The sequence below is a fragment of the Priestia sp. 40 genome (assembly GCF_049368575.1).
Classification (GTDB): domain Bacteria; phylum Bacillota; class Bacilli; order Bacillales; family Bacillaceae_H; genus Priestia; species Priestia zanthoxyli.
In genome coordinates this window covers 230,687-287,275 of the sequence record NZ_JBMPZA010000017.1, presented here as the reverse complement: position 1 = coordinate 287,275, position 56,589 = coordinate 230,687, and the positions used below count along the sequence as shown (strand labels likewise).

The following is a 56,589-nucleotide window of genomic DNA, read 5'->3' as shown; positions in this document are numbered from 1 at the left end:
GCTTTGTTAATTAGTATTGCAGCTCAAAGGGAAGGTGTTCCTTTTCCTGCTATTATTGAAGCGTTTATTATGGAAATCACGTTTGAAATTTTACGAGAAGCAGGAGTCCGATTGCCTCGAGCAGTAGGTTCAGCTATTTCGATTGTGGGAGCACTCGTTTTAGGAGAAGCCGCCGTACAAGCGGGATTAGTTTCACCTGCAATGGTTATCGTTGTATCCATCACCGCTATTAGTAACTTTGTGTCACCTGTGTATGATATGGCTATTGCAGTAAGGATGCTGCGCTTTATTTTAATGGTTTTAGCAGCTACTTTTGGCTTATTCGGTATTATCCTTGGGCTAATTTTAATGATTTTACATTTATGCAGCTTAAGGTCATTTGGAGTCCCTTATATGACACCTATGGCTCCATTTGTGAAGCGTGATCAAAAGGATGTTCTAATTAGACGTTCGATCAAAAAAATGAAAACAAGGCCAAAGCTTATTAACGAGAAGAATATTTCACGTCAAAAGACGCAAAAAAACTAAACTGTGTAAAGGTGGCCGTTTACTATGAAAGCATTTCTAATGTTATGTATTTGTTCATTGCTATTAAGCGGCTGCTGGAGCAGTCGAGAGTTGAATGAACTAGCCATTACGGTTGCTGTCGGAATTGATAAAGCAGAAGATGGCATCATTGTTACAGTTCAGCTGATTAACCCTGGTGATATTCAGGCCAAAACCCCTACAAACGGGCCTTCTGTTACGACATTTTCTATTAAGGCTTCGTCTGTAATGGAAGGGTTAAGAAAAATAACGACAAAATCCCCGCGGAAAATTTATCTTTCTCATTTACGAATGCTCGTCATTAGCGAAAGTATGGCGGAAGACGGTATTGCTGAAGTGCTTGATTTCTTTGCTCGGGATCATGAAGTGCGTACCGATTATTTTGTTGTTATTGCTAAAAACACGAAAGCATCGAGCGTGCTGAACGTATTAACAACAATCGAAAAAATACCAGCTAACCATATGTTTGCTTCATTAGACGTGTCACAGCGTATTTGGGCACCTACTAGAGGAGTAAAGTTAAATGAACTGATCAGTAATTTAACCAGCGAAGGAAAGCAGGCGGTGTTATCAGGAGTATTGTTAAAAGGCAATGTGAAAAATGCAGGAGATATGTCTAGCATTTCTCGCACCAATCTTTCCACTCTGCTCAATTTCAAAGGATTGGGTGTCTTTCAAAATGATAAGCTTATCGGCTGGTTCAATGAAGACGAAAGTAAAGGATATAACTATATTACAGGAAATGTAAAAAGTACGTTAATTGTTATTCCATGCGAAAAAAAAGAAAAACAGCATGATATCATCGGAGTAGAAATGCTTCGAACGAATGTGAAGGTAACCGCTTCTATGAAAAATCATAAACCTCATATTCACGTTGATTTAAAAGGAGAAGCGAACGTGGCTGATGTAGAGTGTCAAGTGAATTTACAGGACCCAGCTGTAATCAATATGCTCGAAAGAAAAACAGCAGCCGACGTAAAAGAAAAAATGAATGATGCAGTAGAAAAAGCTCAAAAAAACTATAAAAGCGATATCTTCGGTTTTGGCGAAGCGTTTTACAGACAAGATGTAAAGAGATGGTACAAAATGAAAAGAGACTGGAACAGAATTTACGCAGAGGATTTAACCGTCGATTTAGATGCAAAAGTTCAAATCCGTCGCTTAGGCACGTTAAATAACTCATACATGAAGCAAATGAAGCATTAAGGAGAAAGAAAATGGAGGGATTTATCGCCTTACTCGTACTGCTTGCTTATTTGACTAAAAAAATCATGATCAACTTCCGAAAGGAAAAGTATTACCGTGAAATAGTCGTCTACCTTTGTCTCATAGGTTTGGGTCTATTCTTTTGGGGAGCGATTACACTCCGTAAAGAAGTTCCTACGCCTCTGTACTTTTTAGAGGCACTAATTAAGCCTCTTACTAGAACCGTTCATCATCTGTTATTCACGTGAGCATGTAGGAGAGAAGGGGTGTATGATGCAAATAAAAGAATTTATTACTCCGAAACAACTTCTTTTTCTCATTTATTTTTTTTGTATCGGAAGCGCTATTTTGGCAGTTCCAGCTACGTTATTAGAAACGAATAGACAAAATGCCTGGGTATGTAGCGTACTTGCTATTGGCTTAGCCCTTTTAATTGTTGCGGTGTTGTTATGGCTGATGCACCGTTACCCTCAGCAAACGTTCATTGAAATAGCTAAAAAGGCGCTAGGTCCTTACGCCGGAGCGTGTATTTCTCTTATTTACATTTTTTTTATGTTCATTCAATCTACGTTTTCCCTTCGAGATATCAGTACATTTATGACGACGCAAATTGTCCCTGAAACGCTGCCTACGTGGATTCATGCTCTTGTTCTTTTAGCTGTTATATACGGAGGGTATCTAGGTATTGAAGTGATAGCGAGAACCGCGGAAATCTTTTTACCGTGGATCGTCGTACCTTTTTTATTGTTAATTTCGTTAAATATTCCTCAGATGAAACTGGATCGTCTTTACCCTTTGTTTGAATTCCGCATGGATGATTTAGTGTTAGGGACCACGTATTTCTTAGGAAATCCGTTTATGGAATTGATTTTTGTGCTAATGATTACGCCTCATATAAAAGATGGCAAAAAGGTAAAAAGAATGATTGTAATTGGTACTGTGGCATCGGGTTTGACGATTACGATTGCAGTTGCGGCTTGTATATTAGCTCTTGGCGCGAATATTGCATCAATGCACAGCTACCCAGTTTATTTATTAGGAAAAATGATTTCGTTAGGTGCAACGATTCAGCACGTTGAAGTATTAGTAGCTATTATTTGGATGTTATCTATCTTTTTTAAAGTTGTCATTGTGTTCTATGCTATTCAGTTAAGTATCGTCCAATTATGTAATTTACGGGTGCGCAATTTTTTAAGCTTTCCTTTAGGTCTAATCATTACAGGCGTGGCGTATTACATTATTCCAAATACAGCATACTTCAATTATTTTGAAAAATATTACTGGCCGTTTTATTTACTTGTACTAAGCGTCTGTTTTCCGTTGTTATTTATTGCGCTTTCTTATATAAAGAAAAATAAGGCAGCTAAAGGCGATAGAAGCCAACAAACATAGCATTATTTATACGCATGTGGTATAGTATACGATGACAATTCAAGAAGAAACGCCGTACACGTTTGTATATGTACGGGAGAGGTTCGAAAACTCCCTCTATAAAAAACTAAGATCATCGTTGATGACAAAAGACACGGTTTTAGCGTGTCTTCTTTCACGTGCTTTTCTATTAACACGTCTTTTTGACGTGTTTGGTAAGGACGTGTATCTTAGTTGCTTTTTAGGGAGATTGCTGGAAAAGAGCAGTCTCTTTTTTGTGTTATAAAATTAGTCACAAAGGGAACGAACGGTTCAATAAAGTTTCTTCTTCTTTTGATTTCAATCAAAAAGGAGACGAACAATAATGATGAAAAATGAAAAAGCGATTGTTGTATTTAGCGGAGGTCAAGATAGTACAACATGTCTATTTTGGGCTTTGAAAAACTTTAAAGAAGTAGAAACGGTTACTTTCCAATACGGTCAGCGTCATAGTCAAGAGATAGAGGTAGCAAAAGCTATCGCAGCTGATTTAGGTGTGAAGCATACCGTCCTAGATATGTCACTTTTAAATCAATTAGCACCAAATGCCTTAACGCGAGATGATATTGAGATCGAGCAAAAAGAAGGAGAGTTGCCTACAACGTTTGTGGATGGCCGCAATCTGTTATTTTTATCATTTGCAGCCGTACTGGCTAAAAACAGCGGAGGCCGTCATATCGTAACAGGCGTTTGTGAAACTGATTTTTCGGGATATCCAGACTGTCGAGATGTATTTGTGAAATCGTTAAACGTCACGCTTAATTTATCAATGGACTTCGATTTTGTGATTCACACGCCGCTTATGTGGATTGATAAAGCAGAAACGTGGGCGTTAGCGGATGAGCTAGGAGCGCTTGAATATGTGCGTAAAAAAACATTAACGTGCTACAACGGTATTGTTGCTGACGGATGCGGTGAATGTCCCGCATGTCAATTACGAAAGCGTGGGTTAGATCAATATCTGCAAACAAAAGAAGGAGGAGAGAAATAATGCTGCAACAAATGTATCCTCAAGTACTCCATGACTATGAATATGAACTGAACAAAGATATGCAGTTTGCTGCGGCACATTTTGTTCCTCACACAGAAGCAGGAAAATGCCGTCAAGTTCATGGACATACGTACTTTGTAAATCTAACTGTTGCCGGAGATACATTAGACGAAGCGGGCTTTTTAGTAAACTTTGCGCTATTGAAAAAAATTGTTTCTGGTCAATTTGATCATACATTATTGAACGATCATTCTATCTTTAACGAAGAAAATCCAAATGATTTTCCTACAACTGAAGTTGTTGCTCGTAAAATTTATGAGTTGGTTCAAGAATATCTAGACACACTACCAAATAAGCCTTCTTGCGTACAAGTATTCGTGCGGGAAACACCGACAAGTTACGTAGTTTACCGCCCAAAGAAGGTGAAAAAACGTGGCTAATACAATTCCAGTACTTGAAATATTCGGACCAACGATTCAAGGAGAAGGGATGGTTGTAGGGCGTAAGACGATGTTTGTTCGTACCGCAGGCTGTGATTATTCCTGCAGCTGGTGTGATTCAGCTTTTACATGGGATGGATCAGCTAAAAACGATATTCGTCAGCTAACAGCAGAACAAATTTGGACGGAGCTAAAAGAAATTGGAGGAGAGTGCTTTGATCACGTCACCATTTCTGGAGGAAACCCTGCGCTTATCAAGGCGATTGGTTCACTTGTAGAGCTTTTGCACAGTCATGGGGTAAAAGCAGCTCTTGAAACACAGGGAAGCCGTTATCAGGATTGGTTCCTAAAGATCGATGATTTAACGATTTCTCCTAAGCCTCCAAGTTCATTGATGAAAACAGATTTCTCCGTATTAGACGATATTATAGAGACATTAATAAAGGAAAAACGCATGGCGCATATAAGCATAAAAGTCGTTGTATTTAATGATGAGGACTTTGAGTATGCAGCGTCTGTTCATGAACGTTATCCTAAGGTTCCATTTTTTGTTCAAGTAGGAAACGAGGACTTAACGACAATCGATAATGCGTCGTTAACACAAGAATTGCTTAAAAAATATGAGTGGTTAATCGATAAGGCAGTGGCAGCTAAAAACATGAACGATGTAAGAGTTCTGCCGCAGGTTCACGCCCTTGTTTGGGGAAATAAACGAGGCGTGTAAGCGCATAGCAAAAAATTTACAAAGAAAAATAAAAACAGATATATACAAAATAAAAAAACGCTGTTAGAATGACAATCGTAGAAAGAGAGGAAATGCAAATGAGCGGTCGAAAAGATGAAGAATTAGAAGGTGTATCACTCCTTGGAAATCAAGGAACAAACTATTTGTTTGAATATTCACCAGAGATTCTAGAAGCATTTGATAACAAACATCCAAATCGTGATTATTTTGTGAAATTCAACTGTCCGGAATTTACGAGCTTATGTCCAAAAACAGGTCAGCCGGATTTCGCAACCATTTATATTAGTTACATTCCAGATGAAAAAATGGTGGAAAGCAAGTCGTTAAAGCTTTATTTGTTCAGCTTCCGTAACCATGGAGATTTCCATGAAGACTGTATGAACATTATTATGAATGACTTAATTAAACTGATGAATCCAAGATATATTGAAGTATGGGGAAAATTCACACCACGGGGCGGGATTTCAATTGATCCATATACAAACTATGGCCGTCCCGGTACGAAGTATGAAGAAATGGCTAATTACCGCCTAATGAATCATGATTTATACCCAGAAACAATTGATAATCGTTAATTCGAACAAACAGGTTGTGTATGCAACCTGTTTTCCATTGCAAAAACAACAGGTGAGAAGGTGAAAGAATGTCACAGAGATCAGCATTAGTATTAGGTGCAAGCGGACTTGTTGGTCAAGAACTTTTAAAAATGTTATTAAGCAACAGCTTATATAACCATGTGACAGTGTTTGTTCGAAAAAGCTACCAATCGAACACACAAAGCTACGTCAGCTTGAAATTGATTTTTCAGAGCTTGATAAGCACGAAGAATGCTTTGCAGTTGATGATGTATATTGCTGTTTAGGCACGACAATGAAAAAAGCAAAAACAAAAGCGAAATTCATTAAAGTGGACTACGAATTTCCTTTAAAAGCGGCTAAATGTGCAGAAAAATATCGCTGCAAAAACTTTTTAACGATTACAGCAATTGGTGCTGATCTTCGTTCGCCATTCTTTTACAGTAAAGTAAAGGGGCAAGTAGAAGAAGATATCGCAAGCTTGTATATCCGTTCTACTCACTTTTTCCGCCCATCGTTATTATTAGGCAAGCGCCAAGAGTTTCGCCTATTTGAAAAAATTGGGGGATACACGTTGAAGTCGTGTTCATTTTGCCTTGTAGGAAAGTGGAGAAAGTATCGTCCAATTAAAGCGTATAACGTAGCCAAATCGATGATGAAAGCTGCTCTTGAAGATAAATGTGGCGTTCATGTACATGAAAGCCAAGACATTTATACAGGTGAATGCTATTATTCGTTTACCAACGGCAAGCGAGTATTATCAAAATAAAGAAAAGCCTCTTCATAAGAAGGGGCTTTTTTTCTATCTACCGTCACCATCCGCATCTCCATCTCCACCGCTCTCTCCATCGCCATCATGATTGTGGCTAGAAGCAGATTCACTCCAGCTTGTGTAAGAGTTAGAATCTTCTTCGGCATAATTCATGGGTTCAACGGATGTTTTTTTATTTGAAGTTTGTTTGCGTTTAAAAACGAACTGCACGATGAAAAAAAGAATGACGATAAGAGCAACGATAAACAATACAGTATCAAACATACTAGTAATTCCTTTCGGTAAGAAGATAGTAGTAACTTGTTCTTATTGTCACACGAAAATAAGCCCCTTTCAAGAAAAAATGGGGCCTGTTTTTGTTTCTTTAAGGAAACTTTTTTTGTCTCAGCCATATATTATTGTATAAAGAAACATTTTAGAAAAGAGGGAGTACAGTGAAAAAAAGTTCAAAGGATGTTAAGGTGCAACAGTATATTTACCTCATGTATAAACTGGGGATTATTACAGAAGAACAAAAGAATCAATTCTTTCAAAACCAATAAAAAAGCAACCGCTTTTGCTTTCCGGCTGCTTTTTTCCTTTACATAGCTGGATTAATAATGGTGTAGTTTTTGTGGTTGACAACAGTTCGCTGTTCTAAGTCTAAATCGCGGTAGTTCGTCATGTAAGTCAAATCCACAATCACGGAGTTTTCATTTACTTTTTCGACAATGCCCTGTAGGCCATTTTTAAATTCTATCAAGTTTCCTACCTCTGCTATTTTCATGATTCATCGCTCCTTTGTTTTAAATTAGTTCATTATTAATTTTTGCAATAATTTTAATTTTAAAAATAGTAAAACTAGTTAGCGTTTTCTTTTTTACAATTTTGCCTTAAAACTGGGAATTAGTAAAGGGTTTTTTGAAAAAATATAAAATAAAATTGAAAAAATAAGTAAAATGTGCTGAGAAATAAAAGGAATTGGTAGCTTTAACGAAAGAGAGAAGCAGGACAGTTCCATCTTTGTTCATCTTTCGTTATAATAAACGAGGTATAATCTTGTCATAAATTATAAGAATTAGAAGGTGTAGAAATTGAAAGATACTGGACTTGTGCTCGAAGGAGGCGGTATGAGAGGCCTTTATACAACTGGAGTTTTAGATTACTTTATGGAAAGAAATCTGTACCTTCCGTATGTAATTGGCGTTTCAGCCGGCGCTTGTCATGCCACTTCTTATTTATCTAGACAAATAGGAAGAAGCCGCAAAGCTAATTTAGATTTTTTAGAGGATCCTCGCTACTTGTCGTGGAAAAATTATTTTAAAACAAAAGAGATATTTGGAATGGATTTCGTTTTTGATGAAATTCCTAATCAGCTTCTTCCATTTGACTTTGAGGCATTTGCTGAGCGTACAGAGAAGCTTGTAGTAGGAGCAACGGACTGCGTGACGGGAGAACCCGTTTATTTTGATGAGTATGACCGGGACATTTTGACAGCGGTTCGCGCTTCTAGTTCCCTTCCATTTTTAGCACCTGTCGTTACATATAAAGGAAAAGAGCTGTTAGACGGAGGAATCAGTGATCCGATTCCAATCAAAAAAGCAGTGCAGGATGGATATCGAAAAAATATTGTTGTGCTAACGCGAAACGAAGGATATCGAAAAAAGAAATCAAATATGCTTTGGTTATTGAAACGCAAATATCGTCATTATGATGGGTTGACTCGTGCGCTTGAGAACCGCTATAAATTGTATAATGAAACATTGTCATATATTGAAGAACAGGAAAGACAGGGGAATATCTTTGTGATTCGTCCGCAAACCCCTCTTGTAGTAGGGCGAATTGAGAAGAATCGTGAGCGTCTCGACGCACTTTACAACCAAGGATATAAAGAAGCTGAAGCTCAATTTGCATCTCTGCAAAATTGGCTAAACAGTTAAAAGCGAGGTGAAACTGAATGGATGAACAAACAGCAATAAACATGTTGAATGAGTTAAGTGAAGGAAAAGTAACCGAAATTAAAGTTAAAAAAGAAGACTTTCTTGCTTTTCGCCCTTTTTTAGTAAATCGCCCTGATTTCAAACATTTTCGTGGAATAGCCGGACGCGGTGGAGATTTCACCTATACGTATCTAGAAATTCCTAGGAGCTAAACGAAATGATAGCATTATTTGATTATGCCTTATATAATGGATGTATGAGCCTGTACAGTAGAGAATATACTGTTACAAGTGCTTGTGCGTTTATTTAGTAGCGTACCGTAAGAGCGAATAAACGTGTTTAGTTATAGGAGGGATATTATGGATGAGTTTCGAAAAAGTACAGCACCTTTTTATTTTGCAGATCATATATGGAAAGATAAAAATGGAATGACGACTTATGGGATGCTGTTAACGAACCGGCCCGAAGATGACGGGGACTATGACCTCCATTCGTTATTAGAAGAAGCATATGTAGATCATAAAAAAATTCTAATTACTACTGTTTACGACAACAGTGAACAGCAGTTGACCGGATACGTGATACATTTAGCAGATGATCAAGACGTCTTTACGTTTATGGATGATACGGGTGCTAAGCTAGTGATTGATTTCTATGACGTTGTAGAAATTGAGATTGAAGATTAAAAAGAGCTGAATGTTGATTACAACATTCAGCTCTTTTCATGTAAAAGCAGATGAATTTAGATGTTTATTATGAGAAGCAAAGGGGAAATACAGTTGGAGAAATTTCTGATTAAACTGAAATAAAGCGGGAAAATATACCTGTATTTTAGAAAAATTACCGTGATTATGACAAAAAATAAGGTACAATGTCATATTTGTGTTCCGAACGTAATTTTGTTCATTAAACTTAAAGAAATGTAATTGAATCGTTCGGTGAAACCCCTATATAGCTATGATAGAGTAATACCATACGAAATTTCAGGAGGTATTACCTATGAAACATAGTTATATGAAATCAATGGTAGTAGCATGTTTAGCTACTCTTTCATTTATAGGTTTTAATGCAACAGCTACGGCTGCAACTAATTATAAAGTAGTCAAAGGCGATAGTCTTTGGAAGTTAGGTAAAAGATATAGTGTAACAATTGACGATATTAAAAAATTAAACAATCGTCAAGGAGATATGATTTATATTGGTGAGACATTAGCTATTCCGAGTAAGACAAAAGTGCTGGCTGCTGAAACAACGGAACCTTCAACGGCAGCACCGGCTCATACGGCTAAGCCAGAACCAAAACCAGAAGCCCAACCTGCAGAGCAGGAAACACCTGCAGTTTCGATCTCTGCAAGTGAAAAAGATTTATTAGCTCGCTTAGTAGAAGCTGAAGCAAAAGGCGAATCGTATGAAGGAAAAGTAGGGGTAGCAACAGTGGTGTTAAACCGTGTAGATTCTCCGAAGTTTCCAGATACGGTAACAGGAGTTATTAAACAAGTTGTCGGAAAAGCATACGCTTTTTCACCGGTCCAAAACGGATCAATTAACAAACCTGCTTCAGAAGATTCGAAAAAAGCAGTAGAGCAAGCATTGACTAGAAAAGATCGTTTAGATGATTCCATTTACTTTTATAATCCAAAAACAGCTACCGATAACTGGATTCGTTCACGTGCTGTAATTAAAACAATTGATCATCATGTATTTGCTAAATAAAAAAGAGCCGGCTGGGCTCTTTTTTAGTCTAAAAAGATATCTCGTTCCAAACTGCCTTCAGAACCCGTTAAAACTAGACCAATATCGGTATCAGCTTCTAAGTTCTGAACGATTGTAAAAGGCACTTTATGTTGGTTAGCCGCTTGAATATAGGGGGAGAGGTATGAATAAGACAAGGAGCCATTTAAAAACAAATGACCGTCTTTCACTTTTTTTAAAAGAGGCTTTATTTTTGCTGCATCCTTTTTCATGACTTGCCCCTTTTTTAGCGCAATTTCAATATTCTCACGTAGAGCAGTTAAGAAATATCTTCTTTCGTCTCTTTTTGTTTCCTTTGCTCCGTACCTTCCTCGTTCTAAGTATTCTTCTAGTTGATCAGACATTGCGTCACTTCCTTTCGTTATAAACTATAAACGATTATGGCTATAAGTAAAAGGGAGAGGAAAAAAGGAAAATCACTGTGCTATATCGCCTGTTTTTTTGCTGAGTACAAAGAAAAACAAAAAATGTGTTGAAATTTAGCCTAAAATATTGTTTAATGTAAATAGATAGAAAATCATATCGGTTTTTTATTAAAGGTTTGTAAGCGATTACAGATATACATACATAGCAGCGTTTGGGGAGACGCTCCTATGATTTTATGTTCAAAGCGCATTGTATAAAAAGGGGATTATATAGCTTTAGGGCATATACGGTCAAGCAAAGGGTCAGATAAATTAATAAAAAATCGCTATGTATTTTCATAAAAAGAACGGTCAACATTTTTGTTGAGCGTTCTTTTTATGCTTTCATATTATGTTTATTTCTCATTGCAGCAGCTGCTGAAAATTATAAAGGTGCATTCCTCGTTTCATCTCTCTTATTTTATATAAGCTACATGTAGTATGTTTCAAATCCTTAAAAAATATATGTTTGTACGCTTGTTTAATCCTAATGAGGTGGTAGAAAAGGAATATTTTTTAAGAAATCACAAAAAAAGAGGCGATTGCCTATGCAAGAAGTAGGTGAATAACATATGTAATAAAGAGAATGAAATATAATTTGAGGAGGCATGTATCATGCAAGAATTTGATATTAATGACATAAGAAGACCATTCGGTGGTTTTGGAGGATTTGGAGGCTTTGGTCGTCCAGGATTCGGTTTCGGTCGCCCAGGTTTTGGTTTCGGTCGTCCTGGTTTTGGCTTCGGCCGTCCGGGGTTCGGCTTTGGCTTTGGTCGCCCTTGGGGTTGGGGCTTTGGAGCTCCATTTCTTGGAGGATTAGTTCTTGGAAGTGCACTAGGAGGTCCAGGTTATTACGGTTATCCAGCCCCATATTATCCGCCGTACCCACCATATTATCCTTATTATTATTAAAACAGTGAGCGCTGATAAAGCGCTCTTTTATTATGTCCAATCCAAGGTATATATAGAATGAATGCAAGACGTTACGTTTAGAAAATGATAACAGTTTTAAATAAGGAATGAACGCTTAAGCTAAAGGAGACAAGTTTTCCTTGCAACAATTGTTGATTTTGCTATAATAACTTCGGTGGCATTTTTGGTCACTGGGTGGGCGAGGGATAGATGAAAAGAAGGAAATTAGATTGAACGCATTATTTGAAAAGTTGTTTCGTTTAAACGACCACCAAACAACTGTTGGAAAAGAAAGCTTAGCTGGGGTCATTTCATTTCTTTCCATCGTGTATATTATTGCTGTTAACTCCACCATTTTGTCTGATGCCGGTATTCCGCTTGAAGCAGGAATATTCGCAACAGTAGCTTCGGCTTTTGTAGGCTGTGTTATTATGGCTTTTTGGGCAAATGCGCCTCTTATTCTGGTGCCAGGTATGGGAATTAATGCGTTGTTTACGTATACGATGGTTCAATCAATGGGGTTATCTTGGCAAGAAGGGTTATTAGCAGTAGTGATATCCGGCTTTCTTTTTATAGCATTAGCTTTTTCACGACTGTCTGCCAAAATTGTCTCTTCGATTCCGCATTCGCTAAAAGAAGCGATAACAGTCGGTGTTGGCTTATTTTTAACATTTATCGGTTTGCAAAAAGGGAAGCTTGTAGTTCCAAGCGAGAACACTTTTGTAGCACTTGGAGACTTGTCAGATCCGTTTGTAATCAGTACGCTGTTGACGTTAATTATCACAATCGTACTGTTTATCCGAAATGTGAAAGGTAACTTTTTGTTAAGCATGATTGCTGGATCAGTCCTTGCCTTCTTGCTTGGTGTAAGAAGCAGTGCAGAAAAAGGACAGTCCGCTGGGAGCGTCAATGACTTCTTTAGCAGCTTTGGCACCTTGTCTTTTGGAGCCATTGGAGACGTTGCGTTTTGGGCAGCTGTCTTTTCATTAACAATGGTATTGATTTTTGAAAATATCGGTTTGTTGCATGGTCAGCTAGGTATGATGAATCAAGATAGCAAATTTCCGCGGGCCTTTCAAGCAACAGCTGCCTCAGCTTTGCTAAGCGGCGTGTTTGGAACAAGTCCAACGGTGTCTTCTGTAGAAGGAGCATCTGGTATTGCAGCCGGAGGGCGAACGGGTTTAACATCGCTGATTACAGGAGTTTTATTTTTAAGTTCACTTCTGTTTATTCCATTTATCAAGCTGGTTCCAGATAGTGCTATTGCACCTATTCTTATTGTTATTGGAGCATTGATGATTCAAAATATCAAAAACATCAATTTACAGGACTTAACAGAAGGTTTCCCTGCATTTTTAATTATTGCGCTTATTCCTCTTACGTACAGCATTGCTGATGGAATTGCATTTGGGTTCATTGCGTATCCACTGCTTAAATTATTCCTTGGTAAAATGCGTGAAGTATCGATGTTTATGTATGTAAGCGCGCTGTTGTTTTTCTTGAATTTTGTGCTGCATTATATTGCTTAAAATAGACAGCTGAGTACTTTTGCTCAGCTGTTTTTTGTGTTTGCGGTAAAGAATCCTCTTTTTAGATATCACACTCCGTATTTCGTGTCCTTTGGCGAATCTGCCGCTTCTAAAATGACGTTTCCTGCGTAAAGTAGTACAGAAGTCGGAGGGGGATATAAGGGGGAGAAAATGATGGGAATTAAATTAATTAAAATATCAGCCGTTTATTTTGGAATTGGCATCATATTAGGGTATTATATGTCAATTGTTCACAGCTACGCTTTGACACCAGTTCACGTGCACATCAATTTATTAGGATGGACGTCGCTTACGTTAGCGGGAATTATTTATTATTTGTTTCCTGCGTTTAGCGAAAGTAAATTAGCCAAACTGCACGTATGGTTGCATAATATAGGATTACCGGTCATGATGATTGGTTTATTTTTCATGATCGTACTAGAAAACCAAGCTTTTACACCCGTAGTGGCAGCAGGAGCAACACTTACTGCTATTGGCGTTTTAATTTTCGTATATCACATCCTTAAAAATTTGAAATCTGAACGATAAACGAAGAAGGTCGTTGAAGGTGGCTGCTAATTTCAAAAGGAAAAAGAACCAGCTATAGCGAATATACATGTAAACAAGGTGAAAGTGTGATTTACATAAAGGTGTGCTAGGCATCTTTATAAGGAGGGGTAAGCTGCAGGGATTTCTAGCTCTTATAAAAGCCAATAAAAGGGCTGATTATAAGTTTCTTGCAGCGGAGATACTATGGGAGAACATCAACAATTAGTGCGTGTTAGGGAGCTAGCAAATGAAATTATTCGACTTCGTCTTCAAGACCGTACAACTTATGACGAATTAGAGTTGCAAAATAATGTAGAGTTGTTGTCTCGTTCTGTGGTTGACTTAGTAAACATTATGTTAGCCGAAGATGTGGATTCGTCTACATCTTTAAAAGCTACAGCTTCTAAAATGAAAATGGTGTATAATAACATGCATCAAGCTGAGAAAAAAAATTATTTGCATTTCTAATTGCTAGGCTCCTTTTCGCCACAAACGAAATGGAGGTGTACGAGGCAGATGCTATCGTCACTAACGACTTCTGAAGCTATTGTAGCATCCGTTCTTGCACTGGTTGTCATTGCCGTTTCCATTATCTTTTTTGCCACTCTTATTATGGTTGTTGTTCGACGAGAAAGAATCAGCAGCTTGGTTAATCACGGAGAGCATGCAGATGGGAAGCAAAAAAGCTTAGGTGATTTTTTTCGTTCTTTACGAAAAAAATAACTACCATTTTCTTATTAAATAGATAAAAGCGGTCAATTTAAACGTTGACCGCTTTTTTTAGATTGTTTGCTTATTTTTTTCTAATACAATACGCGCTGCTTCACTAACAGATGACACAACGGCAGAGGCGTGGCGCTGAACAGCTTCAGGAGCTGTAGCCATAGCGAAACTGTTCGGCGTTAATTGAAACATAGGAATATCATTAAATGAATCCCCCACACATGCAATTTCCTCTGGTTTTAGCTGAAGATGATTTAATAAAATTTCAATGGCATTTCCTTTGCTGATGTGTTTAGGCATAATATCCAAACACTGCTTGGCAGAAATATATGTATCAATATAATCACCAAACTCTTCGTTCACTTCTTTTTGCAGAGCTACCATTTCATCATGATCTCCAAGAACCGTGATTTTAGATGGAGAAAGAGCGTGACCAAATGAATCCGTTATTTCAATTTGTTCTTCGATAGGGAAAAACATGTGAGTTTCAATTGCTTCAATAATTTCATTTCGCTGCTCCACATAATTCGTGTCGTTTGAACAGACAAGCGTAATACGGTTAGGATCTATCGTTTTTTTATAAAGTTGAACCGCTAAATCATCTTCAAATACCTTTCCATGAAGTTCTTGATTTTCTTTGGTCCACACAAATCCTCCGTTTTGGCTAATGCGATGAAATGTATTATTAATATCAGTAGAAATCTTTAAAATTTCCGTATCCATTCGTCCAGAAGCAAGACAAACCTCTACTCCCTGGCGCTGAAGTTCACTAAGTGCGTCTGCATTATGCTGTTCTACGTATTTTTCTTCGTGTAAAAGAGTGCCATCTAAGTCGCTTACAAATAATTTAATCATTGCTTGAAAATTCCTTTCTCTGAAAAATTTGCTGTGATAAGAGTGTTGCAAATTTATTACATTCTTTATTCTATCAGTGTTTCCCAAGAAACTCATAAAAAAAGCTCAAACCGGCGGTGAATTCAAAGAGATGAAGACATAACTACATTACTTTTTTTCGCAGGAGTCTTCGCCCTGTCCTCCAATCAACAGCTAGAAACAGCTACATGAAATCTAGTTCACCATTACAATGAAAAAATCCGAACGGAGTTGATTCTCAATTAAGAATCTGGATTTACCGTTCGGATCTTTCTTCAACTAAAATACATTTGTCGCAGCCATGTTTTACAATACGTTAAAATATTTCGCTTCAGGATGTGCAAAAACAAGAGCTGTAACAGAAGCTTCTGGTTCCATCATGAAACCGTCTGTTAACTGAATGCCGATGTCTTCAGGTTTAATTAATTTAAACAGTTTTGCTTGGTCTTCAAGGTCTGGACATGCAGGATATCCGAATGAAAAACGCTGACCTTGGTATTTGGCTGAAAAACGCTCCGCCATTGTAAAGTCTGGCGAATCGGGGAATCCCCATCGGTCACGAATTTGCTGATGAACACGTTCTGCTAATCCTTCAGCTAGTTCAAGCGCAAGAGCTTGGAACACGTGACTCTTTAAAAACTCGCCGTTTTCTTTGAATTTCGCCGCGCGTTCGCGAATGCCTGTTCCTGCTGTTACAGAGAAGAAACATACATAGTCCATCTCTTTTTCTTTAGGCTTTGCAAAATCAGATAAGCACAGGAACTGTCCTTTTGCTTGTCGAGGGAAAGTAAAGCGTTCAATTTCTGTTTTTTCATCAGCAGGATCATAAATAATTAAATCATTTCCGTCTGCTTGAGCAGGAAAGAACTGATAAATAACCGCAGGTTTAATTAAGTTTTCTTTTAGTGCCAGTTCGAGCAGGTCATCAACGGTTTCTTTTAATTGAACAGCACGCTCGTCTTTTTCAGCAAGCAGCTTATTTACTTTTCCTTTTAGTCCTAAGTGATGGCCTAAAAGCATCTGCCAGTTAATATACGGAAGAACCTGTGCCAAATCGTAGTGTTTGACAACGTGCCGTTTTAAATCAGCAGGTACAAAAACAGGGGCGTCCGTTGAAATGGCGGATCTTTCTAAAACAGCCGTAGCTGCTTGAGCTGTTTGAGGCTGGCGTTCTCGAACCGTTACTTTCTTTTCTTGCCGCGTTTTTAAATCTGCTAAAAGCTGAATAACTTCTTCTTTGTTCTGCAGCTTATTTGCTAACGCTAATCCGTCCATCGCATCTTTGGCGTAGAGGACCGCACCTTCATATTCCGGGGCAATTTTGAAGTCAGTAAATTTACGGGAAAGGGCAGCGCCTCCTACCATAATTGGAACATCAATGCTTGATTGTGTTAAATCTTGTGCAGTCAAAACCATTTGCTGAGCTGATTTTACTAGAAGACCTGACAGGCCAATGATGTCTGGCTTTTCGTCTTTTACTGCTTCAATCAGCTGCTGCGGCGTTACTTTAATTCCTAAATCAATTACTTTAAAACCATTATTGCTTAAAATGATGTCTACTAAGTTTTTACCGATATCGTGTACGTCACCTTTAACCGTCGCAAGAATCACTTTGCCTTTTCCAGAATCATTTTCAGTTGCTTCCATATGAGGTTCTAAAAAGGCAACGGATGCTTTCATAACTTCCGCACTTTGAAGCACTTCTGCTACAATCAGCTGGTTGTCATTAAACAAACGTCCGACTTCCGCCATCCCCTCCATAAGCGGTCCGTTAATAATATCTAACGGATCATCATACTGAGCTAAAGCCTGTTCTAAATCAGGAAGCAATCCTTCTTTTGTACCTTCGACAATATACATTGCCAATCGTTCTTCGAGTGTTAACGTAGAAATTTCTACTTTTGCTTCTTTCTTTTTATCACGATAAAAGTCGGTAAACGTGCTTAGCGTTTCATCAGTTGTGTTAAATAATAACGCATTAGCAAGCTCAATTTCAGCTTCTGGAATAGAAGCATAGCGCTCTAATTTTTCGGTGTTAACAATGGCATAATCGAGTCCAGCCTGCGTACAGTGATAAAGGTAAACGGCATTTAGTACTTCACGTCCGACTGGAGGAAGACCGAATGACACGTTACTTACGCCAAGAATGGTCAGGCAATCAGGCAGGGCTTCTTTAATCATTTTAATTCCCTTAACTGTTTCTTCAGCAGAACCAATATATTGTTCATCACCAGTCCCTACAGGAAACACAAGAGGGTCAAAAATAATATCTTTTGGATTAAAGCCATGTTTTTCAACAAGCAAATCATGTGAGCGTTTAGCAATCTCTACTTTTCGTTCTGCAGTAACGGCCATGCCTGTTTCATCGATTGTACCGACAACCAGAGCTGCACCGAATTTTTTTACTAGCGGTAAGATTGCATCAAAACGCTCTTCACCATCTTCTAAGTTAATGGAGTTAATAATGACCTTACCTTGTGAGTACGTTAAAGCTTTTTCAATAACTTTCTCATCGGTTGAATCGATTACAAGAGGAACCTTCACTTTTTTTACAACTTCTTGAATAAACTCCTCCATATCTTCCATTTCTTCACGGTCTGGATCTGCTAAGCAAATATCAATAACGTGAGCACCATTTTTAACCTGAGCACGCGCAATTTCAGATGCTTCTTCAATTTTTCCTTCCGCAATCAGGCGTTTGAACTTGCGAGAACCGATTACATTCGTACGTTCTCCCACAAAAAGAGGGCGCATAGAATCGTCATATACAAGTGGTTCAATACCGGTTACAGCATGGTTATGCTCGGAGCGATCAAGCGAACGAGGCGCAACCTCTTTTACCGCTTCAGCCAGTGCTTTAATATGAGCAGGCGTTGTACCACAGCATCCGCCTACAAAGTTCAGCCAGCCTTTATCAGCAAACCCTTTAATTTTTTGAGCAAGCAGCTCAGGGGATTCATGATAATTGCCTTCTTCATCCGGAAGTCCAGCGTTTGGATAACAGCTAACTGCTGAAGTGGCTAGGTCTGAAAGAGAGCGAATATGATCCGTCATAAATTCAGGGCCTGTCGCGCAGTTAAGTCCGACTGAAAGTGGCTTCATGTGTTCCAGTGATAAGTAAAAAGATTCGATATCTTGACCAGCGAGAGTTGTTCCCATAGGCTCAATTGTTCCTGAAATCATAATAGGAACTTCGGTTTTTAGTTTTTCAAACGCTGCTGTGATGCCTAGAAATGCGGCTTTTACGTTCAGCATGTCTTGACAGGTTTCGACTAAAAGCAAGTCAACGCCGCCGTCTAACAAACCTCGAGCTTGCTCTTCGTACGATTCTACTAGTTCAGGGAATGTAATGCCTCCGGTAACAGAGAGCGTTTTAGTGGTAGGACCGATAGCTCCAGCTACGAACCTAGGCCATTCGGGAGTTGAATATTTATCGCGGGCTGCACAAGCAAGCTTCACAGCTTCGATATTCAATTCATACGCCAAGTGACCTAAATCGTATTCATCAAGTACGGTAGATGTTGAGCCAAACGTATTGGTTTCAATGATGTCAGCACCTGCTGCAAAGTACTCTTCATGAATGCGCTGAATGACATGAGGCGCTGTTCGAGTCAAATATTCGTTGCAGCCTTCATATTCTTCGCCGCCAAAATCTTCAGCGGTTAAATCAGCATCTTGAATCATCGTTCCCATTGCTCCATCGATGACGAGTATTCGCTTCTTTAGTTGTTGTTCGATAAGTGAGCTCATTTATATCTTCCTTTCTGATGTAACAAGTTGCTTGTCATGAATATAGCGTGTTAGAATTTCGGTCATTTCATAGCGCATAAACGGCGTAATTAAGTAAATACCGTCAAATAGCTCATATGCTGTATCAATTAAGTTTTTTGCAATCGCAAGGCCTTCGACTTCACCGCGAATTCGGTCATTTCCCGTTGCGTCCATTCGCTCTAGAATATCTTCGGATAATTTAATTCCAGGTACTTCATGGTGAATAAATCGCGCATTTCTTGCGCTTGTTAACGGCATGATCCCGATGTATACCGGTGTTGTTAAATGTTTGGTTGCTTCATATACCTCTTCAATTTGCTTAGTTGAATAGAGAGGCTGAGTAATGAAATAGTGAGCCCCGCAGTCGATTTTCTTCTCCAAGCGCTGAACGGCTCGGTCTAAGTGACGCACGTTTGGGTTAAAGGCGGCTGCAATGGAAAAATTGGTTTTTTGACCAAGCGGTTTGCCGGAATAAGATAGTCCTTCATTAAACTGAGCGATTAAACTAATCAAGTCAAATGAAGATAGATCGTAGACCGAAGTGGCACCAGGGAAATCGCCAACTTTTGACGGATCACCGGTAATCGCAAGCACTTGATTCATTCCTAGCGTATGAAGTCCCATTAAATGAGATTGAAGTCCAATTAAATTTCGGTCGCGACAGGTAATATGAATAAGCGGTCGTGCTTTTGTTTCTTGCTGCATCAGTGTTGCCATTGCCAAGTTGCTGATGCGAGGTGAGGCAAGAGAATTATCAGCTAATGTAATAGCATCTACGCCGACTTTATCAAGTGCTTTTGCGCCTTCTAAAAATTTCGTCGGGCCAAGCTGTTTAGGTGGATCTAGCTCGACGATAACCGAGCGGCGCTTTTTCACAATTTCATGCATATGAGGTTTATCCTGCTGCTCACGCTCTTGAACCGTAACGGCTGGTCTCATTTTAACGACTTTACTTGTAATCGGAGGCAAATCTTTTAAGGCAGATGACATTGCGCGTACGTGGGCTGGTGTTGTACCGCAGCATCCTCCAATTAAGCGAACCCCTTGTTCGCGGAATAAACGCGCGCTTTCTACAAAGTAGTCTTCATTTGTTTCATATTCCAGCTTTCCTTCTACATACGCCGGAAGGCTGGCATTAGGGTAAGCAGATAAGAAAGCTCGATCAGGAAGCGGTACTTCTTCAAGAGACTGAATCATATGATAAGGACCTAAACGGCAGTTTAGCCCGACAACATCTGCTCCCAAGTCTTCTAATTCTTTTAATGCATCTGCTAAAGGACGCCCATCTTGCAGTACGCCAATATCATGCAGGGAAACGTGGGTGATAATAGGCTTATCCGTTTCTTTTCTTGCCAGTGTAAGAACGGTCTTTAATTCTTCGAAATCATAGTATGTTTCAAATAAAAGGCCATCCACGCCTTCATTTAAAAGCCAAAACATTTGTTCACGAATGCTTCGCTTAACCTCTTCTAAACTAATAGCGTTTTTTTGGAAAGAACGAATTCCGCCGAGTGTACCAACCACGTAAGCCTGATCTTTTGCAGCTTGTTTCGCTAATTTTACACCAGCAACATTGATGTCTTTGACTGAATCTTCTAATCCATAACGGGCAAGTTTTTGATAATTAGCAGCGTACGTATTTGTTTGAATAACGTTTGCACCAGCTTCTACATAGGCTCTGTGAATACGAGAAACCTCTTCTGGTTTTGTGATGTTTAGTTCTTCAAAACAGCTGTCAATACCGTGTGAGTAAAGGAGGGTACCAGTGGCACCATCCCCAATTAAAATTTTAGACTTTAAATCTTCAAGTAACCCCATGTCAAAACCTCCTTAAATTGTTCCGCTTCTATTTCACGAGTGATTCGTTTTATGCAATATGCCGATAAAATAGAAAAAGTCTTCTTAAGAAGAAGACTTTTTTCGCCTTCTTATCTTCCAAGCAATAAATTGCTTGCTGGATTTAGCACCATGTCTCCAACGACTGGTTGCTGAGGTTTCAAAGGGCCAGTCCCTCCACCTCTCATGATAAGAATCAATTGTATATAATTGAAACATATTTTTTTAAATAGAAAGAATACTTATTTAATAATTTATCTGATTTTTAGAAATTATACAACAGTAAATTGTGAATTTCCAGCAAATATTGAGGAAAATTTAAAAGCTAAAGGGAAAATATCCGTATATTTTGTTTGAAAACTGCCGTTATGTTAAGGGATAAAGGGTTTTCATGAAAAAAACAAGAAGGAAATAAAAAAACGAAAAAGGCACAGCACCGGGTGAGGCGAGGATTTACATATAAAAGGCTCGTCTTTTTTTAACCGTTTCTACATATAGTGAACTATGAAGGGTAGAAGGGTGATGGGCATGAAAAGGTGGAAACTCACGCTGCAGGTTGCTGCTACGTATGTAGGCACCGTTGTAGGAGCCGGTTTTGCAACAGGCAAGGAAATTGTTCAATTTTTTACACAGTACGGGGAACTTGGAATGGTTGGAATTTTGGTCAGCGGCTTGTTTTTTATTTGGCTAGGTTCGAAAATGATGCTGCTTTCGCACGCAATTGGGGCTTCTTCTTATCAGCAGCTTAATACATATTTATTTGGTGATGTACTTGGAAAAGCGGTAAACGGTGTAATGATCGTCATTTTATTTGGAGTAACTTCAGTCATGCTAGCGAGTACGGGGGCAATAGGAAAAGAACAGTTCGGGCTGTGGCCTCCTGTTGGGATGATTTGTACAATTGTTTTAACTTATATATTTATCGCAAGAGGAATTAACGGTATTTTAATGGTTAATTCTCTTGTTGTGCCGATGATGCTTTCATTTGCTTTTATCATCTTTGTGCCAAATGTCAGCTATTTCTCACTGATTCAAACGAAGCCAGACTTAACGCTCGTCACACAGTGGAAGTGGGCGGTTAGTCCCTTTTTATATATTTCCCTAAATCTAGCTTTGGCTCAGGCCGTTTTGGTTCCATTAGGAAGCTCTGTGAAAGATAGGAGCGTGATTAAAAAAGGGGCCGTAATAGGAGGGTGTGTACTTACGTTTATGCTTGTTTCTACGCATCTTGCTCTTTCCAATTTGCCTTATTCATTTCAACTTGATATTCCGATGAGTGCCGTTGTTAAAAATATCTCAGCGTGGGTGAATGTTTTATTTACGGTAGTTGTGTTAGGTGAGATTTTTACTACATTGATTGGAAATGTATTTGGAATCGCTAAGCAGCTTCAATCATTTCTTCCCCTGAATGATAAGCAAGCTTTTGCGTTTATTATCTTGGCATGCTTTATTATCGGGCAATTTGGATATGCTCAGCTTCTTGAGTTTTTGTATCCGATATTTGGCTATATTGGACTAGCCTTTGTATGGATGCTATGTATTAAAAAAGAAAAAATAAGCTAAAAGCTGGATTTTAAAGAACAGATGTGAAAAAACGAAGTTAAATGATGTGACAAGTCGATTTTACTTTGCTATAATGTAAAACAAATAAGACTCTAGCAGTCGAATATATTATCCTTCGGGGTCGGGTGTAAGTCCCAACCGGCGGTGATAAAGCATATGCTTTTAAGCCCGTGACCCGTTTTCATACGATGTATGTTAGCGGTGGATCTAGTTAAAATCTAGAGCCGACAGTAAAAGTCTGGATGGGAGAAGGATCAGGAAGCACAGTTGTTTTTTTGTGTTGTATTAATAAGGGACAGGTTTGCCTTTTTTAAAGCTACCCTTGTTTTTGTACACAAAATATAACTGTTTATTTCGTATACAATTAGCGGAATTTTGCATAGATAAAACTGATTCAGCTCAGCCGACCCCTTGGACATTTGTTCAAGGGGCTTTTTTATTTTCAGTGGTTGGGGGAAAGATAAATATGAAAAAAAAGCAGCTGCTATTTCAAAACGGCATAAGAAGTTGGAATAGCGCCAAAGCAGGTGAAGAAAATGTTCACAGGTATTATTGAAGAAATTGGAAAAATAAAACGTATTCAAAAGGCTACAGAAGCAATTGTTCTTACGATTGATGCAAAGACCGTGTTAGAAGATGTGAACTTAGGGGACAGTATTTCAGTTAACGGAGTTTGTTTAACCGTAACGGCATACTCTCAAAATGAATTTACGGTCGACGTCATGCCGGAGACGATTAAAGCAAGTACCCTTCAGCTTCTAACCGTTGGATCACGTGTTAACTTAGAACGGGCGATGGCTGCAAATGGCCGGTTTGGAGGGCATTTCGTTAGCGGACACGTTGATGGAATTGGAACCATTGTAAGCAAAACACGTAAAGGAAATGCCTTTTATTATGAAATTCAAGTCGACCCTGAACTTCGTGAATTTATGATGTTAAAAGGATCTGTTTCTGTAGACGGAACAAGTCTTACTATTTTTGATGTCAGCAACCAATCATTTACTATTTCTCTTATTCCTCATACGGTGCTTCACACAGTCGTAGGAGACAAACAGCGAGGAGACAAGGTGAATATTGAATGCGACATGTTAGCTAAATATATGCATCAAATGATGACGAATAAGTCAACTCCTGGCGCCTCGAATCGTTCAGGTAATATGAAGGATTTGTTGCAGCAGCATGGTTTTACAAATTAACAGTGAGGTGAAAGCGATGTTTCATAAAGTAGAAGAAGCCATTGAAGAGTTAAAAAAGGGAAAAGTGGTTATTGTATGCGATGATGAAGATCGAGAAAATGAAGGAGATTTTATTGCATTAGCCGAAAAAACGACCCCTGAGGTTATTAACTTTATGGCTACTCATGGAAGAGGATTAATTTGTACACCTATTAATGAAGAAATTGCGCATAAATTGAATCTTCACCCGATGGTAGCGAACAATACGGATGTACATGGAACAGCATTTACAGTAAGTATTGATCATATTTCAAGTACAACAGGTATCAGTGCATACGAACGCTCTGCTACTGTTATGGCTCTTATAAATGAAGCGACGGTAGCAAGTGATTTTCAACGCCCAGGACATATTTTCCCGTTGATTGCAAAAGACGGGGGCGTTCTGCAGCGTGCAGGTCATACAGAGGCCGCTGTTGATTTAGCCGTATTAGCAGGAGGAAAGCCTGCGGGTGTTATTTGTGAAATTATGAATGAAGATGGAACAATGGCACGCGTACCGGATTTAACAAAAATTGCAGAGCAATTCGATTTAAAAATGATTACAATAAAAGATTTGATTGCCTACCGCCGCAAGCATGACCAGCTGATTAGCCGTGAAGTAGAAGTGAGCTTACCTACGGCATTTGGTGATTTTAAAGCTGTAGGATATACAAATAAACTTGATAATAAAGAACATGTGGCCCTTATCAAAGGTGATATTGATCATAATAGCCCCGTTCTCGTTCGCGTTCACTCCGAGTGTTTGACTGGAGATGTGTTTGGCTCTGAGCGCTGTGACTGCGGTCCTCAGCTTCACGCGGCTCTTACGCAAATTGAAGAAGAAGGACGCGGCATTCTGCTGTATATGCGTCAAGAGGGCAGAGGCATTGGCTTATTAAATAAGCTAAGAGCATATAAGCTGCAGGAAGAAGGATACGATACCGTAGAAGCGAATGAAAAACTCGGGTTTGCTGCGGATTTACGAGAGTATGGAATCGGTGCTCAAATCTTAAAAGACCTTGGAGTCAAACAAATGAAGCTTTTAACGAATAACCCTCGTAAAATTACTGGGCTAAAAGGCTACGACCTTGAAGTGGTAGAGAGAGTGCCTCTTCAAATGCCGGCAGTGGATGCCAATAAAAAATACTTAGATACCAAAGCTAAAAAACTAGGTCATTTATTACATTTATAAGTTTACACTTTTTTTCGTTATAACAAATGAAGCTAATTCATGAAAAGAAATGTAAATAACTATATATTACTACTAGCAGGAGGAACAAGAGATGAATCATTTATATGAAGGAAATTTAGTAGGCACAGGATTAAAAATCGGAATCGTGGTAGGGCGTTTTAATGAATTTATTACAGGCCGTTTACTTAGTGGAGCAGAAGATGCGCTCAAACGTCACGGCGTAGCTGATGAAGATGTAGATGTGGCTTGGGTACCGGGCGCTTATGAAATTCCATTAATCGCTAAAAAATTAGCTGAATCTAAAAAATATGATGCGGTTATTACGCTAGGAACCGTTATTCGAGGAGCTACTCCACACTTTGATTTTGTATGTAATGAAGTAGCAAAAGGCGTTGCATCTCAAAGCTTACAAACAGGCGTGCCAATTATCTTTGGTGTATTAACAACCGAAACAATTGAGCAAGCAATTGAGCGTGCAGGAACAAAAGCAGGAAATAAAGGATGGGAAGCTGCAGCATCAGCTATCGAAATGGCTAACCTTTCAAAAATGATTGAAGGATAATAGATACCATTCCAGTTTTTATAAGCTGAAGAGTTAAAAGAGGCTGAAACAAAAGTACGTTAGTTGAAGGAAAATCCGAACGATGAATCGTTCGGATTTTTTCATTGGCAGGGTGAACGCAGGTTTCATGTATGTATTGGCTTCTAACTGTAGATTAAAGGATAAAGTAAAGACTCCTGGGGGAAAAGCGGAAGAAGTGTGACCCCGCGTAAAGCGAAGTAGTCTTGCGCGGAAATCAGCTGCAGTGTAGAAAGCGATCCATACTATCTCATGTATCCCGTTTGTTCGCCTTTAGATTGAATTGATGTAGTTATGTCTCAAGCTCTTTTGAATAGAAGCTAGCTATGTATAATTTGGCTAAAACGTCTTACTCTAAGTAATAATTAGGTCGTAAAAGGGAGACGTCTATGCCTCATTATACTGCTTTTTTTGCATTGATTATTATCAGCACAGCCGTTTTGCTTACGGTATTCATACGTAAAAAAGATAAAAAGCTAGTCGTTTTGCTTTTCTTTATCATTGGAATGGCTTATGTACTAGAGTATGTTGTATTTGTGTTGTTTGAAAGTTACAATTACGATCCTGATTTTATGACCAATGAATATTTTGATAATTTGTTTGGGTCTTTAACTTCTCAAGCGTTTGCTTTTCCAATCATGGCTATGGTGGTAGCTGCTTATCAATTAAAATTTCGCTATATTTTAATTATTTCAGCTATGTTTATGGGGGTTGAAGAATTATTTTTACACTGGGATATTTATACACATCACTGGTGGAAAACAGTTTATACAGGCGTTTTAATGACTATAGGCTTTAGCATTTCAAAGATTTGGTATGTATGGCTAACAGAACGGTATATGACATTTGTGCATTACGCTACATTTTTTCTCGGAATGCTCGCCATTACTTCTACTATTATGTTTATGCTGTTAGCATATTTTCATAATAATTGGTTTTATACAGGATGGTTTGCGTCGGCTACTCATGATTCCGTAAATGCAACGATAATTTACGTTTGTATTGTTACGATTCTCCTCGTTTGGAGTGTAGCTAAAGAATTTTTTGTGGGAGCTGGAATGATTATAGCAGGGCTACGTATAGTAGATATTTTGCTGATTCACTATGGGGTTTTGCTGGTATCTATTACCACTTCACTTGTTCTTTTTACGCTTTTACAAGCGGGTGCATTCATTCTGAGCGTTATGCTTCAAAACTTTATTATGAAAAATTGTTATGGGACGAGCAAAAAAGACGTTGCGTTTCCAGCAAAGAACTACTAAGATAATACGTAACTCAAATAGTTTAGTTCAATAATATTTGAAACAAAGAAAAATGAATTGACGGTTATGCGTATTATTTGTAAGATAGGAAAGCAAATAATAGAAAGCCGAAACAGGGGAGTGAAGGATTCGTGAAAGAGTCCTTTTTTGTAGAAAAGGTACTTAATAATAATGTATTAATTGCTAAACACCTTACCTATGATGAAGTTGTGCTAATTGGGAAAGGAATAGGGTTCAATAAGAAAAAAGGCGATGAAATCGATGCAAAAGCCGTGGAGAAAATGTTTTTGTTAAAGAGTGAAGAAGAGCAAGAACAGTACAAGCAGCTTTTAGCTCAGGTGGATGAAGACGTGATTGAAATGATGAATGATATTGTAACGCACATTCAAAAGCGTGTTAACATTCCTTTGAATGAGCATATACACATTTCATTAACGGATCATATCGCGTTTGCGATAAAACGTTTTCAGCAGGGAATGGGGCTTAAAAACCCATTCTTACTTGAAACAAAAGCCTTATATCCAGAGGAATACACGATCGCATCTGAAGTGGTAGAAATTATTAGTCGTAAAATAGGCGTGCAGCTTCCAGTAGGAGAGATTGGTTTTATTGCGCTACATATTCACAGCGCGCTGACTGAAAAAAATCTGCTGGAAGTGAATCAAGACTCGCAGCTTATTCAAACGATTATTAATGTAATTGAAGAATCGCTTCATCTGCAGGTAGACAAAGAATCTGTACACTATATGAGATTGATTCGTCATTTGCATTTTGCTATTGATCGAGTAAAAACAGGAGAAAAAATAGAAGAGCCAAAAAAAATTGCTTTGCTATTGAAAGAAGAATATCCTCTGTGTTACAATGTGTCTTGGAAAGTGATAAAAGTAATGCAGCAAGCGTTACATTTACCTGTGTATGAAGCAGAAGCAGTTTACTTAACGATGCATCTGCAGCGACTTATAACAAAAACGGATTTATAAAATCATTTCAATACGTGTTACTGATACGATCAGGCATGAGTGAGAAATGAAGCGATGTGTAATTGGATGACTGTATCCATTTGTCGTTTCTTTTTCCTCATGCCTTTTTTTGTTATAAGAAAGCGCAATCATTTAAAACTTAGGCTTCAGGACACCAGGAGATGTAATGAGTTTTCTAGTTAAAGAAAGCGTTTTATGAAAGCGCGTTAATGATTCACGTATCAAATAAATAGCTTGTTGCACACTAAATATATAAAAGGAGGTAAGCGCCATGTTTAAAAAACTTTTTGGAGTATTACAAAAAGTCGGAAAAGCGCTTATGTTACCGGTTGCGATTTTACCGGCAGCAGGGATTTTACTTGGAGTAGGGACAGCGCTTCAAAACCCTACATTGTTGGATGCAGTACCGGCACTTGGTGCAGACTGGGTTCAATTGGTTTCAAATGTTTTGTCGCAAGCAGGTCAAATTGTATTTGACAACTTATCGCTATTGTTTGCCGTTGGTGTTGCCGTTGGTTTAGCTGGTGGTGACGGTGTAGCAGGTATTGCTGCAATCGTAGGCTACTTAATTATGAACAAAACAATGAGCACAATCTTAGTTGCTACAGGACAGCTAGATCCTGACAAAATGGGTGCCAATCCAGCTTACACTAGCATCTTAGGAATTCCTACGTTAGCTACAGGTGTATTCGGAGGTATCATAGTAGGTATTTTAGCTTCATCCATGTATAATCGTTATTTCAATATTGAATTACCATCTTATTTAGGGTTCTTTGCAGGAAAACGATTTGTACCAATTATTACTGGGGTATTTTCAATTCTTTTAGGTGTTATTATGATTTTCATTTGGCCGCCAATTCAAAGCGGATTAAATGCTTTCTCTACTAACATGATTGATGCAAACCCAACTTTATCAGCTTTTGTATTTGGATTGATTGAACGTTCATTAATTCCATTTGGACTTCATCACATCTTCTACTCTCCGTTCTGGTTTGAGTTTGGTGATTATGTTAATAAAGCAGGTCAACATATTCACGGTGACCAAAAGATTTTCTTTGCTCAATTAGCAGATGGCGTGCCTTTAACAGCAGGAACGTTCCAAGTTGGTAAATTCCCGTTCATGATGTTCGGATTGCCAGCAGCCGCTCTTGCGATTTATCACGAAGCTCGTCCTGAAAACAAAAAATATGTAGCTGGTATCATGGGTTCAGCTGCTTTAACATCTTTCTTAACGGGTATTACAGAGCCGCTTGAGTTCTCATTCTTATTCGTAGCACCAGTACTATTTGCAATTCACGCAGTATTTGCTGGTTTATCATTTATGGTTATGCAATTATTAAATGTTAAAATCGGTATGACATTCTCAGGTGGAGTTATCGATTACGTTCTATTTGGAGTTATGCAAAACCGTACAGCATGGTGGCTAGTTATTCCAGTAGGTTTAGTTCTAGCAGTTATCTACTACTTCGGTTTCCGCTTTGCAATCCGTAAATTCAACTTAAAAACACCGGGTCGTGAAGATAAAGAAGAAGGAGAAGAAGATGTAGCAGTAGAAGCAGCAGAGCTTCCAACAAATGTTTTAGCTGCACTTGGCGGTAAAGAAAACATTACACATTTAGATGCTTGTATTACGCGTTTACGTGTATCAGTAGATGATGTAGGTAATGTTGATAAAAACCGCTTGAAAAAACTTGGAGCAGCTGGTGTTCTTGAAGTTGGTAACAATATTCAAGCTATTTTCGGTCCGAAATCTGACACGTTAAAAGGTCAAATTCAAGACATTATGAATGGCAAAACACCGGTTGTCACAAAAGAAGAGACAAAAACAATTGAAAAACCTGTTGCAACATCTGAAGTAGGAAGCGATAATGGTAATGATATTGTTTCACCGATTGAGGGAGAATTGGTACCTTTATCGGAAGTACCAGATCAGGTATTTTCACAAAAATTAATGGGTGACGGTTTTGCAATTATTCCGAAAACAGGCACAGTAGTTGCACCAGTGGACGGAAAAATAGTAAACTTATTCCCGACGAAACATGCTTTAGGTATTGAATCAACGACTGGACGTGAAATTTTAATTCACGTTGGTATTGATACAGTTAATTTAAAAGGCGAAGGTTTTGAAGCTTTAGTTGCCCAAGGCGATGAAGTGAAAAAAGGACAGCCTCTATTGAAAATTGATTTAGACTTTGTAAAAGAAAATGCGCCATCGACGATTACGCCGATCATTTTCACGAATTTACAAGCTGATGAAAAAATTGATATCTTAAAGCAGGGCCAAGTTTCTCAACAAGAAGCAAATATTATTAACATTTCAAAGTAAAAAGGAGATTGATTTAACATGGCACAAAAAACATTTACAGTAACAGCAGACTCAGGAATTCACGCACGTCCAGCAACAACTTTAGTACAAGCAGCAAGCAAATTTGATTCTGATATCAACTTAGAATTCAACGGTAAAACTGTAAACTTAAAATCAATCATGGGCGTTATGTCTTTAGGTATTCAAAAAGGCGCTACAATCACTATCTCTGCAGAAGGTTCTGACGAAGCAGATGCACTTGCTGCTCTTGAAGATACAATGAGCAAAGAAGGATTAGGCGAATAATGACAAAGGAAATTCAAGGCATTGCCGCTTCTAGCGGCATTGCTATTGCTAAAGCATTTCGTCTAGAAAATCCAGAATTAACCGTTGAAAAAAAATCAGTAACTGAAGTTGAAGCAGAAGTAGCGCGTCTAGAAGCTGCGCTAGAAAAATCAAAATCAGAACTTGAAATTATTAGAGAGCACGCTCGTAAAGAACTTGGAGATGACAAAGCAGAAATCTTTGAAGCTCACTTATTAGTTCTAAGCGATCCTGAACTTATTAATCCAATTAAAGATAAAATTACGAATGAAAATGTAAACGCTGAACATGCACTTGATGAAGTAGCGGCAATGTTTATTAATATGTTTGAGTCAATGGACAATGAATATATGAAAGAACGTGCTGCTGATATCCGTGACGTAACAAAACGTGTATTAGCTCATCTTTTAGGTGTAAACGTTTCAAATCCAAGCTTAATCTCAGAAGAAGTTGTCATTATCGCAGAAGATTTAACGCCGTCTGATACAGCACAGTTAAATCGTAAGTTCGTAAAAGGATTTACAACAGATATTGGCGGACGTACTTCTCACTCAGCAATTATGGCGCGTTCAATGGAAATCCCAGCTGTTGTAGGTACAAAAACAGTTATGGAAGACATTCAAAACGGCGTATTAGTAATTGTTGATGGTTTAGATGGCGAAGTTATCGTTGATCCAAGCGAAGAAACAGTAAAAGCTTACGAGAAAAAAGCCGCTGAGTATGCAGAACAAAAAGCTGAGTGGGCTAAGCTTGTAAATGAAAAAACGGTTTCAGCTGATGATCATCACGTTGAACTTGCAGCTAACATTGGTACACCAGAAGATGTAAAAGGCGTATTAGAAAACGGCGGGGAAGGCGTTGGCCTTTATCGTACAGAATTCTTATATATGGGCCGCGAAGAGCTTCCGACGGAAGAAGAGCAGTTTACTTCTTATAAAACAGTTCTTGAACGTATGGAAGGCAAACCAGTGGTTGTTCGTACTCTTGATATTGGTGGAGACAAAGAGCTTCCTTATTTAAATCTACCAAAAGAAATGAACCCATTCTTAGGATTCCGTGCCATTCGCTTATGTCTAGAGATGCAAGACATGTTCCGTACACAGCTTCGTGCGCTTCTACGTGCAAGCGTATACGGTAATCTGAAAATTATGTTTCCTATGATCGCTACTGTTGATGAGTTCCGTCAAGCAAAAGCTATTCTTTTAGAAGAAAAAGCTAAACTTCAACAAGAAGGCGTACAAGTTTCGGAGGACATCGAAGTAGGGATGATGGTAGAGATTCCTTCTTCAGCGGTAATCGCAGATTTATTTGCTAAAGAAGTAGATTTCTTCTCTATCGGAACAAACGATTTAATTCAATACACGCTTGCTGCTGACCGCATGAATGAGCGCGTGTCTTATTTATATCAACCGTATAACCCAGCGATTCTTCGCTTAGTGAATATGGTAATCAAAGCGGCTCACAAAGAAGGTAAGTGGGTAGGCATGTGCGGAGAGATGGCAGGAGATGAGATTGCAATCCCAATTCTTTTAGGCTTAGGCTTAGATGAATTCTCAATGAGTGCAACATCTATTCTGAAAGCTCGTTCTCAAATCCGTCAATTATCAAAAGCTGATATCGAACCTCATTTAGATACAATTCTATCAATGTCTTCTACGGAAGAAGTTATTGAGTTCGTAAAATCAACTTTTCATATTGGATAATAAAAAGGTGTGATCATATATGATCACACCTTTTTTATCTTTTAAGCGAAAATAGTAGGCAGAAGCATATTCGCAAACAGCATTGTAAGAAGTGCTGCTACGATCATGCCAAGGCTAGAAAAAGTACCTTCAATTTTTCCAAATTCAAAAGCTCTTGCTGTACCTGTCCCATGAGAAGCTACGCCTAAAAGAAGACCTCTTGCTAGAGAAGAGTGCAGTGCGAGGAGCTTAATGAGTTTTGGAGCGACCATACATCCCACTACACCGGTTATAATCACAAACATAATGGTAATATTCGGATCTCCTCCTAGCGTCTGAGATACATTAACAGCAATAGGAATCGTAACCGATCTTGGAATCAAGCTATGAACCAGCGTTGATTGTAAATGAAACACTAATGCTAACAGCATGGAAGATATCATGGCAGCAAACGTGCCGAGCCCTACGCTTAAGCTGATTTCAACACGATGTTTTTTGAGTAAATCAAAATACTTAAACATAGGAACAGCAAAAGCAACGGTTGCTGGTCCAAGCATAAAGCTAATAGCACTGGCACCTTGCTTATAATGATCATAAGAGCCATTCGTTACTAATAAGATGCCAATTAAAAGAATGGGGGCTAGTAAAATAGGGGAAACTAGCATAGACTTATATTTTTTATAGAGCACTTTTGTGCCGACATAGACGAGCAGTGTAAGCGGAAGAGCAATCCATGTGAGTAATGTCATTTTAGCGAACCTTCCTTTCTTCTTGAAATATGTTCTGCAATGATTCCCGTTACAGACATCACAATAATCGTACTGATTGTGATAATAATCACAATCTGGATTCCAAAATGCATCAAGACATCTCCATAATTGATGAGTCCAACGACGGCTGGTATGAAAAATAATAATAGTTCTCCCACTAACAGTGTTCCACCTTGTTCAACCCAGCTTAATTTAATTACTTTAAAGTACAGTAAGAAAAACAGTAAGAAAAATCCGATGATACTACCTGGCACTGGGAGGTCAAACCACTGTGAAATACTTTCTCCTATTAAAAACAGAGCCGTTAGTAATAAAATCTGTAAAATCACCATAATCAATTTCATGATTAGCCTCCTTTATTTATGTTTTTATTCATTCATTCCTAGTTTGTTGAGACAATAATGGAGTCGTCTATGCTGAAAAGACGACTCCATCATGGGAAAAGAGAAACTATTTGGATTTTGCAAATGGGGATACAACTTAAGTAAATGAATGCTACATACTTATCTTACAAAAAAACGACTATAATATGAAATATATAATAACTATGATAACTATTCTTTTTAGTTATAGTTGAAAGAAATCTCTTTACAAATGCGTTGGTAACCTTTTCAAAAAAGAGTTTGTGAAATATAAGGTGTAATTATTTAATAAAAGGCAATCAAAAAAAGAGATGGAGACATGCCTAAATCAATTCCATCTCAAAACGAACCAATAGGATAAATGATTTAGTATGAATGACTTGTTACACCGCCATGAAAAAAATCCGAATGAGTTTGATTCTCCATCAAGAATCAAACTCATTCGGATTTTTAATTAAACTACTTTTGTCTCAGCTTTGTTAAACTGTACTTTTAATATAATCAATAAAAGCCTGTGTAGCATAAGAGATATAGCGATCTTTTTTAACGATTAAAGCAATTTCCCATGGAATAGCATTCTCGAGATTAATTACTTTCATATGCTCCAAATCCAGCTTTTCACATAATGAATAAGGGAAAAGAGCAATGCCGAGATTAGCAGCTACCAGCTCTCCAATGAAGTCCCACTGAGAGCTTTTAAAAGCAATATTAGGTGTAAATCCATTTTTTAAACATTCGTTATAGACCATTTCATGCATGGTGAAGTCTTCATGAAAGGAAATAAGCGTTTCGTCTTTTAACTCTTTTAATGAAATCGTAGAATGCTGAGCCAACGGATGAGATTTATGCACAACAAGCTGCAGTGTTTCTCGAGCTAAAGGAGTCGTAAAAAACATGTTTTCATCAACTGGAAGTAAAACTACGCCCACGTCCACTTCTCCTTGTTCCACAAATTTTTGCATTCTTTTAGCTCCATATTCCACTAATTGAATATGAATCTCAGGGTATTGCTCTCGAAATGCTTTAATGATAGTAGGAAAAAACAATGTACCAATAATAGGGGGAATACCTATTTTGATGGTTCCTCTTTTTAAATGCATTAAATCATAGAGGGAATCCGATAAATCTCGGAGAGAAGATAAAATGCTTTCAGCTTGCTCGTACACGATTATTCCTGCATCGGTAAGCTGAACTTGTTTGCCAGCGCGATCAAACAAAGGGGTGCCGAGCTCTTCTTCTAATGATTTAACCATTTTACTGAGAGAAGGTTGAGAAATATGCAGCGCTTCAGAAGCTCTTGTGAAATTTTTATGTTTAGCCACTTCTGTTAAGTAATGCAAATGGCGAACATCCATTTTGTATACCTCCGTGTTCATACATGCTAATTAATAAGATACACACATTCTACCACATTCACAATCAGCTCTATACCTTTCTTTCCTATCAAATAAAATGATCAGTAGAAGAGGTAGTGAATACAAAAGAAATTGCCAACAATATATATTTACACATTGTTTATTTTAGAAGTATAATATATAAATCAGTAGAACGGTTACATATCGATCACAGAATCAATCAATAAGGTGGTTAGAACGGTTGAGTAAAGCAGATGAAATAAGAGATATCGTTTATATTAATGGCCATGTAAATAAAAAATGCTTTATTACATATGGAATTGAATTTAAAGAGTTTTATCATTCCCTTCCTACGCCGCTTGCAAATATATTATTGTTAAAGCATGGTTTTGAAGACAGTGATTACCACTACCAAACCCATATGGACTACGTAGAAGAAGAACAAATTCATCTTTTAGCAGAGGATGATGTTTATAATTATGGTGACTTTTGTTGGATTGATTTTGAGGATATATCTTCGTTGGATTTGTTAGAACCTCAAGATATTGCAGCGCTGCTGTATTTAGGTCATTTAAAAAAACCGCTCAATTCACCATTTAATAATAAACTCGGTAACCAATTTGTTTATTTAGCTCATGATGATGGATTTTATAACAAAATCTATTTTCGAGATGTATATGATATGAAGCATATTTTAAGCCGAATCATTCCGTTAAAAATGTCAGCAATTAAGCAAAAAAGATTTGTATTTAGAAGGAAGAAGTTAGAGTATCCAATATTGCCGCTCGTGTTAGCAAATACGCTTCTTACTTTAACGAATGACGGTTTGTTTATTGATTTCGAACATATGGTTCAATCCCGTAAAGATATTAAAATTCCTTTGTATACAATCGGTGATTTTGACGATATGAATGAAATGTATAACGATCGGTTTGAGCACAAAGAGATGAGTAAATTGCAGGCGCATCTTGTTCTCACTCATAAAGAACTAGAGTGGAGCATTGAAGAAGTTCAATAATCTAAAAAGAGGTTGAGACATAACGAAATGAACCCAATCAACTGCTAGAAGGAACGAAACAGATAAAACTATATTCACCATCACAAAAAAACGAACCACTAATCAAACATGTTGATTAATGGTTCGTTTTTCACTTGGGCTAAAATACCTTTGTCCCAGCCTCTTTTTGAATAGCCGTATAAAATGGATTTTTCCATTCCATTAGTACGGCGTAGTTGTGTGAATCTTCATCTTCAATATAGTTTGCTGCGAGACCAATAGGCGTTCTGCCACAGCGCATTAAAAAGGTCATAACCGGGTCGTAGAGAGTTCCGGCTGATACAAGGTTCATGTATTCAACGGGCGTGTATAAGGAAGCCACTGATGCGTATCCAGGGATGCGGCACCCGCCGAGCAGCCTTTCTAACTTGTAGTGAATCACGACTTCATATAAAGACTGCAAAAGAAGCTTCCCAAGCCCCATCGATCGATGCGAAGGAGTGACGCATACGTCCACTACATAAAGCGTATTACCAGAAGGGTCGTGCGTATGAATATATCCGCTTCCTGTTACTTCATCCCATGTGTGAGCCGCATTTCCTTCCACTGAAACAATCGTGCTTGTAATAGATCCGCATATTGTTTCGTCTATCTCCACGCATAGCGCTCCATCGGGAAAAAGGGAAACATGGTTATTTAACTGATCTTTGCTCCATAATAATTCAGAAGGGAAAGGAGGGGGAAAACTTTCTTCTTGAATCCGAATCAACTCATCGAAGTCGCTTGATGTATATGATCGTAATGTACATGTTACAGGCTTATTTTGATGAAAGACAAAGCATTGCTTTTTATACACTGCTTTTTTGCCTCCTTTAGAAAATAATTTTCAGATAATTAAGTATACCATATGAAAAAAAGAAATTATTTCATATTTATTGAAGAATTTGACGAGAACGTGATAAAGTTAAAAAGATTCGAACTATTAGACGAGGTGAAAGAAATGGATGTTGAATTAAAAGGAAAAACAGCGCTTGTATTTGCGGCCAGCCAAGGGCTTGGTAAAGCGATTGCTGCTAGACTTGCTGAAGAAGGCGCAAACGTTATGATTGCAAGTCGCTCAGAAGAGAAACTAATTCAAGTAGCGGAAGAGATTTCATATCTTGGAAGCGGACAAGTGTTACATAAAACGGCAGATGTCACGAAAACTCAAGACATTCAAGATGTTATTCAATATACAGTAGATAAGTTTGGAACCATTGATATTTTAATTAATAATACAGGAGGTCCTAAAGCTGGGAACTTCCTTTCGTTAACAGATGATGATTGGAAGCATGCATTTGAGTTAAATCTCCTCAGCTATATTCGTATTATCCGTGAGGTAGTGCCCGTTATGAAAAAGAGCGGAGGACGTATTGTCAATATTGCTTCTTCTTCCATTAAAGAGCCAATCCCTGGGCTGATTCTATCCAATACATTCCGTACAGGAATTGTAGGGCTCACCAAAACCCTCGCTTCAGAGTTGGCAGAGGAGGGTATCTTAATCAACACGGTTGCGCCAGGAAGAATTGCAACAGACCGAGTGAAAGAGCTAGATACCATTCGTGCTGAAAAATTGGGAGTAGACGTTTCAGAAATTGAAGAAGAGATGAGAAACCAAATTCCTCTTAAGCGCTACGGTCAGCCCGAAGAGTTTGCGAAAGCCGTTGCTTTCTTTGTCTCAGGAGCGAATTCATATATAACAGGCCAGTCATTTCTAATCGACGGAGGCATGGTGAAATCCATTTAGTTACATAGAAAAACCCTGCAGCTGCAGGGTTTTTTGTTAAATCCAAGTTGTAACTTGATCTAATGGTAAACGATCGCTAGCATGTGCTTCTTTAGCTGCTTTTCCAACTGAAATAAGCATAACTGGAATGTATCGATCCTCAATTTTAAACTCTTCTACAAATTTTTGTGCGTTAAATCCGCCCATTGAACATGTGTCATATCCTTTTGCTTTTGCTGCAAGCATGAATGTCATAGATGCAAGAGAAGCATTTGTAAACGCGGCATCGCGAGCAAAAGCACCGTTTTTATAAGCGCCGTTAATTTGTCCTGACAAAATGTTTTTTACGTCTTCTGTCATGTGACCTGCTTCGACTAGTGGGTTGTACACGTCATCTACATTTTTATTGGCTTCTAAATCACCTAAGACAGCTACTACAGCGCCTGCTTCTGTAATTTGTTTTTGGTTGTAAGCAATTGGAAGTAGACGTTCTTTCGCATCTTGGTCTGTAATAACAACGAAATGCCAGTGCTGTAAGTTCCAAGCTGATGGTGACTTCACTGTTGCTTCTAAAAGTTCCGTTAATTCTTCTTTGCTTAATTTAGCTGAAGAGTCATATTCTCGAATCGATGTACGTTCATTTACCACATCAAAAAAATCTTTTGTCATAATAAAAACCTCCGTTAAAAGTATGTATTTCTTTAGTGAATCGATGCACATTTTATAATGATACACTATTGAAGTCAATTTATATGCTTCTAGTATACCCGCTCTTATGTGCTATCACTCACAAAAAAATGCATACACTTCTTATCATCAGTTTAACGTGATTGACGAGATGTAAGATAAGCTTCAATTCAATCACAGGCTTCACGCAGCGTATTCATGGAATACGCATACGACAGGCGTACATATCCTTCACCGTGGGAAGAAAAAGCGCTGCCGGGTACTAGTGCAACACCTGCTTCTTTTACTAACTCCAGGGCAAAATCAAATGACTTACTGTGGAAGTTCTGAATAGAAGGGAAGATATAAAAAGCACCAGTCGGCTTTTCTACGTCAAACCCCATGTTTACTAGTCGGTCATACACATAATTCAGTCTTTGTTCGTATTCTTTTTTCATATCCACCGCATCGTTTTTACCTGCTGTCAGTGCCTCGAGTGCAGCTGCTTGAGAGACAGAAGAAGCACAGCTCACGTTGTATTGATGCACTTTTAAAATATGTTTGGCTAAATAAGAAGGAGCAAATAAAAGACCAATTCGCCAGCCCGTCATGGAATGAGACTTTGATACTCCGTTAATAACAATTGTTTTCTCTCTCATAGATGAAATGGAGGCAATGGACTGATGTTTTTTATCAAAAACGAGCTCGCTGTATATTTCATCAGATAGTACAAAAATATTTTTATCGCTTAAAAGAGCGGCAATTTCTTCTAATTCTTGCTGCGATAACGTCACGCCTGTAGGATTAGACGGATAAGGTAAGATGACGCATCTTGTTTTAGACGTCAAATGTTGTTGGATTAAATCCGCTGTTAGTCGAAATCCTGTTTCGGTTGTATCAATATGTACAGGTTTAGCGCCGTTTAACCGGATAAGCGGTTCGTATCCTGGGTAAACAGGTCCAGGTAAAATAACTTCGGAATCTTCTTCTAAAATGGTGCGAAGAGCAATATCAATTGCTTGGCTAGCTCCAATGGTCACAATAACTTCATCAGCTGGGTTATAGTGCAAGTCATATTTTTCTTTGACAAATTGAGCTGCTGCCTCGCGCAGTTCTATTGTTCCAGCATTGTGGGTATAAGAAGTTTGGTTATCATCAATTGCAGATTTTGCCGCTTCTTTTACATGTTGTGGTGTTAAGAAGTCAGGTTGTCCAATTGTGAGGGATAAAACATCTTGGTATTGTGAGACCATATTATAAAATGTACGTATTCCTGATAGTTCAATTCCTTTGACACGTTTATTGATTAAATGCTCCATGGTTTCAAATCCTTCCGCGTATTTTCAACTCATTTTATCACAATGAAAATAGGTAAAAAACCACTATTTGCGCATTTTGCAAATAGTGGTTTTAAGTTAGGTGTTATATAGCTTATTATAAGCAGTTGTTAGTTCATAAAATTCTTCTTCGTCTCTGTTATCTAACGCAGCGTCGATAAGAGATTTTAAATGCTGTTTATTAAAGTTTGTACTCATAGCCGTTAAAATACGATCAGCTTCTTTCGCGTAATAGTGTTGGTAAGGTGTGTACTGAGATGAGTGAGGATAGTGATTCATATTTTTTCGATAAGAACTCATAACATAAACCTCCTTTTTTAAAATAAAACGCAGCTTCTATTACTTGAAATGTACCCTTTCTATATAGTTGTTAACCCTGTTTTTAGCTGCGAATGTGCTAAGGTATGTGTTAGGAAATCAGAGGTTCCTTGCTTCACGTTCAATTCTAGATTCAAAAAAATAAGCGCATAAAAAGACCTGCATATATATGCAGGTCTTGTATATTAGTCAGTGTGTATTTGGCCTTCACGCCAATAAACGGGGGAAACGTAGCCAAAATCAACTTCATGATCGTCCAATGTTACAACGCAGTGATCAGAGCCTTCTTGTTCTTTAATATCTTGATATACAGCTTCTTCTACGTTTTCAATAATGGTCATTTCATTATCGTCATTAAAAAGAATGACGGAGCCTATCATATTACGAACACCTTCTTTTAAGATTATTCATTCACTTTGTGTAGTATAAACCGTTTTGGCTGTAGAGTCCACAGCTATCTTCGATTTGTTGTTAAAAATTTGTGAACAGGCTTTTAGGAATGAATAAGAAACCCTCTAAATAGAAGAGTAACCGACTTGTCTATTCTTTCTTGAAGGGTAGTAGAGTCGGGTTGGTTGGTACACCAGTAGAGAAGTGTGCCAAAAAAATTAAGTATAGCAATAGAAGCCATTTCTTCGGCAGGGATATCGACTATAAGTTCGCCTCGGTCTTGTCCTGTTTGAAAAACTTTTGTAAAATGAGCGCGCATTTTTTCAATTTGAAGAATTTCAGATTGTTGAAAGGAACTGTTGGTAATAGCAATATGAAACCAAGAACGGATTAGGTGAGGGTTCGCTTCTTCGTTTGATTGTGCTAGTAATAAAAACAGTTGTTTAACAACGGCAGCAGTTGATTCTTCGGTTTGAAGGAGCTGTTCTAATTTATAGGAGATACGGTTTGTAAAATTAATTCCAAGGTAGTGAAGAACTTCTTCTTTTGTTTTGAAGTAATTAAAAAATGTTCCCTTTGCTACACCCGCTTCATGGGTAATTTGAGACACAGTCGTTTTTTGATATCCCTGCTGTTGGAATAAAGAGATAGCTGCTTTTTGGATGCGTTTTTTTGTTTCTTCTTTTTGTAATCCTCTGTTCATAAATTACACCTCGTTCGAATAGGAGTAGTCGTTTTACTCAAGTTCATAAGCTAGTATAGAGAAGTAAAGTAGAGCAATTAAAAAACTGAGCAGAGGATAAGACGAAAGGGATCAACGCTCATGTTTTTATATAGTATATAATATTCTGTTAATTCGTAAAACAATATTTTATGTATATGTTTTAGGGAAAAAGGATAACAAAATAAGAAAATTTTTCTTTACGGATATAAGAGGCGGTCACTATAATAGGAAATATGGACTATTAGATAAGCAGGTGAGATGAGAGGAGTAAGTGATATGAATCGAGATAAAGGAATTTTGTTGGAAAGTGGTACAAACGAACTGGAAATTGTCGAATTTGAGATAGGAAATGTTTGGTTTGGCATCAATGTAGTAAAAGTTAGAGAGATTATTAATCCCGTATCTATTACACCTGTTCCAAATGCGCATTCTTACATAGAAGGTATTATAGAGCTAAGAGGGGAAGTACTTCCTGTCGTTGACATAGCAAAAGCATTGAAAATGAAACCTTCAAATACGCCGGAAAAAGATAAGTTAATTGTTACAGAGTTCAATCAGCAAAAAATTGTCTTTCATACCCATGCAGTGACGCAAATTCACCGTATTTCTTGGAAAGAAATTGAGAAGCCTTCGGATTTGTATCAAGGTTTGGAAACGCAGATTACTGGAGTGGTGAAATTAAACGGTCAAATGATTCTGCTGTTAGACTTTGAAAAGTTGATTTCTGACGTGAACCCTGATGCGGGTATTAATCAGTCGAAAATAAAAAAGCTAGGGGCTAGGGAACGCTCTAATAAAAAGATTGTCGTGGCTGAAGACTCGCCGCTGCTGCGTCGAATGATTGAAGATACTCTTGCACAAGCAGGTTATGAGAACACGGAATTTTTTGAGAACGGTGAGGAAGCATGGCACTATCTAAGCTCGGTGATCGATGAAGGAGTGGAAATCAGTGATCAAGTCCAGCTGCTTATTACAGACATAGAAATGCCGCAAATGGATGGGCATCATTTAACTAAAAAAGTGAAAGAAAATCCTCAGCTTTCTATACTTCCAGTCATTATCTTCTCTTCTCTTATCACAGAAGATTTACGTCACAAAGGAAAGATGGTAGGAGCGGAAGGACAAGTAAGTAAGCCAGAAATTGGAGAGCTTGTTGAGTTGATCGATCTCTATATTTTGTAGGATCACAAAAAAAGTGCCTGAAAGCAGATTGCTCCACTTCAGGCACTTTTTTAAAAATAACTTTTACCCAGCGGTTTAAACACAGGTGCTTGCCGTTTTCTTGGAGTCGAAACAGGGCTTTTGGCCGGCTGTACGAGATGACCCGTATATTTAGATAATAAGCGCTTCGCATAAGATAATGACATAGTCGTTTTGGGATTTCGATACTGATGGTTTAAATGGCCGAGGTGTGATAACTCTTTGAAGTCTTCTTTCTTTGGAGGCATATGGAAAAAGTAGTCTCCAACTGATACAAGTACATCTGATTTTTGTTGACTTTTACCAGGGTTTGGCGAAAAGTGAAGTCCTTCTTTTTTTGCTTTTCCTTCTAAAATTAGTTGATCTAATGCAATTTTCTTTAACGTATATAACTGCTTAGGATCAGGAGCAGCTTTTGCGTGACGATTTACAGTGAAAATAGCTTGTGCAATCTCAGATACAGACGGGGTCAAAGAGCCTTGTCCATTTGCTTGAGACATACGTTCACTCCCTTTCTATCATATCAGCTGTTCAACCTATAAGGTGAAAGCTGATACGTTCATTATAGCGTGTCTTGTCCCATTTGAAAATAATTACACGAAGAAGTATTTTGGTAATTAATGAAATTTCCTATGTATAGGGTTTGTTTTGTTACGCTTCCTTATACAAGTAAAGTGGAACAGCACGCTATACTTTCTATTTTTAAAAATGCTGCTCGCACAGTTAAACAATCATTAATTAGTAAATCCTGAACTATTGAGCCATTCGTCGAGAAGGGCGAATATAAACACCAGTACCATTTGGCACAATTTGAGCTAGCTCATTTACTTGGGCATTATACATGCGAATGCACCCTTTGGATACGGCTTTTCCAATAGAACTTGGATCATTTGTTCCGTGAATGCCATATGACTTTTTAGACAAGCTTAGCCACATAGTGCCAAATGGCCCTCCGGGGTTTGGCTCCCGGTTAACGATAACAAAGTCTCCAGTAGGTGTTGCGCTCAGCATTTTTCCTGCTGCAATGGGATAGACTTTTTGTATGATATTATTTTTTCGTAATTCAAGCTGTTTTTCAGCAATAAACACGTGGATTGTGTAAGGAATGAGCTCTTTATCAGGGAGGTTTGGAATGATGATTACCTGCCCAGGCTTCAGCGTACTATGGCTTACAAAAGGATTAGCTATCCACAGCTCTTCAACTGGAATCCGATAGTCACCTGAAACGCTTTGCCAGGTTTCACCGCGCTTTACTATATGTCTCATTAGCTTCGCTCCTTTGATATATGACTATGTTGTAACAGTATACGATTGAAAAAAGTAAAAGTGACTTTTGTGAACATAAAGTTATTTTGAAAAAGGTGTTGAAATTACATTGACTTATAAGCATGGACTGATTGATATAGGTTCAAATACGATACGCCTTGTTATTTATGAATACAAAAAAGGCAGAGGGTTTAAGCAAATTGAAAACGTGAAAGTAGCTGCACGGCTTCGAAACTATTTAAGTAAAGAAGGCGTGTTAACGGCTAAAGGGATATATACCTTGCTTGATACACTTAAAACGTTTGGAGTTATTACCAAGCATCAGCAGCTGCCGCACGTTACCTGTGTGGCCACAGCTACCATCCGTCAAGCGGCTAATGCAAAAGAAGTTCTAGCGCTTGTAAAAAAAGAAACGGGCTTTTCTGTTCAACTATTGTCTGAATATGAAGAAGCGTATTACGGCTTTGTTGCCGTTATTCATTCCACTTCGATCGAAGAAGCCATTACAATTGACATTGGCGGGGGAAGTACGGAAGTTACGTATTTTCGCAACCGAGAGTTAGTGCAGTACCACAGCTTTCCATTCGGTGCCTTATCTCTACGTCTGCAGTTCGTTAAAGGCAATATTCCCACTGCAGAAGAAAGAGTGAAAATCCGGGATTTCGTGATTCGACATTTCCATACTGTCCCGTGGCTTTTAAATCGCCAAGTTCCGATTGTAGCAATTGGAGGAAGTGCAAGAAGTATGGTGCAACTGCATCAAGGTTTTATCCACTATCCTCTCGCCGGGCTGCATCAGTATGAAATGAATTTAGCTGATATATTGCATGTGAAATCCGCTATAGGCTCATTGTCTTATCACAATCTTCAAAAGTTAGACCGCTTGTCAAAGGATCGTGCGGATACAATTTTGCCAGCGATTGAAGTATTTCAATCATTATATGAAACAGTGAACGCGACTCGTTTCATCTTAAGCCGCAAAGGCTTAAGAGAAGGGGTGTTATTTAAGGAAGCGTCTGATGCTAATATCCAGCCAATGTACCCCGATGTCATACAGCAAAGTTTTCAAGAAATAATGGAAGAGTTTGAAGTAAGTAAAGATTACGTCAAACAGCTTACGCGCACAGCTATTATGATGTTTCAGCATTTTAGGGAGCAGGGACCGGTTGATTTAAAAGAGGATGACTTAGCGCTTCTTATAAAAGCTGCGCAAGTGTATGATATAGGAGAGTATATTGATGCGGAATCAAGCAGCCAGCATACGTTTTATGTCCTTGCTAATCGTACAATCGATGGAATTTCACATAGAGAACGTTTAAAGCTGGCACTTGTTTCTTCATATAAAGGGAAGTCTTCTTTTAGGCAATATGTTGCCCCTTTTAAAAAGTGGTTAACAAAAGAAGAACAAAAGAAACTCCAGCTGCTCGGTGCGGTTTTAAAAATAGCTGACGGTTTACATGCAACAAAGCGAAATGTTGTTCAACATATTGACATGAAAAGCGATGAAAACACAGTTACGATTAAACTATTATGTACAAAAACCTTTCGTCCTGAACAATATCAGGCTGAAAAACAGAAAAAGCATCTAGAAAAAGTAGTGAAAAAAAATATTGTTCTTGAATTTACTAAGCTTTAGAATAACGCTGGATCGGTTAGAATATTCAGTATAGCTAACTAGATTAAAACCATTATCCCTGGAAGGTGAGGCTAATGTTAGAAAGTAATCGCACTTATAAGCAAACCATACAAGTGGCTGATTCAGCTTATTACAATAATCGTGAATTGAGCTGGCTGGCTTTTAACAAGCGGGTGCTAGAAGAAGCAGTAGATACGAAAAATCCTTTGCTTGAGCGGTTTAAATTTCTAGGAATTTTCAGTTCGAATCTGGATGAGTTTTTTATGATTCGGGTAGCCGGATTAAAAGATCAAGTGAAAGCTGGATTTAGCAAACCTGAAAACAAAGCAGGCCTAACTCCTAAACAGCAGCTATTTTCTATCTCCAAACAAAACCACGACCTAGTCAAGCAGCAGTATGATACGTATATTCACACACTTCTTCCCGAATTACAGAAATACGGCGTGGAAATCATTACGGTTGAAAAGCTGGAGAAATCAAATCTAGATAAGCTTGAACAGTATTTTGACGAGCAAATCTTTCCCGTATTAACTCCTATAGCTATTGACACCTACCGGCCGTTTCCTATGTTGATGAATAAAAGCTTGAACTTAGCAGTCGTCCTTTCAGAAAAGTTAGATGATGTGCAGCAAATTGCCGAGATAAAAGGAAGATTAGCTATCGTTCAAGTACCTTCGATGCTAACGCGCTACATTGAAATAGCCACGTCAGATTCTACTCGTCTATTTGTATTGCTAGAGGATGTGATTGCCTATTTTATTAAAAAGTTGTTTAAGGGATACCGCGTTTCTTCTGTTTCTCAATTTCGAATTACCCGCAACGCAGATATGACTATTCACGAAGAAGACGCTCAAGATTTACTAAAAGAAATTGAAGAAGAGTTGCAGAAGAGAAAATGGGGAGCGGCTGTTCGGCTTGAGATTAAGAGTCCATATGACCAAGGTGTACTAGCGTATTTAAAGTCAGTACTTGAAATTCACGGTGAAGATGTGCATGAGATCGAAGGACAGCTGGATTTAACCAGTTTATTTTCGTTTTATAGATTACTTAAATCTACGCATGAAGAGTTGGCTGACAAAGCCTTTATTCCTAAGCTTACAACAGAGTTACATCCGGATCAAAATGTTTTCGAGCAAATGATTCAAAGAGATATTTTGCTTCACCACCCTTATGAATCGTTTAAGCCGGTACTTGATTTTGTTAACTGTGCAGCAGACGATGAAAATGTGCTCGCTATTAAGCAAACGTTATACAGGGTAAGCGGAGATTCTCCCGTTATTAAAGCATTAAAACGAGCGGCTGCAAAAGGTAAACAAGTGACGGTACTAGTTGAACTAAAAGCGAGGTTTGATGAAGAGAATAATGTGCAATGGGCTAAAGAGCTAGAGCGGGCAGGGTGCCACGTGATATATGGAATGCCTCATTTAAAAACGCATGGTAAAATTACGCTCGTAGTGAGAAGAGAAGGAGAGCATATTAAGCGGTTTGTTCATCTTGGCACCGGGAATTACAACGATGCGACGGCAAAGATCTATACGGATATAAGTCTTTTTACTGTCAACCGAAACATCGGGATAGATGCGGCCAATTTTTTTAATTACTTAAGTGGCTATACGCAAAAACCAGTATATCATCATTTATCCGTTTCACCATTTGATATAAGAAATGATTTTTTGCATCTCATTGATCAGGAAATCCATTATCACAGACGGTATGGCAATGGAAGAATCATTGGGAAAATGAACTCATTGACGGATAAAGTTTTAATTATGAAGCTATATGAAGCTTCTATAGCTGGTGTGACAATTGAACTCATTGTTAGAGGAGCGTGCTGCTTGCGCCCTCAAATTCAAGGCGTTAGCCAGAATATCAGAGTAAGAAGCATTGTCGGACGATTTTTAGAACATAGCCGAATCTATTATTTTCATCATAATAAACAGGAAAAGTTTTTCTTTTCATCTGCAGATATGATGACAAGAAATATGGTGAAACGAGTAGAAATTTTATTTCCTGTCTTGGATACACATTTGAAAAAAAAAGTGTGGAAGTGGCTTGAAGTTATGCTTGCTGATAATGTAAAAGCACGAGAACAAGATCAAGAAGGGAATTATCATTACGTCATAAAAAAAGAACATGAGCCCTCTATTAATAGTCAAGAGATCTTTTGTCAATATGCTCTTTGCGACGATCAAGAATAACATAAAAAAAGCCGAGTACTCGGCTTTTTAGTCATGTTATTATCTAGGAATGGGACCAACAGGACCGTATCCAGGTCCGTAGTATGTGTTATAAACAGGAGCACCGCCTCCGTAGCCGGCACCAGGGTAGCCTCCTCCAGGAAATCCACCGCCGTAAAACGGAACTGGATAAGGATAAGGTGGTGGACAGCACCCAGGTCTGCCTCCAAAACCGCCAACAGCTAGTCCGCCAAGCAGCCCACCAGCTAAGCCAGCAACAAAAGGAAATCCAAAAAAGCGCTCGTCACCATTTGGAATATTACGATATCCTGTATAGGGATATTGATAGTACATAATTTAACCTCCTTGTCAGTTGTCTTTGTAGTGTATGGCTGAAAGGAAGCTTTTGAGCCTGGTTTATTTCTTTAAGACTAGAATTAGGCGGTCATGATCAGCTAAAAAAAGACAATCAACATAAAAAACGCCCTGTAAAGGCGTTTTTATGTTGATTGTAAGGTGAAAAGCGTAATTTCAGGCGTAGCTAAAAAACGAAAAGGAATGCGAGTGGTTCCTAAGCCTCTATTCACATAAAGCTTCATTTTAGAATCTCCAACTTCGTACATTCCTTCAGGGTAAACCGTCCCAAAGGGCGGTGTAATCAAAGGACCGTAAAAAGGAATTTGAATTTGGCCTCCATGACTATGGCCGGAGAGCTGAAGATCCACTGGAAAAGGAGCTGCTTTGACAGCAACGTCAGGTTCATGAATCATAGCAATAGAAAAAATATCCGGCTGTAATTGCCCTAGCGTTCCTTCATATTGCGGGTTCCCAAGCATAATATCATCGAGTCCACAGATATGAATGTAGCTTTTATCGGGCATGGACACCGTGTCAACTTCATTTACTAAAAGTCTAAATCCTGCGTCTTCAATGGCTTGTTTGTAGATATTTGTTCCATATCCTCCATGATCATGATTACCATATATGGCATATTTTCCAAGAGGAGCCTGAAGCCTCTGTAAAATCGGGGGAATTCTCTCTGGATGCGGGTATTCATTAGGTACATCCATTAAATCTCCGGTAAATAGTATAATAGTAGGCTTCAAATTATTTATGGTCACCATAAGCTGTTCTAGCTGTAATAAATCATAAGAGAGTCCAAGATGAATATCACTAAATTGTAAAATTTTTATTCCGTTAAAGCTTTTCGGAATGTTTTTAGAAGTAATTGTATGACGAACAATTTGCAGACGTCTAGGCTCAATATATTTGGCATATGTATACCCAAAAGACGTGGTGAGCAAAGACCCTAACGAAATAGACGCTAGTCCTTTCAAAAAAGATCGTCTTGTATACGTCTTTTTCATGCAAAATCAACCTATTCCTTATAGTTTTCAAGTTTTCATTATAGCATTGTTTTTTTTATCATCACAACGAGAAGTCTGCTTTTAAGTTAAATCGATAAAAGTTTCACTTTATTCAGAAAAAATAGTAAAATAATAGTTGTAAAACACTTATGTTTTGGGGAGGAAGATAAATTGAAGAACAAGGTCGTAATTGTTACTGGCGGTTCAAGTGGAATGGGAAAACATATGGCGAAGCGATTTGCAGAACAAGGTGCTCATGTGGTAATCACAGGTAGGTCAGCCGATCGATTACAAGAGACAGAAAACGAAATTAAAACGTTTGATGGACAGGTACTTTCCGTGGTGATGGATGTACGCAATCCAGAAGATGTGGAACGAATGGTTCAAGAAACAGACAAGGCATTTGGACAAATTGATTTTTTAGTTAATAATGCTGCAGGCAATTTTATATGTGCAGCTGAAGACTTATCCGTTAACGGATGGAACAGCGTAATTAATATTGTATTAAATGGCACATTTTATTGCAGTTCTGCAGTAGGGAAATATTGGATCGATAAAGGTACAAAAGGAGCCATTACAAACATTGTGGCTACATATGCGTGGAACGCAGGAGCAGGTGTTATTCATTCAGCTTGTGCCAAGTCAGGAGTTTTAACTATGACGCGCACGCTCGCAGTAGAGTGGGGAAAGAAATACGGTATACGGGTGAATGCGATTGCGCCGGGGCCGATCGAGCGAACAGGAGGAGCCGACAAGTTATTTGAGTCGGAAAAAATGAAAGCGCGTACATTGAATTCTGTACCATTAGGACGCCTTGGAACTCCTGAGGAAATAGCAGGATTAGCTAGTTTCTTATTCTCCGATGAAGCATCTTATATCAATGGGGAATGCATTACAATGGACGGCGGACAGTGGCTAAATCAGCATCCTTTTTAAGGTTAGATACGCACTAAAAAGTACAAAGCAAACCTAGAAGGACTAGCAAAATTATGCTATTCGTATTATACTAACGTAAAGTGAACAAGGAGAGGGGAGAGTTGAGTGGACCCGTTAGATGTATTAACAAACATAGAGAAAACTCTTCCGTATTATCAAGCAATTTTTAGTGCAGATGGACATAGAGTAATTGGCTATGAAGTGTTGGCGAGGTTTCAAAATGAAGGGGAAATTGAAAGTCTCGGCCCATTCTTTCATGATGATGCGATTCCGGATGAATATCGCATAGAAGTTGATTATGCTGTTTTAACACAAGCGCTCGAGCATATGTTGACCCAGGAAGAACAATTTTTAATTTTTATTAATCAGAACCCTAATTTATTAATGAACGATCATGGAGAATCCTTGCTAGAATTATTGCAACTTTTCGAAAATAAAGGATTGTCGCTTGATCGAATTGTTCTCGAAATTACAGAACACAATTTTAGTGGAGATTTGGAATCGCTTCAACACTTACTAAAGTATTATCAAACATATGGTATTAAGATTGCAATTGATAATATAGGAAAAGAAAGTAGTAATCTAGACAGAATTGGGTTGCTGTCACCAGATATCTTAAAAGTAGATTTACATATTCTAAGACAAACGGACATGGCGCAGTCGTATCAAGACGTATTGTATTCTTTATCTTTGTTAGCAAGAAAAATGGGTGCTACGCTTCTATATGAAGATATAGAAGCCTCCTATCAGCTGCAATATGCATGGAGAAACGGAGGCAGATATTTTCAAGGTTATTATTTACATAAGCCGGCTGCTGAACTTGTCGATCCGAACATCTTAAAGGATAAACTAAAGGAACGTTTCGAAATGTATATCGCTCATGAAAAGAAAAAGCTGCTTGCTGTTTACCAGCTGACAGAACGCTTTCAAGATAAAATGCAGCAGGTAATGACAAAGTGCAGAAAGCTAGAAACGTATGACGATATGCTGCCTGTTATTGCAGAAGAGCTATCCAACGTGTGTTTTCGCCTTTACATCTGCGATGAAAATGGATTTCAAAAGTCTTCTAACTATGTAAAGAAAAACGAGGATTGGATTCTTGAGCCTGAATATGTAAAGAAAAATTGGAGCTGGCGCCCATATTTTCTTGAGAATATTATTCGAATGAGCTATGAAAAAAAAGGCATATTATCAGATTTGTATAATGATATTGAAACAGGGGAGAATATCCGGACTTTTTCGTATCCGATTGATAATATGCACTATATATTCCTTGATATCTCATATTCTTTTTTATACGAAAGAGACGTTTTGTAGAGAATATATAAGTTGAAGTTAAACCGGCAACCAGCAAAAGTGGTTGCCGGTTTTTTATGTTTTTTTAGCGGAGGACGACAGTCGGTTACAGAGATATGCATAGGCAGGGGAAATTTCGGAATTCTAATAAAAAAGAAGTTAAGGAGCTGATTTAATTTGAAGAAAATATGCTTACTTGTCTTTTTGCTGATTGTCTTGTACTCAGGAAAATCTGTTCATGCAGAAGTATCAGGAGAGATTAGGCATGAAATCTTTATAAATTTGCAGGACGCTTATCAGGCTCAGCTAAGAGCTGCGTCTGCCCATACTAATCAAGATGCTGTTCGTGAGCTGAAATTGTTTTTAGATGATGAGTATGCATCTGTGTTTTATAATGAGGCTCTCTTACAAAAAGCTCAAGGGTATGTCGGAGAGGGACCTGAATATTTAACACACTACATCCCTTTCTTTTCTTTCGATGAACAGACGAAGGTAGCTCTTCATTCCGACCAAAACAAAGCTTATGTCTATCAATTTTTTCCGGCCGTGCATAATGAACGGGTACAATACCAAGATCATTACGAAATGATCACTTTAGTAAAAAAACAGGGGAAATGGAAAGTACAAAAGTTTATATATAGTAAGTAACACTCAAAATAGCCGATGAAAGCTTATTTTGAGTGTTTCTGTTACCCGATGTTAAGAAGCTTCTCAAGCGCTTGAAGGTCGAATCCTCTGATAATTTCCTGGTCAATACGAATGGTCGGAGTGGAATAAGACTCTAACTCATTAGTCATTCGTTTTCGAGCAGAAGCATCTTTAGATACGTCAAATTCTTTATAGGAAACGTGATGATGCTGTAAAAACTGTTTAACAATTTCGCAAGGTGGGCAAGCTGGTTGTGTGTACAACTCTATAGATCTCAATGAAAGTACCTCCCTATATTAAAATGAATGGTGTTAAAGTAGAATGAAGTTTTGTATGATACATAGTATATCGCTATGTTATTATAATAAAAAACGACATATATCGCTATAATAAGGCATTTTCTTATGAAAAATCACGTAAAGTACTTGTGTTTTTTTAGTATGTGGCATATAGTGAAATGGTGTCTTTTAAGTATTAGTTTAGATAAAGTATTTATTTGAATTGATATTGTAGAAAAGTCGAATGCGTAATGATGTAATAGGTGAAAGGAGAGATTATATGTCACAATTACAAGGTATTTTAACTCGTCTTGTGAATCTCCGTGAGCAAGCAAGTGGAAGTGAAGCGCCACAACGCTTCTTCGAAGTAGAGGGAAAAAGAATTTGCAGCGTGAAATATCATGCAAAAACTGAAACATACGAACTTGAAGTATATCAAGATGGTGAAAAGCCAGCCGTTTATCAATTTGATAACGTTGATATGATTGCAATTGAAATTTTTGAACTTATTCATTAAGGGATAAAGCAAAACGAATGCCGCAAAGGATTTTATACTTTGCGGTATTTTTTTGTTACTGCGTATGGAGTTTTTGTGGTGGCTTCTGCCCTATTTTCCCGAGAAATATCGACAAAGTGATAGCAGATTTTCTGATAAATAGAAGGAACGGGTCGAATGCTGTAAAAAAATCAAAATAAAAAAATCAGATAATTTTGAACTTTCGTTGACACTTGTTTTAAAAAAATCTAGACTTAACATATAAGGGAGAACATCGAGTGTGTCTGCTTCTATTCCCTCTTAAAGGTTCGCATTTACGTAAGCAAGCTATTTTCATTTTGTAGCTTGTTCTTTTTCTCTTTACACACGTGGAAATTATGATAAATGGAAGGAGAATGTATAAATGATTGATATTGATCACAATCAGTTAAATCAAATTGAACTTCGAGATTTGCTTGTCACTTCTGATAAAGTTGCTCATGTTCAAGTGGGAAATAATTTAGAACATGCTTTGCTTGTGTTAACAAAGACTGGCTATACGTCCATTCCCGTATTAAATCCAAGGTTTCAGCTGCAGGGGTTCGTGAGCATGACGCTTATTTTAGATTCGATTTTAGGATTAAAGCGCATTGAATTTGAACGATTAGAAACCATGAAAGTAGAAGAAGTTATGAATCAAAATGTTCCTCGTGTCTCCATGAAAAAATCTGTATTAAAAGTCATAAATGCCATGATTAACCATCCTTTTTTGTGCGTAGAGAATGAAGATGGCATTTTTGAAGGGATTTTAACCCGAAGAAATTTGTTAAAGTCATTAAGAAGGCAGTCCATCATTCTCCCGAAGGAGTCATTTCAATAATTTTTTTAAGAAATCGTGTTTCAGCCTATCTTTCTCCGTTTTTTTCTTATATGATAAAGGTAAAATGAAAGTAAAAAGAGGCTTGAAAGGAATAACTGAATGCAATTAATAGAATGTCGAATGCTCGTTGTATTAGCTCAAGAATTAAATATGAGAAAAGCTGCAGAGAGATTATTTGTATCGCAACCAGCTTTATCACAGAGGCTGCAAACCATTGAAAAAGCATGGGATACACAAATCTTCATTCGTTCGCAAAAAGGACTGTCATTAACGCCTGCTGGAGAAAAGATTGTTCAATTTGCAAAAGAAGTGGTAGAAAAAGAAGATCGGGTTCGTGAGGACTTGCATCATTTAGATAATGAAGTATATGGTACACTCAAATTAGCGGTGGCTTCGATTATTGGACAGCACTGGCTGCCGGCGGTGTTAAAACGCTATATGGATCGTTACCCACATGCTAAAATCTCTCTTGTAACCGGCTGGAGCAGTGAAATGCTTCGCTACCTGTACGAAGATGAGGTACATATTGGAATTATACGCGGAAACCCGGATTGGAAAGGTGTCAAAGAACATTTGTTTACAGATCCTCTTTACCTAGTTGATTCAGAAATTGAAAGGGCAGCGGAAGTAGTAAATACTCATCGACCATTTATTCAATTTAAAAGTGACTCAACGTATTATCAAGAAATTTTAGAATGGTGGCATCGAGAGTTTCATACTACACCGAAGCGTACGATTGTAGTGGATCAGATTGAGACGTGTAAGCAAATGGCTTTAAATGGTCTTGGCTTCGCTATTTTACCATCGATTGCTATTAAAGAAGCTGGAAGCCATATCCACCGGACACCGCTTCTGAAAGCAAATGGAGAGCCAATTACGCGAGACACTTCTTTAGTTGGATATGAATCAGCTTTTAAACTGAAGCAAGTTCGAGCATTTGTTGATATTGTACGTGAATATGTAAGAGAAACGGTCTAAAGTGAGCCTAGATGCTCGCTTTTTTTATTTGCAATCGTTATCTTTTTATTAAAACGATAATGATGCTTGTCATTGTGAAAGCATTTTGTTACATTAAATGAGACATTGCTTACTTAGGAGGAATACATAATGAAAATGATGGATGCTAATGAGATTATCTCATTTATTCAAAACAGCACAAAATCAACACCGGTAAAAGTTTACGTAAAAGGTGAAGTAGAAGGAATTGACTTTGGTTCATCTTCTAAAACATTCGTAACGGGCAACACAGGTGTAGTATTCGGTGAATGGAAAGAAATCAAAGCTGCTATTGAAGCAAACGAAGGAAAAATTGAAGACTATGTAATTGAAAACGATCGCCGCAACTCTGCGATTCCTTTATTAGATATGAAAGGAATTAAAGCTCGTATTGAGCCAGGCGCTATTATTCGCGATCAAGTTGAAATCGGCGACAACGCTGTTATTATGATGGGTGCATCTATTAACATCGGTTCTGTAATCGGTGAAGGAACAATGATCGACATGAACGTAGTACTTGGTGGTCGTGCAACAGTAGGTAAAAACTGTCATATCGGCGCAGGTTCTGTATTAGCTGGTGTTATTGAGCCACCTTCTGCAAAACCAGTTGTAGTAGAAGATGACGTAGTAATCGGTGCTAATGCTGTTGTTCTTGAAGGTGTAACAGTAGGTAAAGGTGCAGTAGTTGCTGCAGGTGCAATCGTAGTAGAAGATGTAGCTCCTTACACAGTAGTAGCAGGTACGCCGGCTCGCGTTATTAAAGAAATTGACGAAAAAACAAAGTCTAAAACAGAAATCAAGCAAGAATTGCGTCAATTAAACGAAGAATAAGAAAAACGATCAGTTTGCGCTTTTTCTTTGCTGAATTAATAGGTTTTAGCGATTGGGATACTGAATCCTTAAACGTATCATATGGACAAGTTGGAAGCGTGGGCAACCACGCTTTCTTCTTTATTTCGTGAGGAGGACATACACATGGCTGAAAATGAATTTGTGAAAATAAGAAGAGAGCTACATAAAATTCCTGAATTAGGGTTTCAAGAGGTGAAAACACAGCGTTTTTTGCTTGATTATATTAACACTCTTCCGCAAGAGCGCTTAGAAGTAAAGACGTGGAAAACAGGACTCTTTGTTAAAGTACATGGTACAAACCCAACTAAAACAATAGGCTACCGAGCAGATATTGACGGTCTGCCTATCACGGAAGAAACGAATTATTCTTTTCAATCACAGCACGAAGGACTTATGCATGCCTGCGGACATGATATGCATATGGCCATTGGGCTAGGAGTACTGACTTACTTTGCTCAGCATGAAATCAAAGATAATGTACTGTTCATCTTTCAACCTGCAGAAGAAGGTCCAGGAGGAGCACAGCCAATGCTCCAAAGCGATATCATGAAAGAATGGCTTCCAGATTTCATCTTCGCCCTTCACGTAGCGCCTGAATATCCGGTTGGTTCGATTGCGCTGAAGGAAGGATTACTATTTGCTAACACGTCTGAGCTATTTATTGATTTAAAAGGAAAAGGCGGTCATGCTGCTTATCCACATACAACAAATGATATGGTAGTTGCTGCATGTCAGCTTGTTTCACAGCTTCAAACTATTGTTGCTCGAAACGTTGATCCGCTAGACAGCGCTGTAATTACAGTAGGAAAAATTCAAGGCGGCACGGTTCAAAATATTATTGCGGAGCGAGCTCGCATAGAAGGAACCATTCGCACGCTATCTCCTGAATCAATGACGCGTGTTAAAGAACGAATTGAAGCGATTGTTAAAGGAGTAGAAGTAGGGTATCAGTGTGAAACAGCCATTGATTATGGCTGTATGTATCATCAAGTATATAATCACCATGAAGTCACGCGAGAGTTTATGGAATTTGCCAAAGCGCAAACGGACGTGGATGTCATTGAGTGCAAAGAAGCAATGACAGGAGAAGATTTTGGCTATATGCTAAAAGATATTCCTGGATTTATGTTTTGGCTTGGCGTTCAGTCAGAATATGGGCTTCATCATGCAAAGCTGCAGCCTCATGAAGACGCAATAGATACTGCAATTTCACTTATTACAAAATATTTTGAACATAAAGGCAATCAATAAATCGTATAATCATTTTTCCTTATGGCTAAATTAATACCATGAGGAGGTGGGCAACGATGGCACGAATTGGTGTAGAATACGGTTTAACAGATGTACAGGCTGCGCTTCAGCAGCTCGGACATGAAGTGGTACAATTACGCAACGAAAGTGATGCACAAGGGTGCGATTGCTGTGTTGTAACAGGACAGGATTCAAACGTAATGGGGATTTCCGATGCAGTAACGCAAAGCTCAGTTATTACAGCTAGCGGATTAACGGCAGAAGAAATTTGTCAGCAAGTAGGCAATAAAGTACAAGGATAAAAGAAAGCCGAAGGAATAAATCCTTCGGCTATTTTTTATGCATGCTGAGGCTGCTTGGCATCTTCAGGCTGCTTTTTATCAATATTTACTTGATGAGGGAACGGAATATCAATACCGTTTGCGTCAAACGCTTCTTTAAACTCTTTGCGAAGCTGACGTTCAACCCCCCACTGTTCACCGTTTTTAGCTTTGCCAACTACACGAAGCACAACGTCCGATGCGCCTAGACCTTGAACTCCTATCACGCTTGGTCCTTCTACAATGTTTTCATTTGTTGCAGCAACGCGCTC

General features: G+C 38.2%; 61 protein-coding genes, 1 pseudogene and 3 riboswitches (2 of these 65 only partly in view). Of the genes and pseudogenes, 41 read left to right on the top strand and 21 right to left on the bottom strand.

Features of this window, described 5'->3' with window-relative positions; translation table 11 throughout:
* From ACO1DI_RS21205 to ACO1DI_RS21165, 9 genes and pseudogenes are all read left to right on the top strand, one after another.
* Window positions 1–528: the final stretch of a spore germination protein gene (locus ACO1DI_RS21205; RefSeq protein WP_014461061.1), read on the top strand. 1,071 nt of this gene lie to the left of the window's left edge; 528 of the gene's 1,599 nt are visible here — the last part of the coding sequence; its start codon lies off the left edge, out of view; its stop codon occupies window positions 526–528.
* A gap of 24 nt (window positions 529–552) precedes the next feature.
* Window positions 553–1,752 (top strand): Ger(x)C family spore germination protein, encoded by a 1,200-nt coding sequence (locus tag ACO1DI_RS21200; protein ID WP_014461060.1) that lies wholly within the window; start codon window positions 553–555, stop codon window positions 1,750–1,752.
* An 11-nt stretch (window positions 1,753–1,763) separates the two neighbouring features.
* Window positions 1,764–2,000, top strand: a complete 237-nt coding sequence (locus tag ACO1DI_RS21195; RefSeq protein ID WP_013055980.1) for a hypothetical protein — start codon at window positions 1,764–1,766, stop codon at window positions 1,998–2,000.
* Between the two features lie 22 nt (window positions 2,001–2,022).
* Window positions 2,023–3,144 (top strand): GerAB/ArcD/ProY family transporter, encoded by a 1,122-nt coding sequence (locus tag ACO1DI_RS21190; RefSeq protein WP_014461059.1) that lies wholly within the window; start codon window positions 2,023–2,025, stop codon window positions 3,142–3,144.
* 72 nt (window positions 3,145–3,216) lie between these two features.
* Window positions 3,217–3,260: riboswitch (PreQ1 riboswitch) on the top strand.
* Between the two features lie 227 nt (window positions 3,261–3,487).
* The gene (gene queC / locus ACO1DI_RS21185) at window positions 3,488–4,153 is read left to right on the top strand and encodes a 7-cyano-7-deazaguanine synthase QueC (RefSeq protein WP_014461057.1); all 666 of its coding nucleotides are present in this window, start codon (window positions 3,488–3,490) and stop codon (window positions 4,151–4,153) included.
* Window positions 4,153–4,593: a 6-carboxytetrahydropterin synthase QueD gene (queD, locus tag ACO1DI_RS21180; RefSeq protein ID WP_014461056.1), complete on the top strand. Its 441-nt coding sequence runs from the start codon at window positions 4,153–4,155 to the stop codon at window positions 4,591–4,593. The genes queC and queD overlap by 1 nt, the downstream gene beginning before the upstream one ends.
* Entirely contained in the window at window positions 4,586–5,317 is a 732-nt protein-coding gene (gene queE, locus ACO1DI_RS21175; RefSeq protein WP_014461055.1) for a 7-carboxy-7-deazaguanine synthase QueE, read from the top strand. The genes queD and queE overlap by 8 nt, the downstream gene beginning before the upstream one ends.
* 98 nt (window positions 5,318–5,415) lie before the next feature.
* Window positions 5,416–5,913: a preQ(1) synthase gene (queF, locus tag ACO1DI_RS21170; RefSeq protein ID WP_013055985.1), complete on the top strand. Its 498-nt coding sequence runs from the start codon at window positions 5,416–5,418 to the stop codon at window positions 5,911–5,913.
* A 68-nt stretch (window positions 5,914–5,981) separates the two neighbouring features.
* Window positions 5,982–6,682, top strand: a pseudogene (locus tag ACO1DI_RS21165) (NAD-dependent epimerase/dehydratase family protein).
* Between the two features lie 33 nt (window positions 6,683–6,715).
* Here the strand turns inward: ACO1DI_RS21165 and ACO1DI_RS21160 are convergent.
* Together ACO1DI_RS21160 and ACO1DI_RS21155 are read right to left on the bottom strand one after the other, a co-directional pair.
* Window positions 6,716–6,949, bottom strand: a complete 234-nt coding sequence (locus tag ACO1DI_RS21160; RefSeq protein ID WP_014461053.1) for a hypothetical protein — start codon at window positions 6,947–6,949, stop codon at window positions 6,716–6,718.
* 316 nt (window positions 6,950–7,265) lie between these two features.
* A complete protein-coding gene (locus tag ACO1DI_RS21155) occupies window positions 7,266–7,451 on the bottom strand; it encodes a YkvS family protein (protein ID WP_013055988.1) in 186 nt (61 codons plus the stop codon).
* 307 nt (window positions 7,452–7,758) lie between these two features.
* Between ACO1DI_RS21155 and ACO1DI_RS21150 the strand changes: the two genes are divergently transcribed.
* The 4 genes from ACO1DI_RS21150 (at window position 7,759) to ACO1DI_RS21135 (ending at window position 10,317) form a co-directional block, all read left to right on the top strand.
* A complete protein-coding gene (locus tag ACO1DI_RS21150; RefSeq protein ID WP_013055989.1) occupies window positions 7,759–8,604 on the top strand; it encodes a patatin-like phospholipase family protein in 846 nt (281 codons plus the stop codon).
* 17 nt (window positions 8,605–8,621) lie between these two features.
* On the top strand, window positions 8,622–8,816 hold the full coding sequence (locus ACO1DI_RS21145) for a hypothetical protein (protein WP_013055990.1): 195 nt from the start codon (window positions 8,622–8,624) through the stop codon (window positions 8,814–8,816).
* Between the two features lie 147 nt (window positions 8,817–8,963).
* Window positions 8,964–9,290, top strand: coding sequence for a hypothetical protein (locus ACO1DI_RS21140; RefSeq protein WP_014461050.1), 327 nt, complete (start codon window positions 8,964–8,966; stop codon window positions 9,288–9,290).
* 313 nt (window positions 9,291–9,603) lie between these two features.
* Window positions 9,604–10,317, top strand: coding sequence for a cell wall hydrolase (locus ACO1DI_RS21135; protein ID WP_028414144.1), 714 nt, complete (start codon window positions 9,604–9,606; stop codon window positions 10,315–10,317).
* Between the two features lie 23 nt (window positions 10,318–10,340).
* Here the strand turns inward: ACO1DI_RS21135 and ACO1DI_RS21130 are convergent, their stop codons facing one another.
* Entirely contained in the window at window positions 10,341–10,700 is a 360-nt protein-coding gene (locus tag ACO1DI_RS21130; protein ID WP_423145591.1) for a YueI family protein, read from the bottom strand.
* A 675-nt stretch (window positions 10,701–11,375) separates the two neighbouring features.
* Between ACO1DI_RS21130 and ACO1DI_RS21125 the strand changes: the two genes are divergently transcribed.
* The 5 genes from ACO1DI_RS21125 to ACO1DI_RS21105 all read left to right on the top strand — a co-directional run bounded on the left by ACO1DI_RS21125 (window position 11,376) and on the right by ACO1DI_RS21105 (window position 14,473).
* Complete coding sequence (locus ACO1DI_RS21125; protein ID WP_029325095.1) at window positions 11,376–11,672, top strand: hypothetical protein; 297 nt, start codon at window positions 11,376–11,378, stop codon at window positions 11,670–11,672.
* A 230-nt stretch (window positions 11,673–11,902) separates the two neighbouring features.
* Complete coding sequence (locus ACO1DI_RS21120) at window positions 11,903–13,201, top strand: NCS2 family permease (protein ID WP_014461044.1); 1,299 nt, start codon at window positions 11,903–11,905, stop codon at window positions 13,199–13,201.
* Between the two features lie 174 nt (window positions 13,202–13,375).
* Window positions 13,376–13,750 (top strand): cbb3-type cytochrome c oxidase subunit I, encoded by a 375-nt coding sequence (locus ACO1DI_RS21115; protein ID WP_029325096.1) that lies wholly within the window; start codon window positions 13,376–13,378, stop codon window positions 13,748–13,750.
* Window positions 13,751–13,954: 204 nt separating this feature from the next.
* The gene (locus ACO1DI_RS21110; RefSeq protein ID WP_014461042.1) at window positions 13,955–14,218 is read left to right on the top strand and encodes a hypothetical protein; all 264 of its coding nucleotides are present in this window, start codon (window positions 13,955–13,957) and stop codon (window positions 14,216–14,218) included.
* Between the two features lie 48 nt (window positions 14,219–14,266).
* Window positions 14,267–14,473 carry a hypothetical protein gene (locus ACO1DI_RS21105; RefSeq protein ID WP_014461041.1) on the top strand — a complete coding sequence of 69 codons (207 nt, stop codon included), beginning with the start codon at window positions 14,267–14,269 and terminating at the stop codon, window positions 14,471–14,473.
* 57 nt (window positions 14,474–14,530) lie between these two features.
* On the opposite strand, the gene ACO1DI_RS21100 is transcribed toward ACO1DI_RS21105, so the two are convergent.
* The 3 genes from ACO1DI_RS21100 to ACO1DI_RS21090 all read right to left on the bottom strand — a co-directional run bounded on the left by ACO1DI_RS21100 (window position 14,531) and on the right by ACO1DI_RS21090 (window position 20,935).
* Entirely contained in the window at window positions 14,531–15,328 is a 798-nt protein-coding gene (locus tag ACO1DI_RS21100; protein WP_014461040.1) for a Cof-type HAD-IIB family hydrolase, read from the bottom strand.
* A 324-nt stretch (window positions 15,329–15,652) separates the two neighbouring features.
* Window positions 15,653–19,096 (bottom strand): methionine synthase, encoded by a 3,444-nt coding sequence (gene metH, locus ACO1DI_RS21095; protein WP_014461039.1) that lies wholly within the window; start codon window positions 19,094–19,096, stop codon window positions 15,653–15,655.
* Window positions 19,097–20,935, bottom strand: a complete 1,839-nt coding sequence (locus tag ACO1DI_RS21090; protein ID WP_014461038.1) for a bifunctional homocysteine S-methyltransferase/methylenetetrahydrofolate reductase — start codon at window positions 20,933–20,935, stop codon at window positions 19,097–19,099.
* 107 nt (window positions 20,936–21,042) lie between these two features.
* Window positions 21,043–21,149: riboswitch (SAM riboswitch) on the bottom strand.
* Between the two features lie 332 nt (window positions 21,150–21,481).
* Here ACO1DI_RS21090 and ACO1DI_RS21085 point away from each other — a divergent pair.
* The 9 genes from ACO1DI_RS21085 to ptsP all read left to right on the top strand — a co-directional run bounded on the left by ACO1DI_RS21085 (window position 21,482) and on the right by ptsP (window position 32,076).
* Window positions 21,482–22,516 (top strand): amino acid/polyamine transporter II, encoded by a 1,035-nt coding sequence (locus ACO1DI_RS21085; protein WP_258523591.1) that lies wholly within the window; start codon window positions 21,482–21,484, stop codon window positions 22,514–22,516.
* 107 nt (window positions 22,517–22,623) lie between these two features.
* A riboswitch (FMN riboswitch) is annotated at window positions 22,624–22,774 on the top strand.
* Window positions 22,775–23,052: 278 nt separating this feature from the next.
* Window positions 23,053–23,712, top strand: coding sequence for a riboflavin synthase (gene ribE, locus ACO1DI_RS21080; RefSeq protein ID WP_013056005.1), 660 nt, complete (start codon window positions 23,053–23,055; stop codon window positions 23,710–23,712).
* Between the two features lie 16 nt (window positions 23,713–23,728).
* Window positions 23,729–24,922 (top strand): bifunctional 3,4-dihydroxy-2-butanone-4-phosphate synthase/GTP cyclohydrolase II, encoded by a 1,194-nt coding sequence (locus ACO1DI_RS21075; protein WP_042992567.1) that lies wholly within the window; start codon window positions 23,729–23,731, stop codon window positions 24,920–24,922.
* 91 nt (window positions 24,923–25,013) lie between these two features.
* Window positions 25,014–25,484 (top strand): 6,7-dimethyl-8-ribityllumazine synthase, encoded by a 471-nt coding sequence (gene ribE, locus ACO1DI_RS21070; protein WP_013056007.1) that lies wholly within the window; start codon window positions 25,014–25,016, stop codon window positions 25,482–25,484.
* Between the two features lie 407 nt (window positions 25,485–25,891).
* Window positions 25,892–26,764 carry a hypothetical protein gene (locus ACO1DI_RS21065; protein ID WP_014461033.1) on the top strand — a complete coding sequence of 291 codons (873 nt, stop codon included), beginning with the start codon at window positions 25,892–25,894 and terminating at the stop codon, window positions 26,762–26,764.
* A 131-nt stretch (window positions 26,765–26,895) separates the two neighbouring features.
* Entirely contained in the window at window positions 26,896–27,744 is an 849-nt protein-coding gene (glcT, locus tag ACO1DI_RS21060; RefSeq protein ID WP_013056009.1) for a glucose PTS transporter transcription antiterminator GlcT, read from the top strand.
* 271 nt (window positions 27,745–28,015) lie between these two features.
* Window positions 28,016–30,070: a glucose-specific PTS transporter subunit IIBC gene (gene ptsG, locus ACO1DI_RS21055; protein WP_115653355.1), complete on the top strand. Its 2,055-nt coding sequence runs from the start codon at window positions 28,016–28,018 to the stop codon at window positions 30,068–30,070.
* Between the two features lie 18 nt (window positions 30,071–30,088).
* Window positions 30,089–30,355, top strand: a complete 267-nt coding sequence (locus ACO1DI_RS21050) for a phosphocarrier protein HPr (RefSeq protein ID WP_013056011.1) — start codon at window positions 30,089–30,091, stop codon at window positions 30,353–30,355.
* Window positions 30,355–32,076: a phosphoenolpyruvate--protein phosphotransferase gene (gene ptsP / locus ACO1DI_RS21045; RefSeq protein ID WP_045292764.1), complete on the top strand. Its 1,722-nt coding sequence runs from the start codon at window positions 30,355–30,357 to the stop codon at window positions 32,074–32,076. The genes ACO1DI_RS21050 and ptsP overlap by 1 nt, the downstream gene beginning before the upstream one ends.
* Before the next feature lie 41 nt (window positions 32,077–32,117).
* Here ptsP and ACO1DI_RS21040 read toward each other — a convergent pair whose 3' ends face one another.
* The 3 genes from ACO1DI_RS21040 to ACO1DI_RS21030 form a co-directional block, all read right to left on the bottom strand.
* A complete protein-coding gene (locus tag ACO1DI_RS21040) occupies window positions 32,118–32,804 on the bottom strand; it encodes an LrgB family protein (protein ID WP_013056013.1) in 687 nt (228 codons plus the stop codon).
* Window positions 32,801–33,169, bottom strand: a complete 369-nt coding sequence (locus ACO1DI_RS21035; protein WP_014461029.1) for a CidA/LrgA family holin-like protein — start codon at window positions 33,167–33,169, stop codon at window positions 32,801–32,803. The genes ACO1DI_RS21040 and ACO1DI_RS21035 overlap by 4 nt, the downstream gene beginning before the upstream one ends.
* A 497-nt stretch (window positions 33,170–33,666) precedes the next feature.
* Complete coding sequence (locus ACO1DI_RS21030; protein ID WP_014461028.1) at window positions 33,667–34,542, bottom strand: LysR family transcriptional regulator; 876 nt, start codon at window positions 34,540–34,542, stop codon at window positions 33,667–33,669.
* A 241-nt stretch (window positions 34,543–34,783) separates the two neighbouring features.
* Here ACO1DI_RS21030 and ACO1DI_RS21025 point away from each other — a divergent pair, with 241 nt between their 5' ends.
* Entirely contained in the window at window positions 34,784–35,560 is a 777-nt protein-coding gene (locus tag ACO1DI_RS21025) for a hypothetical protein (RefSeq protein WP_033578396.1), read from the top strand.
* 139 nt (window positions 35,561–35,699) lie between these two features.
* Here ACO1DI_RS21025 and ACO1DI_RS21020 read toward each other — a convergent pair whose 3' ends face one another.
* Window positions 35,700–36,395: a GNAT family N-acetyltransferase gene (locus ACO1DI_RS21020; RefSeq protein ID WP_014461026.1), complete on the bottom strand. Its 696-nt coding sequence runs from the start codon at window positions 36,393–36,395 to the stop codon at window positions 35,700–35,702.
* A 144-nt stretch (window positions 36,396–36,539) separates the two neighbouring features.
* Here ACO1DI_RS21020 and ACO1DI_RS21015 point away from each other — a divergent pair, with 144 nt between their 5' ends.
* Entirely contained in the window at window positions 36,540–37,325 is a 786-nt protein-coding gene (locus ACO1DI_RS21015; protein WP_014461025.1) for an SDR family oxidoreductase, read from the top strand.
* 36 nt (window positions 37,326–37,361) lie between these two features.
* Here the strand turns inward: ACO1DI_RS21015 and ACO1DI_RS21010 are convergent, their stop codons facing one another.
* From ACO1DI_RS21010 to ACO1DI_RS20990, 5 genes are all read right to left on the bottom strand, one after another.
* Window positions 37,362–37,973 carry a nitroreductase family protein gene (locus tag ACO1DI_RS21010; RefSeq protein ID WP_014461024.1) on the bottom strand — a complete coding sequence of 204 codons (612 nt, stop codon included), beginning with the start codon at window positions 37,971–37,973 and terminating at the stop codon, window positions 37,362–37,364.
* Between the two features lie 188 nt (window positions 37,974–38,161).
* Window positions 38,162–39,289 (bottom strand): aminotransferase A, encoded by a 1,128-nt coding sequence (locus ACO1DI_RS21005; protein ID WP_423145590.1) that lies wholly within the window; start codon window positions 39,287–39,289, stop codon window positions 38,162–38,164.
* Window positions 39,290–39,385: 96 nt separating this feature from the next.
* Entirely contained in the window at window positions 39,386–39,607 is a 222-nt protein-coding gene (locus tag ACO1DI_RS21000; protein ID WP_014461022.1) for an IDEAL domain-containing protein, read from the bottom strand.
* Window positions 39,608–39,810: 203 nt separating this feature from the next.
* Entirely contained in the window at window positions 39,811–40,005 is a 195-nt protein-coding gene (locus ACO1DI_RS20995) for a hypothetical protein (RefSeq protein ID WP_423145589.1), read from the bottom strand.
* 113 nt (window positions 40,006–40,118) lie between these two features.
* Complete coding sequence (locus ACO1DI_RS20990; RefSeq protein ID WP_014461021.1) at window positions 40,119–40,718, bottom strand: TetR/AcrR family transcriptional regulator; 600 nt, start codon at window positions 40,716–40,718, stop codon at window positions 40,119–40,121.
* A 297-nt stretch (window positions 40,719–41,015) separates the two neighbouring features.
* On the opposite strand from ACO1DI_RS20990, the gene ACO1DI_RS20985 reads away from it, so the two are divergent.
* Entirely contained in the window at window positions 41,016–41,921 is a 906-nt protein-coding gene (locus ACO1DI_RS20985) for a chemotaxis protein (RefSeq protein ID WP_014461020.1), read from the top strand.
* 50 nt (window positions 41,922–41,971) lie between these two features.
* Here the strand turns inward: ACO1DI_RS20985 and ACO1DI_RS20980 are convergent, their stop codons facing one another.
* Together ACO1DI_RS20980 and ACO1DI_RS20975 are read right to left on the bottom strand one after the other, a co-directional pair.
* Window positions 41,972–42,439, bottom strand: coding sequence for a YkyB family protein (locus ACO1DI_RS20980; protein ID WP_013056025.1), 468 nt, complete (start codon window positions 42,437–42,439; stop codon window positions 41,972–41,974).
* Between the two features lie 253 nt (window positions 42,440–42,692).
* The gene (locus ACO1DI_RS20975) at window positions 42,693–43,205 is read right to left on the bottom strand and encodes a L,D-transpeptidase family protein (protein ID WP_115653359.1); all 513 of its coding nucleotides are present in this window, start codon (window positions 43,203–43,205) and stop codon (window positions 42,693–42,695) included.
* A 109-nt stretch (window positions 43,206–43,314) separates the two neighbouring features.
* Between ACO1DI_RS20975 and ACO1DI_RS20970 the strand changes: the two genes are divergently transcribed.
* Entirely contained in the window at window positions 43,315–44,841 is a 1,527-nt protein-coding gene (locus ACO1DI_RS20970; protein ID WP_371905472.1) for an exopolyphosphatase, read from the top strand.
* Between the two features lie 74 nt (window positions 44,842–44,915).
* Entirely contained in the window at window positions 44,916–47,039 is a 2,124-nt protein-coding gene (locus ACO1DI_RS20965) for an RNA degradosome polyphosphate kinase (protein WP_371905473.1), read from the top strand.
* 39 nt (window positions 47,040–47,078) lie between these two features.
* Here the strand turns inward: ACO1DI_RS20965 and ACO1DI_RS20960 are convergent, their stop codons facing one another.
* Window positions 47,079–47,372: a hypothetical protein gene (locus tag ACO1DI_RS20960; protein ID WP_013082274.1), complete on the bottom strand. Its 294-nt coding sequence runs from the start codon at window positions 47,370–47,372 to the stop codon at window positions 47,079–47,081.
* Window positions 47,373–47,518: 146 nt separating this feature from the next.
* Window positions 47,519–48,385: a metallophosphoesterase gene (locus ACO1DI_RS20955; protein ID WP_013082275.1), complete on the bottom strand. Its 867-nt coding sequence runs from the start codon at window positions 48,383–48,385 to the stop codon at window positions 47,519–47,521.
* 171 nt (window positions 48,386–48,556) lie between these two features.
* On the opposite strand from ACO1DI_RS20955, the gene fadH reads away from it, so the two are divergent.
* The 3 genes from fadH (at window position 48,557) to ACO1DI_RS20940 (ending at window position 51,265) form a co-directional block, all read left to right on the top strand.
* Window positions 48,557–49,321, top strand: a complete 765-nt coding sequence (gene fadH, locus ACO1DI_RS20950) for a 2,4-dienoyl-CoA reductase (RefSeq protein ID WP_042992244.1) — start codon at window positions 48,557–48,559, stop codon at window positions 49,319–49,321.
* 105 nt (window positions 49,322–49,426) lie between these two features.
* Window positions 49,427–50,638 carry an EAL domain-containing protein gene (locus tag ACO1DI_RS20945; RefSeq protein ID WP_013056032.1) on the top strand — a complete coding sequence of 404 codons (1,212 nt, stop codon included), beginning with the start codon at window positions 49,427–49,429 and terminating at the stop codon, window positions 50,636–50,638.
* Between the two features lie 156 nt (window positions 50,639–50,794).
* A complete protein-coding gene (locus ACO1DI_RS20940) occupies window positions 50,795–51,265 on the top strand; it encodes a DUF3993 domain-containing protein (protein ID WP_014461012.1) in 471 nt (156 codons plus the stop codon).
* A 41-nt stretch (window positions 51,266–51,306) separates the two neighbouring features.
* Here ACO1DI_RS20940 and ACO1DI_RS20935 read toward each other — a convergent pair whose 3' ends face one another.
* Window positions 51,307–51,543: a glutaredoxin domain-containing protein gene (locus ACO1DI_RS20935; protein WP_014461011.1), complete on the bottom strand. Its 237-nt coding sequence runs from the start codon at window positions 51,541–51,543 to the stop codon at window positions 51,307–51,309.
* A 280-nt stretch (window positions 51,544–51,823) separates the two neighbouring features.
* Here ACO1DI_RS20935 and ACO1DI_RS20930 point away from each other — a divergent pair, with 280 nt between their 5' ends.
* The 6 genes from ACO1DI_RS20930 to ACO1DI_RS20905 all read left to right on the top strand — a co-directional run bounded on the left by ACO1DI_RS20930 (window position 51,824) and on the right by ACO1DI_RS20905 (window position 56,299).
* Window positions 51,824–52,060, top strand: a complete 237-nt coding sequence (locus tag ACO1DI_RS20930; RefSeq protein ID WP_013056035.1) for a YkuJ family protein — start codon at window positions 51,824–51,826, stop codon at window positions 52,058–52,060.
* A gap of 382 nt (window positions 52,061–52,442) precedes the next feature.
* A complete protein-coding gene (gene cbpB / locus ACO1DI_RS20925; RefSeq protein ID WP_013056036.1) occupies window positions 52,443–52,898 on the top strand; it encodes a cyclic-di-AMP-binding protein CbpB in 456 nt (151 codons plus the stop codon).
* A gap of 99 nt (window positions 52,899–52,997) precedes the next feature.
* A complete protein-coding gene (locus ACO1DI_RS20920; RefSeq protein WP_013056037.1) occupies window positions 52,998–53,876 on the top strand; it encodes a LysR family transcriptional regulator in 879 nt (292 codons plus the stop codon).
* 129 nt (window positions 53,877–54,005) lie between these two features.
* On the top strand, window positions 54,006–54,725 hold the full coding sequence (dapD, locus tag ACO1DI_RS20915; protein ID WP_013082280.1) for a 2,3,4,5-tetrahydropyridine-2,6-dicarboxylate N-acetyltransferase: 720 nt from the start codon (window positions 54,006–54,008) through the stop codon (window positions 54,723–54,725).
* Between the two features lie 144 nt (window positions 54,726–54,869).
* Complete coding sequence (locus tag ACO1DI_RS20910) at window positions 54,870–55,997, top strand: N-acetyldiaminopimelate deacetylase (RefSeq protein WP_115653365.1); 1,128 nt, start codon at window positions 54,870–54,872, stop codon at window positions 55,995–55,997.
* 56 nt (window positions 55,998–56,053) lie between these two features.
* Window positions 56,054–56,299, top strand: a complete 246-nt coding sequence (locus ACO1DI_RS20905; protein ID WP_371905474.1) for a YkuS family protein — start codon at window positions 56,054–56,056, stop codon at window positions 56,297–56,299.
* A gap of 35 nt (window positions 56,300–56,334) precedes the next feature.
* Here the strand turns inward: ACO1DI_RS20905 and ACO1DI_RS20900 are convergent, their stop codons facing one another.
* Window positions 56,335–56,589: the 3' end of a mechanosensitive ion channel family protein gene (locus tag ACO1DI_RS20900; RefSeq protein ID WP_014461007.1), read on the bottom strand. 609 nt of this gene lie beyond the right edge of the window; only the last 255 of its 864 coding nucleotides appear in the window; its start codon lies off the right edge, out of view; its stop codon occupies window positions 56,335–56,337.

What these genes read in the sequence shown, in the direction of transcription:
- ACO1DI_RS20905 (WP_371905474.1), top strand. Translation starts at nt 56,054, where the DNA reads ATGGCACGAATTGGTGTAGAATACGGTTTAACAGATGTACAGGCTGCG.
- ACO1DI_RS21050 (WP_013056011.1), top strand. Translation starts at nt 30,089, where the DNA reads ATGGCACAAAAAACATTTACAGTAACAGCAGACTCAGGAATTCACGCA.
- ACO1DI_RS21140 (WP_014461050.1), top strand. Translation starts at nt 8,964, where the DNA reads ATGGATGAGTTTCGAAAAAGTACAGCACCTTTTTATTTTGCAGATCAT.
- cbpB (WP_013056036.1), top strand. Translation starts at nt 52,443, where the DNA reads ATGATTGATATTGATCACAATCAGTTAAATCAAATTGAACTTCGAGAT.
- ACO1DI_RS21000 (WP_014461022.1), bottom strand. Translation starts at nt 39,607, where the DNA reads ATGAGTTCTTATCGAAAAAATATGAATCACTATCCTCACTCATCTCAG.
- queC (WP_014461057.1), top strand. Translation starts at nt 3,488, where the DNA reads ATGATGAAAAATGAAAAAGCGATTGTTGTATTTAGCGGAGGTCAAGAT.
- ACO1DI_RS21040 (WP_013056013.1), bottom strand. Translation starts at nt 32,804, where the DNA reads ATGACATTACTCACATGGATTGCTCTTCCGCTTACACTGCTCGTCTAT.
- ACO1DI_RS21200 (WP_014461060.1), top strand. Translation starts at nt 553, where the DNA reads ATGAAAGCATTTCTAATGTTATGTATTTGTTCATTGCTATTAAGCGGC.
- ACO1DI_RS20980 (WP_013056025.1), bottom strand. Translation starts at nt 42,439, where the DNA reads ATGTCTCAAGCAAATGGACAAGGCTCTTTGACCCCGTCTGTATCTGAG.
- ACO1DI_RS20930 (WP_013056035.1), top strand. Translation starts at nt 51,824, where the DNA reads ATGTCACAATTACAAGGTATTTTAACTCGTCTTGTGAATCTCCGTGAG.
- metH (WP_014461039.1), bottom strand. Translation starts at nt 19,096, where the DNA reads ATGAGCTCACTTATCGAACAACAACTAAAGAAGCGAATACTCGTCATC.
- dapD (WP_013082280.1), top strand. Translation starts at nt 54,006, where the DNA reads ATGAAAATGATGGATGCTAATGAGATTATCTCATTTATTCAAAACAGC.
- ACO1DI_RS21135 (WP_028414144.1), top strand. Translation starts at nt 9,604, where the DNA reads ATGAAACATAGTTATATGAAATCAATGGTAGTAGCATGTTTAGCTACT.
- ACO1DI_RS20985 (WP_014461020.1), top strand. Translation starts at nt 41,016, where the DNA reads ATGAATCGAGATAAAGGAATTTTGTTGGAAAGTGGTACAAACGAACTG.
- ACO1DI_RS21005 (WP_423145590.1), bottom strand. Translation starts at nt 39,289, where the DNA reads ATGGAGCATTTAATCAATAAACGTGTCAAAGGAATTGAACTATCAGGA.
- ACO1DI_RS21015 (WP_014461025.1), top strand. Translation starts at nt 36,540, where the DNA reads ATGGATGTTGAATTAAAAGGAAAAACAGCGCTTGTATTTGCGGCCAGC.
- ACO1DI_RS20955 (WP_013082275.1), bottom strand. Translation starts at nt 48,385, where the DNA reads ATGAAAAAGACGTATACAAGACGATCTTTTTTGAAAGGACTAGCGTCT.
- ACO1DI_RS20960 (WP_013082274.1), bottom strand. Translation starts at nt 47,372, where the DNA reads ATGTACTATCAATATCCCTATACAGGATATCGTAATATTCCAAATGGT.
- ACO1DI_RS21100 (WP_014461040.1), bottom strand. Translation starts at nt 15,328, where the DNA reads ATGATTAAATTATTTGTAAGCGACTTAGATGGCACTCTTTTACACGAA.
- ACO1DI_RS21155 (WP_013055988.1), bottom strand. Translation starts at nt 7,451, where the DNA reads ATGAAAATAGCAGAGGTAGGAAACTTGATAGAATTTAAAAATGGCCTA.
- ACO1DI_RS21115 (WP_029325096.1), top strand. Translation starts at nt 13,376, where the DNA reads ATGGGAATTAAATTAATTAAAATATCAGCCGTTTATTTTGGAATTGGC.
- ACO1DI_RS21145 (WP_013055990.1), top strand. Translation starts at nt 8,622, where the DNA reads ATGGATGAACAAACAGCAATAAACATGTTGAATGAGTTAAGTGAAGGA.
- ACO1DI_RS21010 (WP_014461024.1), bottom strand. Translation starts at nt 37,973, where the DNA reads ATGACAAAAGATTTTTTTGATGTGGTAAATGAACGTACATCGATTCGA.
- ACO1DI_RS20910 (WP_115653365.1), top strand. Translation starts at nt 54,870, where the DNA reads ATGGCTGAAAATGAATTTGTGAAAATAAGAAGAGAGCTACATAAAATT.
- ribE (WP_013056007.1), top strand. Translation starts at nt 25,014, where the DNA reads ATGAATCATTTATATGAAGGAAATTTAGTAGGCACAGGATTAAAAATC.
- ACO1DI_RS21110 (WP_014461042.1), top strand. Translation starts at nt 13,955, where the DNA reads ATGGGAGAACATCAACAATTAGTGCGTGTTAGGGAGCTAGCAAATGAA.
- ptsP (WP_045292764.1), top strand. Translation starts at nt 30,355, where the DNA reads ATGACAAAGGAAATTCAAGGCATTGCCGCTTCTAGCGGCATTGCTATT.
- ACO1DI_RS21075 (WP_042992567.1), top strand. Translation starts at nt 23,729, where the DNA reads ATGTTTCATAAAGTAGAAGAAGCCATTGAAGAGTTAAAAAAGGGAAAA.
- ACO1DI_RS21090 (WP_014461038.1), bottom strand. Translation starts at nt 20,935, where the DNA reads ATGGGGTTACTTGAAGATTTAAAGTCTAAAATTTTAATTGGGGATGGT.
- ptsG (WP_115653355.1), top strand. Translation starts at nt 28,016, where the DNA reads ATGTTTAAAAAACTTTTTGGAGTATTACAAAAAGTCGGAAAAGCGCTT.
- ACO1DI_RS21105 (WP_014461041.1), top strand. Translation starts at nt 14,267, where the DNA reads ATGCTATCGTCACTAACGACTTCTGAAGCTATTGTAGCATCCGTTCTT.
- ACO1DI_RS20920 (WP_013056037.1), top strand. Translation starts at nt 52,998, where the DNA reads ATGCAATTAATAGAATGTCGAATGCTCGTTGTATTAGCTCAAGAATTA.
- ACO1DI_RS21130 (WP_423145591.1), bottom strand. Translation starts at nt 10,700, where the DNA reads ATGTCTGATCAACTAGAAGAATACTTAGAACGAGGAAGGTACGGAGCA.
- ACO1DI_RS20975 (WP_115653359.1), bottom strand. Translation starts at nt 43,205, where the DNA reads ATGAGACATATAGTAAAGCGCGGTGAAACCTGGCAAAGCGTTTCAGGT.
- queF (WP_013055985.1), top strand. Translation starts at nt 5,416, where the DNA reads ATGAGCGGTCGAAAAGATGAAGAATTAGAAGGTGTATCACTCCTTGGA.
- ACO1DI_RS21125 (WP_029325095.1), top strand. Translation starts at nt 11,376, where the DNA reads ATGCAAGAATTTGATATTAATGACATAAGAAGACCATTCGGTGGTTTT.
- ACO1DI_RS21085 (WP_258523591.1), top strand. Translation starts at nt 21,482, where the DNA reads ATGAAAAGGTGGAAACTCACGCTGCAGGTTGCTGCTACGTATGTAGGC.
- ribE (WP_013056005.1), top strand. Translation starts at nt 23,053, where the DNA reads ATGTTCACAGGTATTATTGAAGAAATTGGAAAAATAAAACGTATTCAA.
- ACO1DI_RS20965 (WP_371905473.1), top strand. Translation starts at nt 44,916, where the DNA reads ATGTTAGAAAGTAATCGCACTTATAAGCAAACCATACAAGTGGCTGAT.
- ACO1DI_RS21065 (WP_014461033.1), top strand. Translation starts at nt 25,892, where the DNA reads ATGCCTCATTATACTGCTTTTTTTGCATTGATTATTATCAGCACAGCC.
- ACO1DI_RS21195 (WP_013055980.1), top strand. Translation starts at nt 1,764, where the DNA reads ATGGAGGGATTTATCGCCTTACTCGTACTGCTTGCTTATTTGACTAAA.
- ACO1DI_RS21160 (WP_014461053.1), bottom strand. Translation starts at nt 6,949, where the DNA reads ATGTTTGATACTGTATTGTTTATCGTTGCTCTTATCGTCATTCTTTTT.
- ACO1DI_RS20995 (WP_423145589.1), bottom strand. Translation starts at nt 40,005, where the DNA reads ATGATAGGCTCCGTCATTCTTTTTAATGACGATAATGAAATGACCATT.
- ACO1DI_RS21190 (WP_014461059.1), top strand. Translation starts at nt 2,023, where the DNA reads ATGATGCAAATAAAAGAATTTATTACTCCGAAACAACTTCTTTTTCTC.
- queD (WP_014461056.1), top strand. Translation starts at nt 4,153, where the DNA reads ATGCTGCAACAAATGTATCCTCAAGTACTCCATGACTATGAATATGAA.
- ACO1DI_RS21030 (WP_014461028.1), bottom strand. Translation starts at nt 34,542, where the DNA reads ATGGATGTTCGCCATTTGCATTACTTAACAGAAGTGGCTAAACATAAA.
- ACO1DI_RS20990 (WP_014461021.1), bottom strand. Translation starts at nt 40,718, where the DNA reads ATGAACAGAGGATTACAAAAAGAAGAAACAAAAAAACGCATCCAAAAA.
- ACO1DI_RS21035 (WP_014461029.1), bottom strand. Translation starts at nt 33,169, where the DNA reads ATGAAATTGATTATGGTGATTTTACAGATTTTATTACTAACGGCTCTG.